The sequence below is a fragment of the Buchnera aphidicola (Neophyllaphis podocarpi) genome (assembly GCF_964059055.1).
In the GTDB taxonomy this organism is placed as follows: Bacteria; Pseudomonadota; Gammaproteobacteria; order Enterobacterales; family Enterobacteriaceae; genus Buchnera_M; species Buchnera_M aphidicola_A.
Map to the genome: position 1 here is coordinate 57,672 of NZ_OZ060386.1, position 57,671 is coordinate 115,342.

51 protein-coding genes, 3 tRNA genes and 1 other RNA gene are annotated in these 57,671 nt (G+C 22.3%); 33 read left to right on the forward strand and 22 right to left on the reverse strand.

Translation table 11 applies throughout. The features are described 5' to 3' along the window. The first annotated feature begins 9 nt into the window (after window positions 1–9). Window positions 10–1,386 carry an argininosuccinate lyase gene (gene argH, locus AB4W60_RS00290; RefSeq protein WP_367676179.1) on the forward strand — a complete coding sequence of 459 codons (1,377 nt, stop codon included), beginning with the start codon at window positions 10–12 and terminating at the stop codon, window positions 1,384–1,386. 131 nt (window positions 1,387–1,517) lie between these two features. On the opposite strand, the gene rpoD is transcribed toward argH, so the two are convergent. The 3 genes from rpoD to rpsU form a co-directional block, all read right to left on the reverse strand. Then, complete coding sequence (rpoD, locus tag AB4W60_RS00295; RefSeq protein ID WP_367676338.1) at window positions 1,518–3,401, reverse strand: RNA polymerase sigma factor RpoD; 1,884 nt, start codon at window positions 3,399–3,401, stop codon at window positions 1,518–1,520. Between the two features lie 126 nt (window positions 3,402–3,527). After that, window positions 3,528–5,264, reverse strand: coding sequence for a DNA primase (gene dnaG, locus AB4W60_RS00300; RefSeq protein WP_367676180.1), 1,737 nt, complete (start codon window positions 5,262–5,264; stop codon window positions 3,528–3,530). Between the two features lie 100 nt (window positions 5,265–5,364). Next, entirely contained in the window at window positions 5,365–5,580 is a 216-nt protein-coding gene (gene rpsU / locus AB4W60_RS00305) for a 30S ribosomal protein S21 (protein WP_343183126.1), read from the reverse strand. Between the two features lie 60 nt (window positions 5,581–5,640). Here rpsU and tsaD point away from each other — a divergent pair, with 60 nt between their 5' ends. Further along, on the forward strand, window positions 5,641–6,663 hold the full coding sequence (tsaD, locus tag AB4W60_RS00310) for a tRNA (adenosine(37)-N6)-threonylcarbamoyltransferase complex transferase subunit TsaD (RefSeq protein ID WP_367676181.1): 1,023 nt from the start codon (window positions 5,641–5,643) through the stop codon (window positions 6,661–6,663). 51 nt (window positions 6,664–6,714) lie between these two features. Further along, the gene (gene folB / locus AB4W60_RS00315) at window positions 6,715–7,077 is read left to right on the forward strand and encodes a dihydroneopterin aldolase (protein WP_343183128.1); all 363 of its coding nucleotides are present in this window, start codon (window positions 6,715–6,717) and stop codon (window positions 7,075–7,077) included. 29 nt (window positions 7,078–7,106) lie between these two features. On the opposite strand, the gene ribB is transcribed toward folB, so the two are convergent. Both ribB and rfaE1 read right to left on the reverse strand, forming a co-directional pair. After that, window positions 7,107–7,742 carry a 3,4-dihydroxy-2-butanone-4-phosphate synthase gene (gene ribB, locus AB4W60_RS00320; RefSeq protein ID WP_343188694.1) on the reverse strand — a complete coding sequence of 212 codons (636 nt, stop codon included), beginning with the start codon at window positions 7,740–7,742 and terminating at the stop codon, window positions 7,107–7,109. 353 nt (window positions 7,743–8,095) lie between these two features. Beyond that, window positions 8,096–9,046, reverse strand: coding sequence for a D-glycero-beta-D-manno-heptose-7-phosphate kinase (gene rfaE1, locus AB4W60_RS00325; protein WP_367676182.1), 951 nt, complete (start codon window positions 9,044–9,046; stop codon window positions 8,096–8,098). A 105-nt stretch (window positions 9,047–9,151) separates the two neighbouring features. Between rfaE1 and AB4W60_RS00330 the strand changes: the two genes are divergently transcribed. Next, on the forward strand, window positions 9,152–10,357 hold the full coding sequence (locus tag AB4W60_RS00330) for a hypothetical protein (RefSeq protein ID WP_367676183.1): 1,206 nt from the start codon (window positions 9,152–9,154) through the stop codon (window positions 10,355–10,357). Between the two features lie 24 nt (window positions 10,358–10,381). Here AB4W60_RS00330 and AB4W60_RS00335 read toward each other — a convergent pair whose 3' ends face one another. From AB4W60_RS00335 to AB4W60_RS00350, 4 genes are all read right to left on the reverse strand, one after another. Further along, a complete protein-coding gene (locus AB4W60_RS00335; RefSeq protein ID WP_367676184.1) occupies window positions 10,382–11,167 on the reverse strand; it encodes an undecaprenyl-diphosphate phosphatase in 786 nt (261 codons plus the stop codon). Window positions 11,168–11,266: 99 nt separating this feature from the next. Next, complete coding sequence (crr, locus tag AB4W60_RS00340) at window positions 11,267–11,770, reverse strand: PTS glucose transporter subunit IIA (protein ID WP_367676185.1); 504 nt, start codon at window positions 11,768–11,770, stop codon at window positions 11,267–11,269. A 43-nt stretch (window positions 11,771–11,813) separates the two neighbouring features. Then, complete coding sequence (gene ptsI, locus AB4W60_RS00345) at window positions 11,814–13,517, reverse strand: phosphoenolpyruvate-protein phosphotransferase PtsI (RefSeq protein WP_367676186.1); 1,704 nt, start codon at window positions 13,515–13,517, stop codon at window positions 11,814–11,816. 132 nt (window positions 13,518–13,649) lie between these two features. Then, the gene (locus tag AB4W60_RS00350) at window positions 13,650–13,907 is read right to left on the reverse strand and encodes an HPr family phosphocarrier protein (RefSeq protein ID WP_367676187.1); all 258 of its coding nucleotides are present in this window, start codon (window positions 13,905–13,907) and stop codon (window positions 13,650–13,652) included. A gap of 387 nt (window positions 13,908–14,294) precedes the next feature. Between AB4W60_RS00350 and ligA the strand changes: the two genes are divergently transcribed. Next, a complete protein-coding gene (gene ligA / locus AB4W60_RS00355) occupies window positions 14,295–16,268 on the forward strand; it encodes an NAD-dependent DNA ligase LigA (protein WP_367676339.1) in 1,974 nt (657 codons plus the stop codon). A 4-nt stretch (window positions 16,269–16,272) separates the two neighbouring features. Here the strand turns inward: ligA and AB4W60_RS00360 are convergent. Both AB4W60_RS00360 and AB4W60_RS00365 read right to left on the reverse strand, forming a co-directional pair. After that, window positions 16,273–16,345, reverse strand: a tRNA-Lys gene (locus AB4W60_RS00360). A gap of 9 nt (window positions 16,346–16,354) precedes the next feature. Continuing rightward, window positions 16,355–16,427, reverse strand: a tRNA-Val gene (locus AB4W60_RS00365). Window positions 16,428–16,601: 174 nt separating this feature from the next. On the opposite strand from AB4W60_RS00365, the gene gltX reads away from it, so the two are divergent. Beyond that, window positions 16,602–18,029 (forward strand): glutamate--tRNA ligase, encoded by a 1,428-nt coding sequence (gene gltX, locus AB4W60_RS00370; protein WP_367676188.1) that lies wholly within the window; start codon window positions 16,602–16,604, stop codon window positions 18,027–18,029. Window positions 18,030–18,170: 141 nt separating this feature from the next. Here gltX and rpmG read toward each other — a convergent pair whose 3' ends face one another. From rpmG to ppa, 3 genes are all read right to left on the reverse strand, one after another. Then, a complete protein-coding gene (gene rpmG, locus AB4W60_RS00375; protein ID WP_343183137.1) occupies window positions 18,171–18,338 on the reverse strand; it encodes a 50S ribosomal protein L33 in 168 nt (55 codons plus the stop codon). Next, window positions 18,331–18,567, reverse strand: a complete 237-nt coding sequence (gene rpmB, locus AB4W60_RS00380) for a 50S ribosomal protein L28 (RefSeq protein WP_367676189.1) — start codon at window positions 18,565–18,567, stop codon at window positions 18,331–18,333. The genes rpmG and rpmB overlap by 8 nt, the downstream gene beginning before the upstream one ends. A 125-nt stretch (window positions 18,568–18,692) precedes the next feature. After that, complete coding sequence (gene ppa, locus AB4W60_RS00385; RefSeq protein WP_343188703.1) at window positions 18,693–19,223, reverse strand: inorganic diphosphatase; 531 nt, start codon at window positions 19,221–19,223, stop codon at window positions 18,693–18,695. A gap of 114 nt (window positions 19,224–19,337) precedes the next feature. On the opposite strand from ppa, the gene pmbA reads away from it, so the two are divergent. Continuing rightward, window positions 19,338–20,684 (forward strand): metalloprotease PmbA, encoded by a 1,347-nt coding sequence (pmbA, locus tag AB4W60_RS00390; RefSeq protein WP_367676190.1) that lies wholly within the window; start codon window positions 19,338–19,340, stop codon window positions 20,682–20,684. A gap of 9 nt (window positions 20,685–20,693) precedes the next feature. Here pmbA and rnpB read toward each other — a convergent pair. Both rnpB and rsmI read right to left on the reverse strand, forming a co-directional pair. Next, window positions 20,694–21,120, reverse strand: an RNA gene (rnpB, locus tag AB4W60_RS00395) — RNase P RNA component class A. 63 nt (window positions 21,121–21,183) lie between these two features. Next, window positions 21,184–22,059 carry a 16S rRNA (cytidine(1402)-2'-O)-methyltransferase gene (rsmI, locus tag AB4W60_RS00400; RefSeq protein ID WP_367676191.1) on the reverse strand — a complete coding sequence of 292 codons (876 nt, stop codon included), beginning with the start codon at window positions 22,057–22,059 and terminating at the stop codon, window positions 21,184–21,186. A gap of 200 nt (window positions 22,060–22,259) precedes the next feature. On the opposite strand from rsmI, the gene AB4W60_RS00405 reads away from it, so the two are divergent. From AB4W60_RS00405 to dapE, 4 genes are all read left to right on the forward strand, one after another. Further along, the gene (locus AB4W60_RS00405; protein ID WP_367676192.1) at window positions 22,260–23,480 is read left to right on the forward strand and encodes a beta-ketoacyl synthase N-terminal-like domain-containing protein; all 1,221 of its coding nucleotides are present in this window, start codon (window positions 22,260–22,262) and stop codon (window positions 23,478–23,480) included. A gap of 229 nt (window positions 23,481–23,709) precedes the next feature. Further along, window positions 23,710–24,663: a transaldolase gene (gene tal, locus AB4W60_RS00410; protein WP_343188707.1), complete on the forward strand. Its 954-nt coding sequence runs from the start codon at window positions 23,710–23,712 to the stop codon at window positions 24,661–24,663. 49 nt (window positions 24,664–24,712) lie between these two features. Next, window positions 24,713–26,725 carry a transketolase gene (gene tkt, locus AB4W60_RS00415; protein WP_367676193.1) on the forward strand — a complete coding sequence of 671 codons (2,013 nt, stop codon included), beginning with the start codon at window positions 24,713–24,715 and terminating at the stop codon, window positions 26,723–26,725. 59 nt (window positions 26,726–26,784) lie between these two features. After that, window positions 26,785–27,912, forward strand: coding sequence for a succinyl-diaminopimelate desuccinylase (dapE, locus tag AB4W60_RS00420; protein WP_367676194.1), 1,128 nt, complete (start codon window positions 26,785–26,787; stop codon window positions 27,910–27,912). A 76-nt stretch (window positions 27,913–27,988) separates the two neighbouring features. Here dapE and dapA read toward each other — a convergent pair whose 3' ends face one another. Continuing rightward, on the reverse strand, window positions 27,989–28,867 hold the full coding sequence (gene dapA / locus AB4W60_RS00425) for a 4-hydroxy-tetrahydrodipicolinate synthase (RefSeq protein WP_367676195.1): 879 nt from the start codon (window positions 28,865–28,867) through the stop codon (window positions 27,989–27,991). A 96-nt stretch (window positions 28,868–28,963) separates the two neighbouring features. Beyond that, window positions 28,964–30,028, reverse strand: a complete 1,065-nt coding sequence (gene aroC / locus AB4W60_RS00430; RefSeq protein ID WP_343188711.1) for a chorismate synthase — start codon at window positions 30,026–30,028, stop codon at window positions 28,964–28,966. Window positions 30,029–30,184: 156 nt separating this feature from the next. Here aroC and smrB point away from each other — a divergent pair, with 156 nt between their 5' ends. From smrB to dcd, 12 genes are all read left to right on the forward strand, one after another. Then, window positions 30,185–30,709 carry an endonuclease SmrB gene (gene smrB, locus AB4W60_RS00435; protein WP_343188712.1) on the forward strand — a complete coding sequence of 175 codons (525 nt, stop codon included), beginning with the start codon at window positions 30,185–30,187 and terminating at the stop codon, window positions 30,707–30,709. A gap of 211 nt (window positions 30,710–30,920) precedes the next feature. Further along, window positions 30,921–31,817: an ATP phosphoribosyltransferase gene (gene hisG / locus AB4W60_RS00440; RefSeq protein ID WP_343188713.1), complete on the forward strand. Its 897-nt coding sequence runs from the start codon at window positions 30,921–30,923 to the stop codon at window positions 31,815–31,817. Between the two features lie 3 nt (window positions 31,818–31,820). After that, complete coding sequence (hisD, locus tag AB4W60_RS00445) at window positions 31,821–33,122, forward strand: histidinol dehydrogenase (RefSeq protein ID WP_367676196.1); 1,302 nt, start codon at window positions 31,821–31,823, stop codon at window positions 33,120–33,122. Continuing rightward, window positions 33,123–34,223, forward strand: a complete 1,101-nt coding sequence (hisC, locus tag AB4W60_RS00450; protein ID WP_343188715.1) for a histidinol-phosphate transaminase — start codon at window positions 33,123–33,125, stop codon at window positions 34,221–34,223. Continuing rightward, window positions 34,216–35,283: a bifunctional histidinol-phosphatase/imidazoleglycerol-phosphate dehydratase HisB gene (hisB, locus tag AB4W60_RS00455; RefSeq protein WP_367676197.1), complete on the forward strand. Its 1,068-nt coding sequence runs from the start codon at window positions 34,216–34,218 to the stop codon at window positions 35,281–35,283. The genes hisC and hisB overlap by 8 nt, the downstream gene beginning before the upstream one ends. Before the next feature lie 2 nt (window positions 35,284–35,285). Beyond that, on the forward strand, window positions 35,286–35,876 hold the full coding sequence (gene hisH, locus AB4W60_RS00460; RefSeq protein ID WP_367676198.1) for an imidazole glycerol phosphate synthase subunit HisH: 591 nt from the start codon (window positions 35,286–35,288) through the stop codon (window positions 35,874–35,876). A gap of 3 nt (window positions 35,877–35,879) precedes the next feature. Then, window positions 35,880–36,638 (forward strand): 1-(5-phosphoribosyl)-5-[(5-phosphoribosylamino)methylideneamino]imidazole-4-carboxamide isomerase, encoded by a 759-nt coding sequence (gene hisA, locus AB4W60_RS00465; RefSeq protein ID WP_367676199.1) that lies wholly within the window; start codon window positions 35,880–35,882, stop codon window positions 36,636–36,638. After that, entirely contained in the window at window positions 36,601–37,377 is a 777-nt protein-coding gene (hisF, locus tag AB4W60_RS00470; RefSeq protein ID WP_367676200.1) for an imidazole glycerol phosphate synthase subunit HisF, read from the forward strand. The genes hisA and hisF overlap by 38 nt, the downstream gene beginning before the upstream one ends. Beyond that, window positions 37,371–37,997, forward strand: coding sequence for a bifunctional phosphoribosyl-AMP cyclohydrolase/phosphoribosyl-ATP diphosphatase HisIE (gene hisIE / locus AB4W60_RS00475; protein ID WP_367676201.1), 627 nt, complete (start codon window positions 37,371–37,373; stop codon window positions 37,995–37,997). The genes hisF and hisIE overlap by 7 nt, the downstream gene beginning before the upstream one ends. 136 nt (window positions 37,998–38,133) lie before the next feature. Next, window positions 38,134–39,540, forward strand: a complete 1,407-nt coding sequence (gene gndA / locus AB4W60_RS00480) for an NADP-dependent phosphogluconate dehydrogenase (RefSeq protein WP_367676202.1) — start codon at window positions 38,134–38,136, stop codon at window positions 39,538–39,540. Between the two features lie 99 nt (window positions 39,541–39,639). Beyond that, window positions 39,640–40,668, forward strand: a complete 1,029-nt coding sequence (locus AB4W60_RS00485; RefSeq protein WP_367676203.1) for a GDP-mannose 4,6-dehydratase — start codon at window positions 39,640–39,642, stop codon at window positions 40,666–40,668. A 148-nt stretch (window positions 40,669–40,816) separates the two neighbouring features. Then, window positions 40,817–41,392: a dCTP deaminase gene (dcd, locus tag AB4W60_RS00490; RefSeq protein ID WP_343188723.1), complete on the forward strand. Its 576-nt coding sequence runs from the start codon at window positions 40,817–40,819 to the stop codon at window positions 41,390–41,392. A gap of 58 nt (window positions 41,393–41,450) precedes the next feature. Here the strand turns inward: dcd and thiD are convergent, their stop codons facing one another. After that, complete coding sequence (gene thiD, locus AB4W60_RS00495) at window positions 41,451–42,251, reverse strand: bifunctional hydroxymethylpyrimidine kinase/phosphomethylpyrimidine kinase (protein WP_367676204.1); 801 nt, start codon at window positions 42,249–42,251, stop codon at window positions 41,451–41,453. A gap of 99 nt (window positions 42,252–42,350) precedes the next feature. On the opposite strand from thiD, the gene metG reads away from it, so the two are divergent. After that, on the forward strand, window positions 42,351–43,988 hold the full coding sequence (gene metG, locus AB4W60_RS00500; protein ID WP_367676205.1) for a methionine--tRNA ligase: 1,638 nt from the start codon (window positions 42,351–42,353) through the stop codon (window positions 43,986–43,988). A gap of 5 nt (window positions 43,989–43,993) precedes the next feature. Here metG and tilS read toward each other — a convergent pair whose 3' ends face one another. Together tilS and AB4W60_RS00510 are read right to left on the reverse strand one after the other, a co-directional pair. Beyond that, window positions 43,994–45,304, reverse strand: coding sequence for a tRNA lysidine(34) synthetase TilS (gene tilS / locus AB4W60_RS00505; protein ID WP_367676206.1), 1,311 nt, complete (start codon window positions 45,302–45,304; stop codon window positions 43,994–43,996). A gap of 84 nt (window positions 45,305–45,388) precedes the next feature. Continuing rightward, window positions 45,389–45,461: transfer RNA gene (locus tag AB4W60_RS00510), tRNA-Ser, on the reverse strand. 100 nt (window positions 45,462–45,561) lie between these two features. Here AB4W60_RS00510 and AB4W60_RS00515 point away from each other — a divergent pair. The 3 genes from AB4W60_RS00515 (at window position 45,562) to tyrS (ending at window position 51,181) form a co-directional block, all read left to right on the forward strand. Next, window positions 45,562–46,167, forward strand: coding sequence for a riboflavin synthase subunit alpha (locus tag AB4W60_RS00515; RefSeq protein ID WP_367676207.1), 606 nt, complete (start codon window positions 45,562–45,564; stop codon window positions 46,165–46,167). Window positions 46,168–46,461: 294 nt separating this feature from the next. Next, window positions 46,462–47,094 carry an endonuclease III gene (gene nth / locus AB4W60_RS00520; RefSeq protein ID WP_367676208.1) on the forward strand — a complete coding sequence of 211 codons (633 nt, stop codon included), beginning with the start codon at window positions 46,462–46,464 and terminating at the stop codon, window positions 47,092–47,094. A 2,824-nt stretch (window positions 47,095–49,918) separates the two neighbouring features. Next, the gene (gene tyrS / locus AB4W60_RS00525; RefSeq protein ID WP_367676209.1) at window positions 49,919–51,181 is read left to right on the forward strand and encodes a tyrosine--tRNA ligase; all 1,263 of its coding nucleotides are present in this window, start codon (window positions 49,919–49,921) and stop codon (window positions 51,179–51,181) included. A gap of 13 nt (window positions 51,182–51,194) precedes the next feature. On the opposite strand, the gene AB4W60_RS00530 is transcribed toward tyrS, so the two are convergent. Continuing rightward, on the reverse strand, window positions 51,195–51,560 hold the full coding sequence (locus AB4W60_RS00530; protein ID WP_343188730.1) for an iron-sulfur cluster assembly accessory protein: 366 nt from the start codon (window positions 51,558–51,560) through the stop codon (window positions 51,195–51,197). A gap of 210 nt (window positions 51,561–51,770) precedes the next feature. On the opposite strand from AB4W60_RS00530, the gene ydiK reads away from it, so the two are divergent. The 6 genes from ydiK (at window position 51,771) to rplT (ending at window position 57,656) form a co-directional block, all read left to right on the forward strand. Then, complete coding sequence (gene ydiK, locus AB4W60_RS00535) at window positions 51,771–52,874, forward strand: AI-2E family transporter YdiK (protein ID WP_367676210.1); 1,104 nt, start codon at window positions 51,771–51,773, stop codon at window positions 52,872–52,874. Between the two features lie 348 nt (window positions 52,875–53,222). Next, window positions 53,223–54,269 carry a 3-deoxy-7-phosphoheptulonate synthase gene (locus AB4W60_RS00540; protein WP_367676211.1) on the forward strand — a complete coding sequence of 349 codons (1,047 nt, stop codon included), beginning with the start codon at window positions 53,223–53,225 and terminating at the stop codon, window positions 54,267–54,269. A gap of 213 nt (window positions 54,270–54,482) precedes the next feature. After that, window positions 54,483–56,414 (forward strand): threonine--tRNA ligase, encoded by a 1,932-nt coding sequence (gene thrS, locus AB4W60_RS00545; RefSeq protein WP_343188733.1) that lies wholly within the window; start codon window positions 54,483–54,485, stop codon window positions 56,412–56,414. Window positions 56,415–56,417: 3 nt separating this feature from the next. Then, window positions 56,418–56,963: a translation initiation factor IF-3 gene (gene infC, locus AB4W60_RS00550; protein ID WP_367676317.1), complete on the forward strand. Its 546-nt coding sequence runs from the start codon at window positions 56,418–56,420 to the stop codon at window positions 56,961–56,963. Window positions 56,964–57,016: 53 nt separating this feature from the next. Continuing rightward, on the forward strand, window positions 57,017–57,223 hold the full coding sequence (rpmI, locus tag AB4W60_RS00555) for a 50S ribosomal protein L35 (RefSeq protein WP_343188734.1): 207 nt from the start codon (window positions 57,017–57,019) through the stop codon (window positions 57,221–57,223). Between the two features lie 70 nt (window positions 57,224–57,293). Then, window positions 57,294–57,656 (forward strand): 50S ribosomal protein L20, encoded by a 363-nt coding sequence (gene rplT / locus AB4W60_RS00560; RefSeq protein ID WP_343188735.1) that lies wholly within the window; start codon window positions 57,294–57,296, stop codon window positions 57,654–57,656. Window positions 57,657–57,671: the final 15 nt, after the last annotated feature.

Below are 57,671 nucleotides of genomic sequence, written 5' to 3' on the forward strand. Positions count from 1 at the left end.
GGAGTTTTTATGAAGTTGTGGGGTGGTAGATTTACTAAAAAATTAAATAATGATTTTAAAAATTTTAATAATTCTTTACATATTGATTATATTTTAATAGAACAAGATATTATAGGTTCTATAGCTTGGTCTAAAGCTCTTTTGAAAGCTAATGTATTAAATGTACATGAACAAAATAAAATAGAAAATGCATTGAATATTTTATTAAAACAATCTAAAAAAGATTTTAGCTTAATATCTAATGGACAAGAAGAGGATATACATACTTGGGTTGAAAAACGTTTAATTGATATGCTGGGAGATTTAGGAAAAAAAATTCATACAGGTAGAAGTCGTAATGATCAGATTGCTACTGATTTAAGATTATGGTGTAAATATAATGTTAATAATATATTAATATGTATAAAAAAATTTCAATTATCTTTAATTAATGCAGCTGAAAAATACAAAAAAACTATTATGCCTGGTTATACTCATTTACAGAGAGCTCAACCTATAACTTTTGGTTATTGGTGTTTAGCTTATGTATCAATGCTAACTAGAGATAAGCATAGACTAAAAGATGCATTAAAAAGAATAGATGTTAGTCCTTTGGGTTCAGGGGCTCTTGCTGGTACTTCTTGGAATATTGACAGAGATAAATTGGCAAATACCTTAGGATTTTCTGAATCAAGTGTCAATAGTTTAGATAGTGTTTCTGATCGTGATTATATTATTGAAATATTATCTTCTGCTTCGATAGGTATGATGCATTTATCTAGATTTTCTGAAGATTTAATTTTTTTTAATTCAAGCGAAGCTAATTTCATTGAACTTTCTGAATCTGTAACATCAGGTTCATCTCTTATGCCTCAAAAAAAGAACCCTGATTCTTTAGAATTAATTAGAGGTAAATGCGGAAGTGTTTATGGTTCTTTAATTAATGTATTAGTTATGTTGAAAGGATTACCTTTGTCTTATAATAAAGATATGCAGGAAGACAAAAAATCTCTTTTTGATTCCATAAAAACTTGGATTAATTGCTTGCAAATTTCTACTTTGGTTATAGACACTATAATTGTAGATTATAAATCTTGCTATGATAGTGCTAAAAAGAGTTATTCAAACGCTACTGAACTTGCAGATTATTTAGTAAATAAAGGAATAACTTTTCGTGAAGCTCATTATATAGTTGGAAAGTTAGTTGTTGAATCAATTAAAAAAAATTTATTATTAGAAGATCTTGAACTATCTTTTATGCAGAAATTTAGTTGTTTAATTAAAAAAGATGTTTATAATTTTCTTAGTTTAGAATCTTGTATAAATAAAAGAAACTCTAAAGGAGGTGTTTCATATAATCAAATAGATTTAGCAATTAATTTAGCTAAAAAAGAATTAATTAAATAAATTATATTTTTTTAATAATATTTAAACTTATTAAAGTTTTAATAATCGTTTACATAACTAATAAATCTATCTATAAAATTAGAATTTTTATTAGTTGTTTTACTTTATATGTAAACGATAATTTATTTTGATTAATCATCTAAAAAACTTCTAAGAATTTCTGATCTGCTAGGATGTCGTAATTTTCTAAGAGCTTTTGCTTCTATTTGGCGTATTCTTTCTCTTGTTACATCAAATTGTTTTCCTACTTCTTCTAAGGTATGATCTGTTGTCATATCAATACCAAATCTCATTCTTAAAACTTTTGCTTCTCTTGCAGTTAATCCGGATAAAACATCATGTGTTGCTGTACGTAAACTGTCCGAAGTTGCAGATTCTAATGGTAATTCTATATTTGTATCTTCAATAAAATCTCCTAAATGAGAATCGTCATCATCTCCTATAGGAGTTTCCATAGATATAGGTTCTTTAGCAATTTTTAAAACTTTTCTTATTTTATCTTCTGGAATCATCATTCTTTCAGATAATTCTTCTGGAGTTGGTTCTCTTCCTATTTCTTGTAATATCTGTCTTGATATTCTATTTAATTTATTTATTGTTTCTATCATATGTACAGGAATTCTTATTGTTCTGGCTTGATCTGCTATAGATCTAGTTATAGCTTGTCTTATCCACCATGTAGCATATGTAGAAAATTTATATCCTCTCCTATATTCAAATTTATCTACAGCTTTCATCAAACCTATATTTCCCTCTTGTATTAAATCTAAAAATTGTAATCCTCTATTAGTATATTTTTTTGCTATAGATATTACTAATCTTAAATTAGCTTCAACCATTTCCTTTTTAGCTCTTTTTGCTCTTGCTTCTCCTATAGACATCCTTCTATTTATATCTTTAATCTCTTTTATACTTAGTCCTGTTTGTTTTTCAATTTCGATTAATTTCTTTAAACTGAAATTAATTTCTTCTTTAATATCTAAAATTTTATTAAACCATGATTCATTTTTGTTTTTAGCTATTTTGAACCATATTTTATTTATTTTATTTACAGAAAAAATGTATATGAAATTTTTTTTTGTCATTTTACATGTTTCCATACATAAATTCATTATTATTTTTTCTTGTTTTCTTATTTTTTTTATTGTTTTTCTTACATTATTAACTAAGTAATCAAATTGTTTTTGTACTAATCTAAATTGTTTAAAAATTTCAGACAAATTTTTTATTGCTACAATGCAATCCTTATGTTTTCTGTTTTTATTTTTAATTTTTTTAAAAGTATTTATATATTGATATTTTAGTTCAGAAAATTTTTCTTTTGCTAATATTGGATCTATACAATTTTCATCTTCATCTATGTTATCATCTGAATTTGCATGTTCATTGATATCTTCATCTATGTTATCATCTGAATTTGCATGTTCATTGATATCTTCATCTATGCTTTTTGATATATTAGAATTAAAATCTATAATTGTAGATGCAATTATTTCTGTATTATTAGGATCTATAAAACCAGTAATAATTTCAGATAATCGCATATTTCCTGATTTTACTTTCTCATATTGTTCTAATAAATATGTAATTGCTTCTGGATATTCAGCTATAGAAGATTGTACTTGATTAATTCCATCTTCTATTCTTTTAGCTATGTTTATTTCACCTTCTCTAGTTAAAAGTTCTACTGTACCCATTTCTCTCATATACATTCTAACTGGATCTGTTGTTCTTCCTATATCTGATTCCACATTAGATAAAACTTGTACTGCTGCTTCTGCTACATCTTCATCTGCATTTGTATTGTTTTCATTTAAAATTAAATCATCAGCATCTGGTGCTTCTTCAACCACCTGAATACCCATATCATTAATCATCTGTATAATATCTTTTATTTGTTCGGAATCTATAATATCTTCCGGCAGATGGTCATTGATCTCAGCATAAGTCAGATAGCCTTGCTCCTTACCATGTGTGACAAGTTGCTTAAGCTGTGACTGCGAGTTTTGTTCCATAAGACGGTTATCCATAATTATATTTTGAGATTGTATTATTAATTGTTTTAAATAAACAATTTGATTATTGAATATAATAATTAAATTTTGTAAATTTTTTAAATTAATCTTTAATAATTTAAAATTTTATTTTGATAATTCTTTATTTATCGACCAAAGTTCTTGTTTTTCACTTTTTTTTAATCCTTTATATCGTTCTAGATTTATTAATAAATTTTGACGTTTTTCTAATGCAATATTATATATTTTTGTTATTGAGTCTATAAACATGATCTTAATTTTATTATTTTTAATCATGTGGTCCCATTTTATAAATTTTTTTATTATTTTTTCTAATTTTTTTCCTCTATAGTTTTCAATTAACTGAGATGGTTTAATATTTGGATTATAAAGACATGTTTTTATTAAATCTATAAAAATATTCATTCCAGGTAATCTTATTTTATTTAATATTTTTATTGAAGGAGTTAATTTTACTAAATATGGATTTTGTGCTAATAAACCAATTAATATGCGTATTGTATTATTTTTGAAATCGTTTTTTTGTTTATTTTTTTTCCTTTCTTTTTCTTTTAATAAATTAATATTTAATTGATTAATATCTGGAATTCCTAGATTATTTCCTAATTCTTTATATAAATATATCTTCATAGTTTTTCCTGGTATTTTATTAATTAAAGGAATCACTAATTTAGTTAATAATGAACGTGTTTCATTATTAATGATATTTATTTTTTTTATTAATATTTTGAATATAAATTTAGACATTGGTATAGCTTTAGAGATTCTTTTTTTAAATAGTTTCTTTCCTTCTTTTTTTATTATTGAATCAGGGTCTTCTCCTTTAGGTAAAAATATGAAACTTATTGTTCTTCCATCATATATATATGGTAACGACATATTTAATGATTTCCAAGCAGTATTTATTCCTGCTTCATCTCCATCATAGCAATAAATTATGTTATTAGTATGACTAAATAACAATTTTATGTGTTCAATGTTTATTGCAGTTCCAAGCAATCCTACTACATATTTTATTTTATTTTGTACTAATGAAATTACGTCTAAATATCCTTCTACAACTATTATGTATTTTTTGATTTTGTGCTTTATGTTTAATTCATATATTCCATATAATTCTTTTTTTTTGCAAAATATATTACTTTCTGGTGAATTTATATATTTTGGTATTTGTTTATTTATTGATCTTCCCCCAAAACCTACAATTTTTCCATATTTATTCCTAATAGGAAATATGATTCTATTTTGGAATAAATCATATTTTTTATTTTTTTCATTTACTATAACTATCCCATTTTTTATTATTTCATTTTGTAGTTCTGTATCATTATTAAAATATTCATATAATCCATTATATTTTTTATTAGTGATGCCTATAGAAAAAGTATTAATTGTATCAATATTTATACCTCTATTTATTAAATAATTTGGTTTAAAATGATTTAAGTTTTCTTTGTAAAAGAAACATACTTTTTCTAATAATTTATAACATTTTTTTATATATTCAATTTTTTTATTTATGAATAAATTTATTTTTTGATTTTCATAAACTAAATTTAATCCATGTATTTCTGACAGTCTTTGAATGCTTTCTATGAAACTTAAATTATCATAATTTATTAAAAAATCTATTACGTTCCCATGTATTTTACAACCAAAGCAATAAAAAAATTGTTTTTCATAGTTTACATAAAATGATGGATTTATTTCTTTATGAAAAGGACAATTAGCTACATAATTTTTACCTCTTTTAATTAAATTTACTCTTGAATTTATAATATCTATTATATTTGTAGAATCTATTAGATTATTTATAAAATTTTTTGAAATTTTTTTAGACATATATTTTCTTTTAATTATTACTAATAAAATCTTAATCACTTATTTTATATAGATTTAGATTTTATTAGCTTTTATTTTTTTTTGCTATAATTTTTGTAATTTAATACATTCTAGTTCTTCGCATATTTTCTCTTGATATTTTTTTTGCTAATCTTTTAATTGCTGATGCTTTTGCTCTTTTTCTTGCTGTCGTTGGTTTTTCATAAAATTCTCTTCTACGAATTTCTGCTAAGATACCTGCTTTTTCGCATGATCTTTTAAATCTTCTTAGAGCTACATCGAATGGTTCATTATCACGTACTTTAATAATTGGCATGTTTATTTTCCTATATTTTTAGTTTATAATCTTATATTTATTTATAAACTTTAATTATATATGTTAATTTTAGGAATTGAAACTTCTTGTGATGATATTGGTATAGCTTTATATGATGATGTTTTAGGTTTAATATCTCATAAATTATATAAACAAGATCATCTTCATTTTAATTATGGCGGTATAGTGCCAGAGTTAGCTGCTAGAGATCATATATTAAATATTGTTCCTGTAATAAAATCAGTTTTAAAAGATTCTTCAATTAGTAAAAAAAATATTAGTGCTATAGCATACACAGCTGGTCCTGGTTTAGCTGGTTCTTTGTTAATAGGTGCTGCTGTAGGTAGTTCTTTAGCATTATCTTTAGATATACCAATTATACCAATTAATCACATGGAAGGACATTTATTTTCAGTAATGTTAGAAAATGAATCAGCTCCTGAATTTCCTTTTATTGCTCTTTTGGTTTCTGGTGGTCATACAGAATTAATTCTAGCTAATGCAATTGGTAAATATATATTATTAGGAAAAACTCTTGATGATGCTGCTGGTGAAGCATTTGATAAAATAGCTAGATTGTTAGGTTTAGAATATCCTGGAGGAATAAATCTTTCAAAAATAGCTAAAAATGGTAATACTAGTCGTTTTTTATTTCCTAGACCAATGACAAATAGCTTAAGTATGGATTTTAGTTTTTCTGGCCTTAAAACTTTTGCATCTAATATTATTTTGAAACATAAAAATGATTTTCAAACAAAAGCTGATATTGCCCGTGCTTTTGAAGATGCTATTGTTGATACTTTATATATTCAAGTTAACAAATGTTTAAAAAAAACACTATTATCAAATTTAGTTGTTTCTGGTGGTGTTAGTGCTAATCATGCGCTCAGAAATAAAATGAATAATTTAAAAGGTTGTAAAGTTTTTTTTCCAAAAAAACAATTTTGTACAGATAATGGTGCTATGATTGCATATACAGGTATGTTATATTTCAAATTAGGTTATTTTTTAGAACCTGAAATTATTGTAAATCCTTCTTGGAAAATTTCTGATGTTAATTTTAATTTTAAAAAAGTTAATTAAATTTTTGTTTTAATATTATTTATATTTTTTTTATTTAATAGAGTTAAATATATGAATACGATTTTTATTAATGATTTAATTGTTTTTACAACTATTGGTATTTATAATTGGGAAAAAAGTATAAAACAAAAGTTAATTTTAGATATATCTATGAAATGGAATAATAGTATGTTTAATAAAACTTATAATATTAATGATTGTTTAAATTATGAAAATATTGCTAAATATTTAGAGTCATATTTATATAAAAATAAATTTTTATTAATAGAAACTGTTGCAGAGAAAATATCTGATATTATCTTATATAAATTTAATTCTTATTTTACTACAGTTAAAGTCACTAAACCTAATGCTTTATATAATGCTAAAGAGGTAGGCATTATAATTCATAGAAATAAAGAATTAGACGAATAAAGTTTTTAATATTTAATTTTTACTTATTTTTAATAATTCAGATATTTTATTAAATCTTCAATAGTTAATACCTTCATTTTTTTTATTTTAGCAAATTTAATAATTTCTGGTGTTCTTGCCATGCTTCCATCTTTGTTAGTTAATTCACATAATACTCCTGTTGGTGAAAATCCTGCTAAATTCATTAATTCTATTGTAGCTTCAGTATGACCTTTTCTTTTCTTAAGACCTCCTTCTTTTGCTAGAAGAGGAAAAACATGTCCTGGGCTATTTAAATCTGAAGGTTTAGCTTCTTTTGATATAGCAGCTCTTATTGTTGTAATTCTATCTTGAGCTGATACTCCTGTTGTTACATTTTTTGCTGCTTCGATCGTTATTGTAAATCCTGTACCATATTTACTAGTATTTTTTTTTACCATCATAGGTAGTTTTAGTTGTTTTCTTTTTTTTTCGTTTATACATAAACATACAATACCACTACCATATCTTATAGTAAAAGCCATTTGTTTTAATGTCATAGTTTCAGAAGCAAATATTAAGTCTCCTTCATTTTCTCTGTATTCATCATCTATCAAAATTATTCCTTCTCTTTTTTTTAACGATAAAATTGCATTTTTTACACGTTGTAATGGTGTACCAAAATATTTAAATAGTTTATTTTTCATTTTTTATCTTATTTTAAGAAATTTAAATTTTATAAATACCTTTTAATTTAATATTTTTAACATGTAATAAATATTATTAGTTTTACATTTTAAAAATATTTTTAATTTTTTTTTAAAAAATAATATTTATTAAATTTTATAAATATTTTTTTTGAATACTTTTTATTTTTAATTTTTAGATAATCTATATTATTTAATTTTTATTAGTAAATAATATACTTTATTATTTTAATTATTTTAAATTATTATAATATAATGTTTTATATTTTTATATATATATAAAAGATTACAAATATCTATTAATCATAATGCTAAATTAATATATTTATTATAATTTTATTTTTTATTATTTTTTATCTTTTTTTAATTATTAATTTTTTTTGTTCATTGAATTCTTTATTAGTAACTGTAGATGTACCAAATTTGTTTACTACCATGCTTGCTGCTATATTTGCTCTAAAGCATGCTTGTTCTAATGTATTTCCATTAATTAATGATATTGCAATCATACTAATTACTGTATCTCCAGCTCCTGTTACGTCTAAAGCTTCTTTTGAAATTGCATTAAAATGCACTGGTTTTTTATTTTTTTGTAACAGAGTCATTCCTTCTTTTGATTTTGTTATTAATAACGCAGACAAATTTAAATTTCTTATTAATTTCATTCCTTTATTTATCATTTTATTCTCATTTTTACATTTTCCTACTATTAATTCAAATTCATCTAAGTTTGGTGTTAATATTGTAGCCCCATAGTACTTTTTAAAATCTGCTCCCTTAGGATCTATTAATATAGGAATGCACATTTTTTTTGTTAGATTTATTATTTTTTTTATATTATTCAAAGTTCCTTTATTATAATCTGATAAAATTACTATTTTTATATTTTTAATAGATTCTTTAATTTTTTTATATATAATTTCGTTATTAAATTTATTTAAATTTTCTTCAAAATCTATTCTTATAATTTGTTTATTATCTGATAAAATTCTTAGTTTAGTTATAGTTTTATATTTAGATATACAAATAATATTGTTGATTATTCTTTTGTGTAAGATTTTTTTTAAAATTAATGCATTATTATCATTTCCTGTAATTCCAATTAGTTTAGAATATTTTCCTAAAGATGCAATATTCATTGCTACATTTGCAGCTCCTCCGGGCTGATTAATACTATTATTTATTTTCACTACTGGAACTTTTGCTTCTGGAGATTTTCTACTTATACTACCTTGCCAATATTTGTCTAACATAATATCTCCTACTATCATAATTTTTACTTTTTTTGAATTATAAATATTCACTTTATTTTACCTCTATAATGAATTAAATTTTATTTTAATTTAATGATTATTAATATATTATGTGTAAATAATTATTTAATAATAATTAATTTTGGAATTTTATAATTGAAAATATATTTAGTTGGTGGAGCAGTTCGTGATTCATTACTTGGTTTATCTATAAAAGATAGAGATTGGTTAGTTGTGCATTCTACTCCAGAAATTATGTTAAAAAAAGGTTACAAACAAGTAGGAAAAGACTTTCCTGTATTTTTACATCCTAAGACTAATGAAGAGTATTCCTTAGCTAGAATTGAACATAAATGTAATTATGGTTATCATGGTTTTAATACTTATTACTCTCCTAATATAACATTAGAAGAAGATTTATCTAGAAGAGATTTAACTATAAATGCTATTGCTAAAGATCAATATGGAAAATATATAGATCCTTATAATGGTAAAAGAGATATAAAATTACGTATTTTAAGGCATGTTTCTTCATCTTTTATTGAAGATCCTTTGAGGATATTACGTGTTGCTAGATTTTCAGCCAGTTTAGCTCATTTAGGTTTCAAGATAGATTCTAATACTATGTCTTTAATGAAAAATATAGTACATAGTCAAGAGCTTATTTATTTAACAAAAGAAAGAATATGGAAAGAAATTGAAAAAGCTTTGATGACTAAAAATCCGCATGTTTTTTTTATGAATTTAAAATATTGTAATGCTCTTTCATTTATATTTCCAGAATTTAATCATTTATATAAGAAATTTTTTTTATTTCATAACAAAAAAGTTAATGTAGCTGAATATACTTTATTATCTTTAGAAAAAATATCTAGAAAAACATTAGACATTGATGTTAGATTTGCAGTCTTATTTAAATATTTTGGTAATTATTTTTTATTACATAATAATAGTAACAATAAAAAAAATAATTTACTAGTAATTAATTTGTTTAAGTGTCTAAAGATTCCAAATAGATTTAAATTTTTATCATTAATAATTTTTAAATTTTACTCTTTTTTTTCTAAATTACACCTAAGGTCTTCTAAAGATATAGTATTTTTTTTGAATTCTATACGTGCTTGGAAAGATATTACAGTGATTAAAAAAATTATTTGTTTTATTGATGTAGAAAATTATAAATATTCTAAAAAATATGGTTATTTTTATAGACCTGATATTTTTTTAAAGAATATTATATCTATTACAGAAAATATTACAATTAAATCAATTAAATCTAATAACTTTTATGGTATTCAAATTAAAAATGAATTAGATAGATTAAGAATTTTAGCTATAGAAAAATGGAGATCTTCTTTATAAAAAAGTTCAATTTTATTATATGTATTATTTGCTAAAAATATATATTAATAAACCAAATATAATTTTATATATACCAAATATTATAAAAGAGTTTTTTGTTAATATTTTTTCAGATTTTTTAATTAGGATTTTAGAAATTAAAAATGTTAGTATTAATCCTACAAATAGAATTTCTGTGTTTTTTATGTTAAAAAAATTTATATTTTTTATATAATCAATTATTGATGCTCCAATAATTATAGGTATTGCTATAATTAATGAAAATTTTATTGCTATTGTTTTTGATAAACCTGCTAATATAGAACCTGAAATAGCTGCTCCTAATCTAGAAAATCCAGTAAAAAATGCTAGACATTGGAAAATTCCTATTGTTATAGCATGTTTATATGTTATTTCATTTATGTTTTTGATTTTTTCTTTATTTTTTATAATACCTAACAAAAATAATAAAATTCCGCTTAATATTGAACTATATATGATGAATTTATTATTTGTTATATTTTTTTTTATTACTTTTTCTAAAGTAAATCCTATTATTATAGAGGGTATATTCGTTATAACAGTATTAGATATAAATTTTCTGTAGTTTTTAGAAAATATATTTTTTTTGAAAATGTATTTCTTAAAATAATTAATAATTGCTATAGCTGATCCTATTTGAATAGGTATAGTAAATAAATTTATATAAAATTCATTTATTTTTAGTATTTTACTAATTATAATTATATGTCCAGTTGAAGAAATTGGTAAAAATTCCGTAAAACTTTCTATTATGCTTAAGAGAATTATTATAATATTTACATTGTTCATTTAATTTTTATATATATTTAATTTTAAATAAAATTTAATATTTATTAAATACTTATGGAATCTAAAATATGATACCATAAGTATTTTATATAAAAATAATTATTTTATTACTTTTATAATTACAGTTTGACCAGCATTTACTAAACCTGAAAATTTTTTTATTTTTTTAATCTTATCCATATTAGAAATAATAACAGGTGTTAAAATAGATTTAGCTTTTCTTCTTATTAAATTTAGATATAATTTTATAATTGGATCACCTATTTTAACTTTTTGTTTTTCTTTTGCTAGTTTTGAAAATCCTTCTCCTTTAAGTTCTATTGTATCTATACCAAAATGTACAAATAATTCAATTCCTTCATCTGATTCAATTGAAAAAGCATGCATGCTATCAAATATTTTTCCTATTATTCCATTAACAGGAGAAACAATTAAGTTTCCTGTAGGATTTATAGCAACTCCATCTCCAACTATTTTTTTAGCAAATACATCATCTGGAACTTCATTTAAATCTATAACATTTCCAGATATAGGAGCAATGATTTCTATTGTGTTTTTTACTTTATTTTTTTTTCTTTTAAATATTTTAGATAAAAAATTCATTTTTCCTCCTAAATTATTTATTTAAAAATTATTTTTTTTATTTTTAACATTTTATTAAATCTAATATTTCTTTATATGTTGATTTTAATAAAATTTTATTTGCTATTGTTTTTGCTCTTTCAAAATTTGTATTTCTAATAATATTTTTTATTTCTGGAATAACACTAGAATTCATACTAAAAGAATCTAAACCCATGCCTATTAGTAACATTGTAGCACATTTATCTCCAGCTAGTTCTCCGCACATACTTGTTGTAATTCCATTTATATGAGAATTTTTTATTATTTTATAAATAAACTGTAAAACGGATGGAGACATAGGATTATATAAATTTGAAATTAAATCATTACCTCTATCTACTGCTAAAGTATATTGTGTCAAATCATTTGTACCTATGCTAAAGAAATTAACTTCTTTAGATAAATGATTTGATATAATTGCTGCGGCAGGTGTTTCTATCATAATGCCTATTTTTATATTTTTATTAAAGTTCGTTTTTTCTTTTTCTAAATCTGTTTTTATTTTATTTATTTCTGAATTTAAAATTTTTATTTCTTCTACTGAAATTATCATAGGAAACATGATTTTTATTTTCCCAAAAGCAGAAGCTCTTAAAATTGCTCTTAGTTGAGTTCTTAGGATTTCTCTTTTATCCATACATATTCTGATTGCTCTCCATCCTAGAAATGGATTTTCTTCTTTTGGTAGATTCATATAAGGTAGGTTTTTGTCACCACCTATATCCATTGTTCTTATTATTATTGTTTTATTTTTAAATATTTCTGCTGCTTTTTTGTATGCTAAAAATTGTTCTTCTTCTGATGGTAATGATGTTCTGTCCATGAATAAAAATTCAGTTCTATATAATCCTATAAAATCAGCTCCACTATTTTTAGCTATTTCAATATCTTTTATATTTCCTACATTTGCTCCAATAATTATTTTTTTGCCGTCTTTAGTAATAGCTTGTATATTTTTTTTATCTAATAATTTATTTTTTTTATATTTATATTCTTTTTTTAATAAATTTATATTTTTAATAAGATTTTTATTTGGTTTTATATAAATTGAATTATTAATTGCATCTAATGCAATTAATTGCCCACTTCTAACTTTCTTAGTAATATTTTTAGTTCCTACTATAGCTGGTATTTCTAGTGAACGAGCTATAATTGATGTATGAGATGTATTTCCTCCCATATCTGTAATAAAACCTAAAATATTTTTCTTATTTATTTGAGTTGTTTCTGTTGGAGTTAGGTCTTTTGCAATTAATATAACTTGTTCATTGATTTCACTTATATCAATAATTTGCATGCCTTTAATATTTTTTAATAATCTTTTACCTATATCTCTTATATCTATTGCTCTACTTTTTAGATATTCATCTTCTAATTTTTCTAAAGCTTTTGCTTGTTCTTCTATAATAAAGTAAACTGCAGCATCTGCTGTTATATTTTTTTCTTTAATTAGTATTTTTACTTCTTTTTCTAATTCTTGATCTTCTAAAAGCATTATATGACCTTCAAATATATCCTCTTTATCTTGTCCAAATATTTCTCCTGTTCTTTTTTTTATTTTTTTTAATTGATCTGAAGTTTTTTTTCTAGATTTTAAAAATCTTTCAATTTCTATTTGAATATTTTTAGAAGGAATTGTATTTTTATTTATTTGAATTTTTTCTTCTATTAGCAATAAAGCTTTTCCTAATGCAATCCCTGGTGAAGCTAAAATACCTGAGATCATAATATTACCTTTAATATAATAATAAAATTTTTATTATTTTTTGTTTGTTAATAAAATTAAATATAAATAATTTTTAAATTTTTTGTAAAATATATTTATATATTAATATAAATATATTTTTACTATATCATTTTAATTTAATTCATTAATTGTTTCAGTTAAATGTTTTATAGCTTTTTTTTCGTCATCACCTTCTGCTGATAATGTTATTATTGTTCCTTGTATTAATCCTAGTGTTTGTAATTTAAATAAACTTTTTGCATTTGCTGTTTTACCATTTGCTGTTATTGTTATATCAGATGAAAATTCTTTTGCTTTTTTAACAAGTTGTGCAGCTGGACGTGTATGTAATCCATTAGTTGATTTTATTTTTATTTCTTTTTTTAACATTTTTTTTCCTTTTTTTTTATATGTACTTTTTTATTATAATATATAATAATAGTATGAATATCTAAAATATTTTTATTTAATTTTATAATTAATTTTATTTTTTAATTAGAATATAATATTCATTATATATAAAAAAGCACCCATTTAGGGTGCTTTTTTATATATAATGAATATTATATTCTAATTTTTTATTTTAAATTTCAATTTAATGTTATATAGTTATTTCATCTACAAATAATTTAACATTAAATTAATTGTTATTATTATGGTATAATTTTATCATATTTTTATATGTTATTAAAATTTAATATACAAATTTTTTAATATTAATATTAAATATAAATAATTATATTATAAAGGATATTTAAATGAAAAAAATAAAAAAAAATTCTTGAGTTAAAAACTAAAATTTTATATTATCAAAATTTGTATTATAATCTAAATTATTCAGAAGTTCCTGATTCAGAATATGATAAATTAATTAAAGAATTAATTTATTTAGAAAATAAATACCCTAATTATTTAGATAATAATTCTCCTACACAAGTAGTATCTTCTTTAAAAGATAGTCATTTTAAAAAAATAAAACATTTATCTTCTATGTTATCTTTAGATAATGTATTTGATGAATTTAAATATGTTAAATTTCATCAAAATTTATTTGTTAAATTTAAAGATTTCAATATTAATTTTTGTTGTGAATTAAAATTTGATGGTTTAGCTGTTAATTTAATATATAAAAAAGGAATTTTATCTACAGCTTCAACTAGAGGTAATGGAATTTATGGTGAAGATATAACTGATAATGCATTAACTATTAGATCGATTCCTAAAGAATTAAAAGGAGATAACATTCCATCTTTAATAGAAATTAGAGGAGAAATCTTCATGATGCGTGATGATTTCATAAATCTAAATAAAGATCGAAATATTAATAAAAAATTTTCTAATCCTAGAAATGCTGCTTCAGGATCTTTACGTCAAAAAGACGCTTTAATAACTTCTAAAAGAAAATTATACTTTATATGTCATAGTTATGGGATTTGGCATGGTGATTTAATACCTTTTAGTCATTATGATTGTTTAAATAAAATACATTCTTGGGGCATTCCTATTAGTAATTATAATTCTGTTTTTCAAAAAACAGAAGAAATTTTAAATTTTTATTATAAAATATTAAATAAGCGTTCTTTACTTAAATTTGATATAGACGGTATCGTAATAAAACTAAACAAATTAAAATTACAAAAAAAAATTGGTAATACAAGTAAATTTCCAAAGTGGGCTATTGCTTTTAAATTTCCTGCAAAAGAAAAATTAACTCAAGTTAAAAATGTTATTTTTAATGTTGGCAGAACTGGTATGATAACTCCTGTTGCTTGTTTAAAACCAATATATATATCTGGAGTAAAAATTAGTTATGCTTCTTTGCATAGTATAAAAGAAATACAGAGATTAGATTTATATATTAATGATTTTGTTAATATTCGTAGAGCTGGAGATGTTATTCCTCAAATTGTCAATGTAGTTAAAAGCTATAGGAGTAATAATAATATTATTAAAATATCTATTCCTAAAAATTGTTTTTTTTGTGGCTCTAAGCTTTTTACTTTATATAAAAAATCTATTTTAAAGTGTAGTGGACAGTTGATATGTAGTGCTCAACTAAAAAAATCTATTAAACATTTTGTTTCAAAAAACGCTTTTAATATTTTAGGTTTAGGTGAAAAGATTATTAATAAATTGGTAGATGGTAGATATATTAAAGATATTGCTGATTTATTTTATCTTAATATTGATATATTATCTTCAATTTATAAAATAGCTTCTAAAAATTCTTCTAATATTATTAATTCAATTAATAAATCTAGAAGAATAGAATTACATAAACTAATTTATGCTTTTGGTATACATGAAGTTGGAGATGTTTTATCTTTTAATTTATCTAAAAATTTTATTTCTATCAGCAATTTTATGGCTGCAGATTTCGATACTTTAGTTTCTGTGCGCGGGGTAGGTAAGCGTACTGCTAATAATATTATAAACTTCTTTCAATCAAATAAAAATATTAATGTTATAAACAAATTATTTAAACAAATAAAAGTGTATGATCATAAAACTAATTATAAATATAGTATTTTTTATAATAAATCTATAGTTTTTTCTGGTTTATTTTATAAAATTAATAGAATTTTGTTGAAAGAAAAGTTAATTAATTTAGGTGCTAGAATTAATTCGAATGTTTCTTATAAGACTGATTTTCTCATTGCTGGTAATTCTAAAAGTAATAAAATAATTTTGGCTAAAAAATTAAATATTAAGATTTTAAATGAAGATGAAATTATCAGCTTTTTAGACTAAATTTTGGGTCGTGCAGGATTTGAACCTGCGACCAATTGATTAAAAGTCAACTGCTCTACCGACTGAGCTAACGACCCATTTAACTTTGGGTGATGACGGACTCGAACCGCCGACCTCCTCCGTGTAAAGGAGGAGCTCTACCAACTGAGCTAATCACCCTATAAAACTTCTATATTCTAAAGTTATTATAATTACATAGTCAATCTTTTTTATTTAAAATTTAATTGTTTGTTTACTTTTTAATCTAAATGATTTATTTTTAACCTAAAAATATTTTATAAAGGTGTTAGAATTAATCATCGATGTTATTATTCTTTATAAGAATGTTAATTTATGAACATTAAAACTAGATTTGCTCCTAGTCCTACTGGTAGTATGCATATTGGAAGTGTAAGAACAGCATTATATTCATGGTTATTTGCACGTCATTATGATGGTGAATTTATTTTAAGAATAGAAAATACAGATTATAATAGATGTAATTATAGTTTTGTTAAAGATATAATAGATAACTTAAATTGGTTAGGATTAACTTGGGATAGAGCACCTTTTTTTCAAACTGATAATTTAAAACAATATAATTTAATTATTAAAAATATGTTATTGAATAAGGTTGCTTATAAATGTTACTGTTCTTTAGAAAGATTGCAGAAATTAAGAAATTATCAGATGTCTAAAGGTATTAAATTCCGTTATGATAACAAATGTAGAGATGTTAAATATTACACTAAATTTAATCAACCTTATGTTGTAAGATTTAAAAATCCTGAGTTTGGTATTGTTTCATTTAATGATAAAATTAGAGGCTTAATTAATTTTAAAAATACTGAATTAGATGATTTAGTTATTATGAGATCTAACGGTATTCCTACTTATAATTTTTGTTCAGTTATTGATGATAGTAATATGCAAATTACTCATGTTATCAGAGGAGAAGAACATATTAATAATACTCCTAGACAAATTAATATGTTAAATTCTTTAGAAAAAAGTATACCTATTTATGCTCATTTACCTATTATTTTAGATACTAATGGTAAAAAAATGTCTAAACGTAATAACACTTTGATGAATAATTTGTTTGATTATCGTAAATCAGGTTATCTTCCAGAATCTATCCTTAATTATTTATTAAGATTAGGTTGGTCATATAAAAATAAAGAAATTTTTTCTATTGATGAAATGAAGAATCTTTTTAATCTTAAATCTGTTAATAAATCTTCTTGTTTTTTTGATATAAAAAAATTACAATGGCTTAATAATTATTATATTAATAAATTACCTAGAAATTATATTATTTGTAACCTAAAAAAACAGTTTGATAATGATGAACTAAATCATTTTAATAATTTTAATTTATCAAATTGTGTTGAAGTTTTTTCGCAAAGATGTCAAACTTTAAAACAATTATCTGACTATTGTAGACTAATTTATAACAATATTGATAATTTTAAATCCAATCTTTCTAGAAAATATTTAAAAATTGATTTTATTAATTGTTTAACCGATGTATATAATAAATTATATTTATTAGATGTTTGGATTAAAGATGATATATCAGTTTTAATCAAAAAAATGTCTTTGAATTATAAAAATAATTTGTCTTTTTTTTACATGTCACTACGTGTTGCCTTAATTAATAATATTACTCCTATTTCTTTAATTTCTTTATTATATGCTATAGGTAGAAAACATTCTCTTCAAAGAATCAAAAAAGCAATTTTTTATATTTATAAAAAATATTCTAAGCATATTTTTTAAATTATAAAAATTTATTTTTACGATTTTTGTTATTTATTTTAAATAAAAATAAATATTCAAATTTTTATTAAAAAAGTTATTTTTTATTTATATTTTTACATATTAATAAATATGCAATTTATTAATATGTTTTACATAAAATTATTTAATTTTTGCTTCTTTATATATAACATGTTTTCTTATTATAGGATCATATTTTTTTATTTCTATTTTTTCTATGTTTTTTCTTTTGTTTTTTGTTGTTGTATAATAATGACCTGTATTTTTAGAAGAAATTAATTTTATCTTTTCTCTACTTTTTTTAGCCATATAGTTTAACCTTTTTGAATTTTTTTAATATTTTATCTATTCCGTACTTATTAACTAAACGCATTCCTTTATTTGATAATTTTAATTTAATGAATTTATTTTTTTTTGCAATCCAAAATTTGTGAGTATGTAAGTTTATTTTAAATCTACATTTTGTTGCGTTCATTGCATGAGAACGTTTATTTCCTACAATAGATTTTTTATTAGTTATTTGACATATATTAGACATTTTTATTTTTTCTTAATAATATTTTTTATTATCTTTGTACAGATTAATAAAAAATATTTTATCATTTTTATAAAATAATTCAATTATTTTGTTTTAACTTGTTCTTTTAGAACAAGTTAAAAATTTTATTTTTTTGAAAATCTATTATAAGAGTTTAATATTTCTTCTTTTGCTTCTAAATGATTTCCCCATCCTTGTATTTTTACCCATTTGTTGTTTTCTAGATTTTTATAATTTTTAAAAAAATGTATGATTTGATCAAGTAATAGTTTAGATATTTGATCTATATTTATTATAGATTTATATTCTGTACATATTTTATCATGTGGTACAGCTATAATTTTCATGTCTATTCCAGACTCATCAATCATTTTTAATATACCTATTGGTCTAGATCTTATAACTGAACCATATTGTAATGGATATGGAGTTGGTATCAATACATCTATTGGATCTTTATCTAAAGATAAAGTTTGATTTATATATCCATAGTTACAAGGATAAAACATTGTTGTTGGAATAAATCTATCAACAAATAAAACTCCATACTTTTTATTTATTTCATATTTTATTGGATTACTGTTGAATGGAATTTCTATTATTACATATATATCTTCTGGTACATTTTTACCTACTGGTATATTATTTATTCTCATTTTTATGTTTTAATGACCTTATTTTCAGAGTTATTGTATGTTACTATTTATAATATAAATTTATTTAGATTATTTAAAGTATTTAATTTTTTACTTATTTTTGGAGAAAAAATCATGAAATTATCTCTAGATAATTTTATACAAGATACTAAGATGCTGAATCAGTTAATACTTAAATTATTAAATTATGCTAAATGTAAAACTGATGGAATAGAAATTACAATAAATAAAAATTTTGGAATTAATTTAAATGTTAGACATGGTAAATTAGAAAATATAGAATTTAATAATAATAATATTTCATATATTACTATTTATTATAAGAATCGTAAAAGTATTGTTTCGTCTACTAATTTAAATTATTCATCTATGATAAATATCATAGATCACGGAATAAATATAGCTAAATATTCTTCATTAGATAAAGATTGCTTTATGGTAGATAGATCTTTATTAGCTTTTAATTTTAAGGAAATTGATTTATTTTTTCCTTTTTGTTTTGATATTAATAAAGCATTAAATTTTGCTATAAATTCTGAAATATCAGCACTGAATTATAGTAGTAAAATTATTAATACAGAAGGTAGTAGTTTTTCGAGTAATATTAGTTGTTTTTTGTTTGGTAATAGTAATTATATGATAGGAAATTATTATAGTAGCATGCATTCTATATCAACTTCAGTTATTTCTAAATCTAAAAAAGGAATGGAAAGAGATTATGATTATACAATTAGTCGCGATATTTTAGATTTAAAATCTCCAGAAGATGTAGGTAAAGAAAGTGCTCGTAAGGCTTTATTAAAATTATCACCTTGCAAAATTAAAACTACTAAATTACCAGTTATTTTTTCTTCAGATATTTCATATAGTCTCTTTTCGCATTTAGCAGAATCTATAGATGGGAATAAAGTATATCTAAAATCTACTTTCTTATTAAATGATTTTGATACTCAAATATTTCCTTCATGGTTAAATATTTTAGAAGAACCTCATATAAATAAAGGATTAGGTTCCAAACCTTTCGATAAAGAAGGTGTAAGAACCCAACCTAATAATATTGTATTAAATGGATTTATTCGTACATTGTTATTGAATAATTATTCTGCTAATAAATTAAATTTAAAAAGTACGGGTCATTCAAGCGGAATTCATAATTGGTTAATATCAACTTGCAAAATAACATTTAAACAATTATTAAAAAAAATGCATAAAGGATTATTAATATCAGAATTAATGGGTCAGGGAGTAAATTATATGACTGGTGATTATTCAAGAGGTGCTTCTGGATTTTTTATAGAAAATGGAGTTATAAAGCATCCTGTTAAAGAGATTACTATAGCTGGAAATTTAAAATTTATTTGGAGGAATATAATTAGTATTAGTAATAATGATATAAATATAAATCATAAAATTCGTTGCGGTTCTATATTATTATCATCTTTAAATATATCAGGTTATTAATTTTTTAAATATTTAAGCTGATCTATAAGCCGGATTCTGTATTTAGATAGTCATTTATCTAGACTAATAATTGCTTATTAGTTCAAGCAGCTTACCCAGATTTAGTTTTAGAGCGAACTTGTAATAATAATAAAAAATTTTTAACAATTTTATTAATTACATAAATCTTTATTTAGCCTTGCTCTAGGTGGAGTTTACATAGCCACTAACTATTACTAGTTGTGCGGTGTGCTTTTACCACTCCTTTTCACCCTTACTATATAAAATTATTAATAAATAATATAATAATTTTATTAAGCGGTTTTTTTTCTGTTGCACTAGTCGTGAGTTTTTTATTAACTCCCCAGTTATTATCTGGCACCTTGCTCTAAAAGAGTCCGGACTTTCCTCTTCTTTTTATGTTTTTATAAAAAGAAGCGACTATCCGATCAGCTTAAAATTACTTAAATTTAATAATTAAGTTATAAATAATATTATAGTATTTTACATTTGTCATTTGTTATTTTTTTATTGAATTTTTATATAATAGATTTCTCTTAATATTAAAATTATTTTTTATTATTTCTATAGATTCTTTTTTTGTTTTGTATTTTTGTAATATATCAAAAATTGTAAGTATATTTTTAGGAATTTCTTTTTTTATTTTTGATTTTTTATTTTTTTTATACCCTTCTATTAAAACAACTATTTCTCCTTTTCTTTTTATTTTATTTTTTTTAATTAATGTTAATATTTCTTTACATTTTATTTTGTATGTTTTTTCCCAATATTTTGTAATTTCTATTGCTAGTACTATATGTCTATTTTCATCAAAAATTTCTGCCATATCTTTTAAAGTTGATAATATTCTATGGCTAGATTCATATAAAATAATAGTTCGTTTTTCTTTTTTTATTTCTTTTAAGTATTTATATCTTTCTTTTTTATTTCTAGGTAAATACCCGTCAAAACAGAATTTATTTGTAGTTAATCCTGAAGTAATTAAAGCTGTGATTAAAGAACATGCTCCAGGTAATGAAATTATTTTTATTCCGATTTCTTTACAATGTTTAACTAAGTTATACCCAGGATCATTAATTAAAGGTGTTCCTGCGCTTGATACGAGAGCTGCACTTAATCCATTTTTTATTTTTTTTGCTATTTTTTTATACTTTTGATTTTCGTTAAAATTATTCATTGATATTAGAACATGTTTTTTAATATCAAATTTTTTTAATAAGTTATTTGTAATTCTTGTATCTTCTGCTACTATTATATTAACTTTTTTTAGTATATTAATAGCTCTATATGTTATGTCACCCATGTTTCCTATAGGAGTAGGTATTATATATAAAGAATTTTTATAAAATGTATTTGTTTTAATTTTTGTTTTCATATTTTTATGTTAATAATTTTTTAAATTTATTTTTATGTTTTTAGTACTAACTAAATATCTATATAACCTTTATATAACTATTTAGAATATACGTTCTATATCACTATTTTAATATAAAATTTATTTTTAATTTATCATTCTTGTAATTTATTTTTTTATTCTTTTTATTAGTTCTGATAAAAATTATAGGAGATATTTCATTGAATCGTGTAGTTATTACTGGTTTAGGAATAGTTTCTAGTATTGGTAATAATCAGGAAAAAGTTTCTGCATCTTTATTTAATTCTACATCTGGTGTTGTATTTTCTAAGCATATGAAAGATATTGGTATGAGAAGTCATGTTTTAGGAGAGATTAAATTAAATAATGTAAATATAATTAAAAGAAAATTCCTTCGTTTTATGAGTGATGCTTCAATATATTCTTATATTGCTATGTATGATGCGATCACCGATTCAAATTTACAACCAGAAATATATCAAAAAAATTCTAGAGTTGGTATAATAGCTGGTTCTGGAGCAGGTTCTCCTCATTTTCAAGTTGTAGCTGCTGATGCTATGCGTAGTATTAAAGGGTTAAAATCTGTAAGTCCATATATTGTTACTAAATCAATGACTTCTGGAATTTCTGCATGTTTGTCCATTGCTTTTAATATATATGGTATAAGTTATTCAGTTAGTTCTGCTTGTTCTACCTCTAGTAATTGTATTGGTAATGCTTTTGAACAGATTAAATTAGGTAAACAAGATATTATATTTGCTGGAGGAGGAGAAGAAATTAGCTGGGAACTGTCATGTGAATTTGATGCTATGGGTGTTTTATCTACCAGGTATAATTCAACTCCTTATCTTGCCTCTCGTGCTTATGATATTGATAGAGATGGATTTGTAATTTCCGGAGGTGCTGGTATATTAGTTTTAGAAGAACTTTCTCATGCTTTATCTCGTAAAGCTAATATATATGCAGAAATAGTTGGTTACGGTTTAGCTTCAGATGGAGAAGATATGGTTTATCCTTCTGGGAGTGGAGCTTTTAGATGCATGAAAATGGCTTTAAAAAATATTGATAAAAATAAAGTAGATTATATTAATTCTCATGGTACTTCAACTCGCGCAGGTGATCAAATAGAATTAAAAGCAATAAAAAAATTATTTAAAGAACATATTCCATATATATCTTCTACTAAATCTATTACAGGTCATTCTTTAGGGGCAGCAGGAGTACATGAAATTATTTATTGTTTATTAATGATGAAATATAATTTTATTGCTCCAAGTGTAAATATCAATCATTTAGACCCATCAGGGTATAATATGAATATTTTAACTAATTTATTAAGAACGCAAATCAATACTTTTATTTCAAATAGTTTTGGTTTTGGTGGTACAAATGTAACTTTAGCAATTCAAAGATACTTTTAATTTTTTATATTTTATGTTTATCAAATGTAATATTTAAATGTATTTAGATTAATAATTACTATTATACTAGTTTACCTATTTTTAATTTTATTTTTTGATTAATTAATAGTAAATTATTTTAATATTTTATTTTTTTAATATAGGTTTCTTAATTTTTATTTTCAAACCAATATTAAAATTTATATAAAATTTTTTTAAAAGTTAATTTTATTTTTGTAAGGATGCAATTATGAGTCTTTTGCAGTCTCTAAAAAATTTTACGACTGTTGTTGTTGATAGTAGTGATATAAATACAATTAGAAAATATCATCCATATGATGCTACAACAAATCCTTCTTTGATTCTAAAATCAGTAAACTTAAAAAGTTATGAACATATTATCAATTCTTCCATAAAGTATGCTAAAAAAAAAGGAGGTAATTATAAGAAACAAATAAGTAATGCAGCAGATAAGGTTGCAGTAAATTTTGGTATTGAAATTTTAAAAGAAATTCCTGGTAGAGTATCTACAGAAATAGATGCTCGTTTATCTTTTAATACTGAATTATGTATTAAAAAATCAAAAAAAATTATTAAAATGTATGAAGATTCTGGTGTAAATCGTTCTAAAGTTCTTATAAAATTAGCCGCTACTTGGGAATGTATTCTTGCTGCAAAAGAATTAAAGAAAGATAATATACAATGTAATTTAACTCTTGTTTTTTCTTTTGCTCAAGCTAGAGCTTGTGCTGAGTCTGGAGTATTTTTGATTTCTCCTTTTGTTGGCCGTATTTATGATTGGTATAAAAATACAGGAAGAATTGATAATTATATACCATCTAATGATCCTGGAGTTCTATCAGTTCAGAAAATATATTTTTATTATAAAAAATATAATTATAACACTATAATTATGGGGGCTAGTTTTAGAAATATAGAACAGATATTATCTTTATGTGGATGTGATAAATTAACTATATCTCCTGAATTATTAGAACAATTAAATTGTACATCTGGGATAGCCACAGAAAAATTATTCTATAATGAACATATTTATTATGATAAACCTAAGAAATTATCTGTTTCTGATTTTTATTGGCAGCATAATCAAGATTCTATGGCTGTAGAAAAATTATCTGAAGGTATTCGTCAGTTTGCTATAGATCAAGATAAATTAGAAACTATATTATCTTGTAGATTATAGGAACATTATAATTTTATTGAAAATACATAAATAATAGGTATAAAATATTATGACTTCACGTAAAGAATTAGCTAATGCAATTCGTATGTTAAGTATAAATGCTGTTCAGAAAGCAAATTCTGGTCATCCTGGAGCTCCTATGGGTATGGCTGATATAGCAGAAGTTTTGTGGAGAAGTTTTATTAAACATAATCCATTGAATCCTTTATGGGATAATAGAGATAGATTTATTTTATCTAATGGACATAGTTCAATATTGCTATATAGTATATTGCATTTGACAGGATATGATATATCTATAGAAGATATAAAAAATTTTCGTCAACTTAATTCTAAAACTCCCGGTCATCCAGAAATTAATTGCTGTCCTGGTGTTGAGACTACCACAGGACCTTTAGGTCAAGGTTTAGCTATGGCAGTTGGTATGGCTATTGCTGAAAAAATTTTAGGATCTTTTTTTAATCGTAGAAATTATCATATAATTGATCATCATACTTGGGTATTTGTAGGTGATGGCTGTTTAATGGAAGGTATTTCTCATGAAGTTTGTTCTCTAGCTGGTACTTTAGGTTTAGGTAAATTAATTGTACTTTATGATAATAATGGTATTTCTATAGATGGAAAAGTAAATAAATGGTTTACAGATAATACAAATCATCGCTTTAGTTCTTATAATTGGCATGTATTAGATAATATAGATGGTCATGACTCAGAAAAAATTTATAAGGCTATCAATATAGCTAAAAAAGTTTTAGACAAACCTTCTATTATTATTTTTAATACTACTATTGGTTTTGGTTCTCCAAATAAATCAGGCAAATCAGAAGTTCATGGCGCTCCTTTAGGTCAAAAAGAAGTAGAATTAACCAAAAAAAATTTAGGTTGGCAATATTCTCCATTTAAAATTCCTGATCATATTTATAAAAAATGGAATGCACATGAATCAGGCGTAAGATTAGAGTCTGAATGGAATAAGATTTTTTTATTATATCAAGAAAAATATCCTGATTTAGCTTTAGAATATAAACGTCGAAAATTAAAACAACTTCCTATAGTTTGGAATAAAAAAATTAATGATTTTATTTTTAAGTTATCTAAAAATCCTGAGAATATTGCTACCAGACAAGCTTCAAAAAATTTTTTAGATTGTTTAGGTAAAATATTACCAGAATTGTTAGGAGGATCTGCTGATTTAACTCCTAGTAATTTAACTAAATGGTCAGGGTCAAAATCTATTTCTAATAATAATTTTCTTGGTAATTATATACATTTCGGTGTGCGAGAGTTTGGTATGACAGCTATAGCTAATGGGATTTATCAGTATGGTGGTTTTATACCTTATACTTCTACATTTTTGATGTTTGTAGAATATGCCCGTAATGCAGTTAGAATGTCAGCTTTAATGAAAGTGCATCAAATTTTAGTTTATACGCATGATTCTATTGGATTAGGTGAAGATGGTCCAACACATCAACCAATTGAGCAACTTTCTAGCTTAAGATTAACTCCTGATTTAAGTGTATGGAGACCTTGTGATCAGTTAGAAACTGCTATTGCATGGAAATATGCCATAGAGCATAATAAACATCCAAGTGCTTTGATTTTATCACGTCAGAATTTGCCGCAAATTTCACGTGATATAAATCAAATAAATAATATTTCACGAGGAGGTTATATTTTAAGGGATTGCAATCGAATACCAGATTTAATTTTTATATCTACAGGATCTGAATTACATTTAACAGTTTTAGCTTTTGATAGTTTAGTTTCAGAAGGATATGCTATAAGAGTTATTTCTATGCCTTCTACCGATGTATTCGATATTCAAGATCCTAGTTATCGTGAATTTGTTATGCCTTCTATAGTTAAATTACGTATTGTTGTTGAAGCAGGTGTTTCTGACTTTTGGTATAAATATGTTGGATTAGATGGCAAGGTAATTGGCATTAATTCGTTTGGCGAATCTGCTCCTGGAGATTTATTATTTAATAAATTTGGTTTTACTCTAAAAAATATTATTAAACAATCAAAATCTATGCTTGAGTTTTCTAAAAACAAATAATTTTTAGGTTTTATTTATTTAAATTTTAATTATAATGTAAAAATTAAGGAATTTTATATATGTCATGTCCAGTAACTAAATTAGCACAAAAGCTTATTTATTTACCTTCTATAAGTCCGCATGATTTAGGATGTCAAAAAATTATAATAAATCGTTTATTGAAAATTGGCTTTAATATTGAAGATTTTAAAATTAATAATACAGATAATTTTTGGGCATGGCGTGGTACAGGTAAAACATTAAATTTTCTTGGTCATACTGATGTAGTTCCTTCAGGACCTGTAATAAAATGGAAACATCATCCTTTTAAATCTATCATAAAGAATGGAGTTTTATTTGGTAGAGGTGCTTCTGATATGAAAGGAGCATTAGCTGCTATGATAATAGCTGTAGAAAATTTTGTATTCTTTAATCCAAGGCATATAGGAAGAATATCATTTATTATTACTTCTGATGAAGAATCAAATGCTGAAGACGGTACTAAAAAAGTAGTAGAAAAATTAATAGCTAAGAATGAATTTATAGATTATTGTTTAGTTGGAGAACCCACTAGTAACTTATTCTTAGGAGATTGTATTAAAAATGGAAGAAGAGGTTCTTTAAACGCTTATTTGATAATATTTGGTATTCAAGGTCATATTGCTTATCCTTATTTAGCTGATAATCCTATACATAAATCTTTATCTATATTAAAAGAGTTAATTAATCATGAATGGAGTAAAGAGAATAATTTTTTCTCAAAGACACAAATTCAAATATCTAATATTAATTCTAATAATAATAGTATTAATACAATACCTGGTAGTTTATTTGTAAATTTTAACTTTCGTTTTAATAATGATACTAATTTTAATGATATAAAGTTAAATTTTGAAAAGTTATTAATAAAACATAAAATAAAATATTCAATTAAATGGAATTTATCTGGAAATCCTTTTATAACAAAAAAAGGTAAATTATTAGATACGGTTATTAATTCTATTAAACATTATACTTCTAAAGAACCTGAATTATCTACAAGTGGCGGCACTTCTGATGGAAGATTTTTTCATTCTATTGGTTCAGAAGTAATTGAGTTTGGTTTGTTAAACAAAACTATACATAAAATTAATGAATGTGTTAATATTTCAGATTTAAAAATGTTAAGTTCGATTTATTATAAAATAATAGAAAAAATTTTTATCTAATTCAATTTGGTCTGTCAGTAATAACTGTTTACTAACAGACTCATATGATTTTTGTATAAAATTATATTTTTATTAATTAAATATTTTTAATTTTTAAAATTTCTTTTTTTAATAATAATTTATTTTTATAAGAAAGTTTTGTCATAGGTAATCTTAGTTTATCACTTTTTATTAATCCTATTTTTTTTGCAGCCCATTTTATTGGAATTGGATTAGGTTCTATAAATAATTTATTATGTAATTTTATTAGAAATTTATTTATTTTTCTTGCTTCTAAAAAATTTCCTTTTAATGCTAAAGAACATATTTTTGCCATATATTTTGCTGCTATATTGGCTGTTACCGATATTACTCCTACACCACCTAATTGTATAAAATCTAATGCTGTTGCATCATCTCCGCTTAATAATAAAAACTTTTCACTCACTAATTCTAATATCTTATTTATCCTAGACAAATCACCTGTAGCTTCTTTTATTCCTATAATATTTTTTATTTTTGCTAATCTAGATATTGTTTTAGGTAATAAATCACATCCTGTACGAGTGGGAACATTGTATAAAATTTGTGGTATATCTGTATTTTCTGCTATACATTTAAAATGCTGGTATAGTCCTTCTTGTGTTGGTTTGTTGTAATAAGGAGTTACTGTTAAACAACCAGAAATTCCTGAATTTTCAAATCTTTTGGTTAATGAAATTCCTTCAGATGTAGAATTAGCTCCTGTACCGGCAATAATAGGAATACGATTATCTGCTATTTCAAGAGTTTTCATTACAACTTGAATATGTTCTTCTTGATTTAGAGTTGCTGATTCTCCTGTTGTACCTACAGAAACAATTGCAGATGTTTGATTCTTAATATGATATTCAATTAGTTTTTTTAAACTATTACAACAGATAGATCCTTTTTCATCCATTGGTGTTATTAAAGCAACAATACTTCCTCTGAACATTTTCTATCCTTTAATATAATAAAATACATAAAAGTTTTTATTTTTTATAGATATGAATCTTATAATGTAGATTATATATCTATATTAATTTTTTAATTAAATAAAATTACATTGAGCTTTATATCTTAATATATGATCCATAATAATTATTGATATCATAGCCTCTGCTATTGGTACAGCCCTAATTCCAACGCAAGGATCATGTCTTCCTTTTGTAATAATTATTTTGTTTTCTCCTTTATTATTTATTGTTTTTCCTGGTTTCCTTATACTAGAAGTTGGTTTTAATGCTATTTTAGCTATAATGTTTTGTCCGCTACTAATTCCCCCTAAAATACCACCAGAATGATTACTTAAAAATTTTTGATTATAAATTTCATCCCTATTTTCACTTCCTTTTTGTTTTATTACCTTAAAACCATCTCCTATTTCTACTCCTTTTACAGCATTAATACTCATTAGTGCATGAGCTAAATCTGCATCTAATTTGTCAAATACTGGATCTCCTAGTCCTACAGGTACATTTTCAGCAATAATTTTAATTTTAGCTCCTATAGAATCACCTTCTTTTATTAAATTTTTTATTAAATTTTCTAACATATTTATTTGATTTTTATTTGGACAAAAAAAATTATTATTTTCTACATATTTCCATCCTTCGAAATTACACTTTATGTTTCCTATTTGTTGAATAAAGCCCCTAATTTTTATTTTATATATTTTATATAAATATTTTTTTGCAAAAGCGCCAGCTGCAACTCTCATTGTTGTTTCTCTAGCAGACGATCTTCCTCCTCCTCTAAAATCTCTTATTTTATACTTTTTTTCATACGTATAGTCCGCATGACCTGGTCTAAATAAATCTTTAATTTTATCATAGTCTTGAGATTTTTGATCTTTATTATGAACTAATAATCCAATACTAGTTCCAGTGGTAGTTCCATTAAAAATTCCTGATAAAATATGAATTTCATCTGTTTCACGTCTTTGTGTTGTAAATCTAGATTTTCCTGGTTTTCTTCTATCTAGTTCTTTTTGTATGTCTTCTTTATTAATTTTGATTCCTGGAGGCATTCCATCGATTATACAACCTATTGATTTTCCGTGTGATTCTCCAAAAGTTGTTACTTTAAATATTTTACCTATAGAGTTACCAGGCATATGTATTTCCTTTATTTATTAATATATTTATATTTTTTTATATAAAAATATTAAATTTAATAATTATTTTATTGTGTTTTTTTTTTAAAAAATAGTATAATATAGCTCTGAAAATATTTTTATTTAATAAAATTTTAATATTTTACTAAGATAATCATGGAAAATAATAAATCAACTTTTATATCTGATCATGATCTATTCATGCTATATTCCAGAGGAACTCGTGTAATAAATCAAGATACTATTTTTCACATATCGAGAAAAAATTCTCACAAAAAATTTTTATCTAATAAAAATTTTTTTGATAAAGATTCTCATAGTTATTATTTTTCTAATAATAATAATGATATTACATTTACTTATAATCCAGTAAGTTATTTAAAGGATAATAAATACTTTAATATTTTTAAGAAATTAAAACAAGGGAATTATAAACCAGATATTACCTTAGATCTTCATGGTTTTAATCAATATGAAGCTAAGAAAGAACTAGGTAGCTTAATAAATATATGTATTAAAGAAAAAATATTTTGCGCATGTATTATGCATGGTCATGGTAAAAATATTTTAAAAAAACAAATTCCATTATGGTTATCTCGCCATCCTGATATAATAGCATTTTATCAAGCTCCTAAAAATTTCGGTCATACTGCCGCTTTATTTTTTTTAATTGACTTTTAAATTATTTAAATATTTTAATAATAAATTGAATGTTTTCTATTTTTATTCAAATTTTTATTGATTTTTTTCAAACTAAAATTTAAAAATTTTAAAGCTTATTTTAATTAAATTTATTTATTATATAGTTTTAAAATGTTTTGATTTTAGTTTTATTTAACCAATATAATCATAAAAATTATATTGGTTAAATAAAACTAAAAAGGGCACTGTAATGTTACATAAAAATCGTTTAAGAATTGCTATGCAAAAATCTGGACGTTTAAGTAGTGAATCTTTTGATTTATTATATAGATGCGGGATTAAAATAAATTTACAACAACGCTTAATTTCTTTTTCTGAAAATATGCCAATTGATGTTATGAGAGTTAGAGATGATGATATACCTGGTTTAGTTATTGATGGAGTAGTAGATCTAGGTATAGTTGGTAAAAATGTATTAGAAGAAGAATTATTAAGTCGAAATATTAGTTCTATTAAAAATTCTTATCATTTATTAAGTAAACTAGATTTTGGTATTTGTAGATTATCTTTAGCTATTCCTATTAATCAAAATTATACAGGTCCTTCATATTTAAATAATTTGCGTATAGCTACTTCTTATCCTTTTTTACTAAAAAAATATTTAGATAAATATAATATTAATTTTCAATCTTGTATGTTAAATGGTTCTGTTGAAATAGCTCCTAGAGCTGGATTAGCAGATGCTATATGTGATTTAGTATCTACTGGAGCTACTTTAGAATCTAATGGATTAAAAGAAGTTGAAGTTATTTATAAATCATACGCTTGTTTAATTTGTAAATCTGGTCAAATATCTAATAATAAACAAAATATTATTAATACTTTAATGACTAGAATTAAAGGTGTAATAAAAGCTAGAGAATCAAAATATATAATGCTACATGCTCCTATCGATAGATTGAATGATGTTGTTAATTTATTACATGGAGCAGAAAAACCTACTATTTTGAAACTAGCTGGAGATAAGAACAAAGTAGCTATGCACATGGTAAGTAGCGAAACTCTTTTTTGGGAAACAATGGAAAAATTAAAATTATTGGGAGCTAGTTCTATCTTGGTATTACCTATTGAAAAAATGATGGAGTAATTTGTGGATATTTTAGATATTATTTTGTGGAATAAATATGAATTAAAAAATAAAGAAAAATTTTTTAATAGACCTTTTTTATCAAAATCTGATATTACAACAGATATTGTAAATAAAATTATAGAAGATGTTAAAAAATCTGGTGATGTTGCTTTATTTCATTATAGTAATATTTTTGATAAATTTAATAAAACAAATTTTAAAGTAAAAAAAAGCAGAATAAATAATATAGATAATTATATTGATTGTAATGTTAAAATTGCAATACAACATTCTTTAAAAAATATAAAAAAGTTTCATTTAAAGCAAAAAAAATATAATTTAGATATTGAAATTGAACCAGGTGTACGTTGCCAGCATATGGTTACTCCTATTGAATCTGTTGGATTATATGTTCCAGGAGGTAATTTTCCTTTAGTTTCTACTATTCTCATGTTAGCTATACCTGCTAATATAGCAGGTTGTAAAAATATAGTTATGTGTTCTCCTCCTCCTATTAATGATTTTTTAGTTTATGCAGCTAAAATATGCGGGGTTACTAAAATTTATGAAATAGGAGGAGCTCAAGCTATAGCTGCTTTAGCAATTGGTACTAAAAGTATACCTAAAGTAAATAAAATATTTGGTCCTGGCAATATTTATGTAACAGAAGCTAAAATTCAAGTAAATAATTCTGGTATTGGGGTTTCTATAGATATGCCTGCTGGTCCTTCTGAAGTATTAATTATTGCTGATAAATTTGCGAATTCTTCATTTATTGCTTCAGACTTTTTATCTCAATTGGAACATGGTATTTATTCTCAAGCTATTTTATTGACTGATAATATTAATCTCGCACAAAATGTTAAATTAGAAATAAAAAAACAGATTACCTCTTTATCTAATTATAAAATAATATTACAATCTTTAAAAAATAGTTTTATTATAGTTACTGATAATATACATTCTTGTATAAATATATCTAATCGTTATTGTCCGGAACATTTGATTATACAAACTAGAAATCCTAGAGATATATTAAAATTTATTTATAATGCAGGATCTATATTTTTAGGTGACTGGTCTCCTGAGTCTGCTGGTGACTATGCTTCAGGTACTAATCATGTTTTACCTACTTATGGTTATGCTTCTTCTTATTCAGGGATTAGTCTGTGTGATTTTCAAAAAAGAATTAGTGTTCAAGAATTAACTTCAGATGGTTTATTAAATTTATCTAAAACTATAAAAATATTATCTAAATTAGAAAATATGGATGCTCATACTAATTCTATTGATATAAGGTTATCTTCTTTAAAGGTTAAATAGATGAATGTAAATTTATTAAAGTTAGCTCGTAAAAATATTCAAACTTTGATTCCATATCAATCAGCTCGTTTAATTGGAGGAAAAGGTAATATTTTTTTGAATGCTAATGAATCTCCTAATTCTGAATCTTTTAGTCTTACAAACAAAGTATTTAATCGTTATCCAGAATGCCAGCCAAAAGAAATTTTGTCTGTATATTCTAAATATATATCTTTACCATTAAATAATATTTTAGTTACCAGAGGTTCTGATGAATCTATAGAACTATTAATTAAAACTTTTTGTGAACCTTATAAAGATTCAATTATGTTTTTTCCTCCTACCTATGATATGTATCATATAAGTGCAAAGATTTTAGGTATAAATGCAGTAATTATACCTAAATTGTCAAACTTTCAGTTAAATTTAAAACTGATAGAATCTAATTCTAATTCAGTAAAATTAATTTATATATGTAATCCTAATAATCCTACTGGAAATATTATAAGACATAAAGATATAATATTTATTTTAAAATTATTTGAATTTAAAGCTCTAGTTGTAATTGATGAAGCATATATTGATTTTTGTTCAGAAAATAGTATGTTAAAATATTTAGATAAATATCCAAATTTAGTTATTTTAAGAACTTTATCTAAAGCATTTGCTTTGGCTGGATTGAGATGTGGTTTTACATTGGCTAATAAAAATATAATTTTTTTACTTAGAAAAGTTATAGCTCCTTATCCTTTATCTTCTCCAGTTATAGATATTGTTAATCAGGCTTTTAGTTCTAAAAATATTTTAATAACAAAAAAAAGAATTTTACAATTAAATTATAATAGACTTTTTCTAGTAAAAGAGTTAAATAAATTTGATTTTATAGAAAATATATTTAATAGTTATGCTAATTATATATTAGTAAAATTTATAAATGCTAATAGAATTTTGAGATTTTTGCAGAATAAAGGAATAGTTTTGCGTAATCAAAGTACCAAATTAAACTTAAATAATTGTATAAGAATTTCTATAGGAACTTTATTAGAATGCAAAAATTTAATAAAAATATTTAATTTATATAAAACATTTTTATATAAAGATAAGGATATAAACTGTGAGTAAAAATTTTTTATTTATAGATCGCGATGGAACTTTAATAAAAGAGCCTTTGCATACTTTACAAGTAGACAAGATAGAAAAATTAGAACTTGAATCAAATGTAATTCCTGCATTAATAGAATTAAAAAAACATAAATATAAGTTTTTGATCGTAACTAATCAAGACGGATTAGGAACTAGTAGTTTTCCAATTTTAGATTTTGATTTATCTAACAATTTTATGTTAAACTTATTTAAGTCTCAAGGTATTGTATTTGAAAAAATATTTATTTGTCCTCATTTTGAAAACCAAAAATGTAATTGTAGAAAACCTAATACTAAATTAGTTGATAAGTTTATCAAAAATAATAAAATAAATACAAAACTTAGTTATGTAATTGGTGATAGAATTACTGATTTATTATTTGCTAAAAACATAGGAATACAAGGTGTTAGATATGGAAAATATGGATATAATTGGTTAGAAATATTAAAATTCATTTTAAAAAGATATAGATACGCTAAATTATTTAGAAATACATCAGAAACAAAAGTATATATTGAAGCTTGGTTAGATTATCCTGGTCATAGTAATATAGATACTAAAATAAATTTTTTTAATCATATGTTGCATCAAATATCTATTCATAGCGGTATCACAATGAATATTAATGTTATTGGTGATGTTTATATTGATGATCATCATACTGTAGAAGATACAGCTATAGTTTTAGGTAAAGTTTTAAATAAAATATTAAAAGATAAAATTGGTATTAATAGGTTCAGTTTTTTATTACCTATGGATGAAAGTATTGCTAAATGTATTATAGATATTTCAGGTAGACCTTATTTAAAATTTAAAGCTAATTTTAAATATCAAAAAGTTGGTGATTTAAGCACAGAAATGATCAAACATTTTTTTTATACCATAGTATATTCAATGAATATTAATCTTCATATAGAAGCTAAAGGAGAAAATGATCATCATATTGCTGAAAGTTTGTTTAAAGTTTTCGGAAAGTGCTTACAGCAATCTATAAAAGTACAAGGAAATGTTTTACCTAGTTCTAAAGGAATAATTTAAATATGAATATTGTTCTTTTAGATACTGGATGCGCTAATCTATCATCTGTAAAATGGGCTATACATAAATTAGGTTACAATGTAACAATAAGTAAAGACATTAATGTCATATTAAATTCTCATAAAATATTGTTACCTGGTGTAGGTACTCCTTCTTCTGCTATGGAAGAATTAAATAAAAATAATTTAATTAGTATTTTAAAATCTTATAAAAATCCTATTTTGGGTATTTGTTTAGGTATGCAAATAATGGGAAAAGTGAGTTACGAAAGTGTTGAAATAAATAATTTAAATATATTTGATATAAATGTTAGAAGATTAGATTCTAAAAATTTTGTTTTACCCCATATTGGTTGGAATAAAGTAAATTATTATACAAATAATATATTATTCAAAGGAATAAAACCTAATTCTTGGTTTTATTTTTTACATAGTTATGCAATGCCGCTAAATAAATATACTATAGCAGATTGTTATTATGGTAGTTTTTTTAGTGCCGCTGTACAAAAAGATAATTATTTCGGCGTGCAGTTTCATCCAGAAAAATCCGGTAATAATGGTTCTAAATTATTAAAAAATTTTATAGAGATATAACACATGATAATTCCATCTATTGATTTACTTGATGGTAAAGTAGTTAGATTATATAAAGGTAACTATAATAATAAAAAGTTATATAATAGTTGTCCATTTGAATTAGTAAAAAAATATGAAAAAGCAGGAGTTAAATGTTTACATTTAGTTGATTTATCAGGAGCTAAAAATTTTTTAAATCGCCAGATATCATTAATATCTCAAATTGTTTCTTCTACAAATATGAATATTCAAGTAGGAGGAGGAGTTCGTACAATAAAAGATGTAGATAATTTATTTTTAGCAGGTGTTAAAAAAGTTGTTATTGGTTCAATGGCTGTAACTAATAAAATAGAATTAAAAAATATATTTCAATATTATTCTAGTAATATGTTAGTATTAGCTATTGATATAATCATTGATAAAAAAAATAAAAGTAAAAATGTCTTAATTAACGGATGGAAAAGTTCTACTTCTTTAACTTTAGAGTGTTTAATAGATTTTTATTCTGATTTTGGTTTAAAATATGTTTTATGTACTGATATTTCTAGAGATGGTACTTTAATTGGCCCTAATATTGATTTGTATAAAGAAATATCTAATAAATTTAAATTAGTTAATTTTCAAGCTTCTGGTGGTGTAAGTTCTTTGAAAGACATAATATGTCTTAAGTATTCAGGTGTTAAAAATATTATTATAGGCAAAGCTTTACTAGAAAATAAATTTACTATTTTAGAGGCTATTAATGTTAGCAAAAAGAATAATACCTTGTTTAGATGTTAAAGATGGTTTAGTTGTTAAAGGTATTAAATTTAAAAATCATAAAGTTATAGGAGATATATTATTTTTAGCAGAAAATTATTCTATTAACGGTGCAGATGAGTTGGTTTTTTATGATATTGCTGCTTCTGCAGATAATAAATTATTAGATAAAAAATGGATTTATAACATTTCAAGATTAATTAACATACCATTTTGTGTAGCTGGTGGTATTAAAAGTATTAATGATGCTGCATTGGTACTTTCTTTAGGGGCAGATAAAATTTCAGTTAATTCTCCTGCCATAGAAAATCCTAGTTTAATTTATGAATTATCTAATCATTTTGGTTCCCAGTGTGTAGTTATTGGAATTGATGTTTGGTTTGATAAATTTGATAGAAAATATTTTATTTATCAGTATACTGGTAATGAAAATAAAATGATATCAACTAAATTAAATGTATTTGATTGGATAAAAAAAGTGCAAGATTTAGGAGCAGGAGAAATTGTATTAAATATGATGAATCAAGATGGTATTTGTCAAGGATATGATATAAAATTTTTAAACAAAATTGAAAATATATGTAATGTACCTTTAATTGCTTCGGGAGGAGCTGGTAAAAATGAACATTTTTATACATTATTTAATGAAACAGGAGTTTCAGGAGCTCTTGCAGCATCTGTATTTCACAACAATATCATAAGTATAAATAAATTAAAGAGCTTTTTATTAAGTAAGGGAATTAATATAAGATTATGTTAAGTATTAATGAATTACATAAAATAAATTGGAATAAAATTAATGGAATGGTTCCTTCAATAATACAAGATAATAATACCGGTTTAGTATTAATGCATGGTTATTTAAATGAAAAAGCATTAACTATTACAATACAAACTAAAAAAGTAACTTTTTATTCTCGTACTAAAAAACGTTTATGGACTAAAGGAGAAACTTCTGGTAATTTTTTATTATTAAAAAAAATACTATTAGATTGTGATCACGATTCACTATTATTATTTGTAGATCCTATAAATAATACTTGCCATTTAAATAATTTAAGCTGTTTTTTTTCTCCTAATTTCTCACATTTTTCTTTTTTAAATTATTTAGAAAAATTTTTAATAGGTGTTAAAAATAATAACTCTTTAAATTCTTATACAAATAAAATATATAATCAAGGAATTAAACGTTTATCACAAAAAGTTGGGGAAGAAGGTTTAGAAGTTGCTTTAGCTTCTTTATCTAAAAATAAACAGGAAGTTATAGATGAATCTTCTGATTTAATTTATCATCTTTTGTTATTGCTTTTATATCATAATTTAAGTTTTAATGATATTATTAAAAATTTACAAAAACGTCATAATAAAAAAAATATTTAATATTGAATTTTTGAATTTAACCTGAAATTAAATTTTATTTTATTTTTTTATGATTCATTTATATATCTTTATCAGCAATATAATATCATTTTTATATATTGATTATATTTTTAGTGTTCTTTATTAGGAATTTTATATGTCTAAAAAAAATATTGGTATTATAGGTATGGCTGTTATGGGTAGTAATTTAGCTATTAATATAGCTAATAATAAATACTCAGTTTCTATTTTTAATCGTTCAAGTGACAAAACAAAAAAAGTTATTACAGATAATAAAGATAAAAATATTACAGCATATTATGACATTAAAAAATTTATCTTATCCTTAGAAAAACCTAGAAAAATTTTACTTATGGTTAAATCAGGGAAAGCTGTTGATAAAACTATTAATGAAATAGTTCCTTATTTAAATAAAGGAGATATAATTATAGATGGAGGAAATTCTTTTTATAAAGACACTATGATTCGTAATAATAATTTATCCAATATAGGTTTAAATTTTATTGGATCTGGGATTTCTGGAGGAGAATATGGTGCTCTTATAGGGCCTTCTATCATGCCTGGCGGAAAAAAAATAGCATATGATCAAGTTCATCCTATTTTTGAAAAGATAGCTGCAAAATTTAATGGAGAGTCTTGTGTAACATATATTGGTCCTAATGGATCGGGGCATTATGTTAAAATGATTCATAATGGTATTGAATATGGTGATATGCAATTAATATCAGAAACATATTTTTTACTAAAACATTTTGTAGGTATGAGTAACCCAGAATTGTCAGAAATATTTTGTGAATGGAATAATGGTGAATTAAATAGTTATTTAATAGAAATTACAAAAAATATTTTTTTAAAAAAAGATGAAAATAATAATTTCTTAATAGATATGATCTTAGATCAAGCAGATAATAAAGGTACAGGAAAGTGGACTAGTAAAAATGCTTTAGATTTAGGTCAACCTTTATCATTAATTACTGAATCAGTTTTCTCTCGTTATATATCTTTCATAAAATCACAAAGAATTTTAGCATCTAAAATATTAAAAGGACCTAAAAAAGTTTGTATTATTAAAAATAAACTTGATTATATTGAACATGTAAGAAAATCTTTATATTTTAGTAAGATAATTTGTTATTCTCAAGGTTTTTCCCAATTAAAAGCAGCTTCTGATAAATATAATTGGAAATTAAATTTTTCTAATATAGCTAAAATATTTAGAGCTGGTTGTATTATTAAAGCAAAGTTTTTACAAAAAATATCTGATGCTTATATAAATGATAATAGTTTAATAAATTTGTTATTATCTAGTTATTTTAAAGATATAGCAAATAATTACCAAAATTCTTTAAGATATGTAGTTTCTCATGCTATCAATCACGGAGCTCCTATACCTGCTTTTTCTGCTGCTATTTCTTATTATGATAGTTATAGATGCTCTAATTTATCTTCTAATTTAATTCAAGCTCAAAGAGATTATTTTGGCGCACATACTTATAAAAGAATAGATATAGATGGAATTTTTCATACTAATTGGTTAAATTAATTTTTTATAAAATATATTATATTTAATACTCTATTTTTTGTTAGTAGAGATTTTTTATATCTCTGCTAGCTTTTTTATTTAAAAGTTATATAAAATTTTATGAATATTATTATAACAGGTGGTTCTAGATTTATTAGTTTAACACTAGCTAAATATATTATTAATTTTACCAATGATAAAATATTATTGATAGATAATTTAAAATGTACTAAAAATTTGAATTTATTTTTTAAAACTATGATTGATAAGGATAGAATTAGTATATTTAAAACTGATTTAGAAGATAAAAAATCTATTGATTACATATTTTTAAAGTTTCATCCTCATATTATTATTAATATTGAATATGATTATAATATTAATAATAAAATTACAGATTATTCAAATAATTTTATTAGAAATAATTTTGTTAATACTTTAAATTTATTAGAATGTTCTAAAAATTATTGGAATAGTTTAGATATAGTTGATAAAAAAACATTTAAATTTAATTGTATATTTAAATCAGATGTATATTATAAATTTAATATTTTAAATGTATTACAAGAGATTTCAATTCATGACAATATTAATCCTTATTTAATATCTAAAAGTTTAATTAGTTGTTTAATGAGTTCTTGGTATTTTTCATATAAATTACCTATTATAATTACCAATATTTCTAATCATTATGGTCCTTTAGATTTCTCTAATACATTAATTTCTAAATCTATATTTAATGCATTATTGGGTAAAAAAATTGTTTTAAATAAAGACAATATTTTTGAAATTAATAATTGGCTATATATAGATGATTATGTTAGATCTTTATATAATTTAACTGTAAAAGGTGATATTGGATATATTTATAATATAAGGTCTTACTATTTAAGTAATATAAGATTATTAAAAATTATTTGTTATTTATTAAATATTTTAGTTAAAATTAAACCTGTCGGAGTTTCTAATTTTTTTGATTTAATAGTTAGTAATTCTTTTCATCAAAAAAGTTTTTTAAATAATAATTTTATTTATAATATAATTAATACAAAAATAGAATCTAAAATTGATAAAAATTTTAAAAATAAAATTGTTAAAACTATTAAATGGTATATTAAAAATATTGAATTATTGAATTCTTTTTTTTAATTTTTATTTAGCTAATTATTAAATTTTTGTTGATAATGATCAAATTTTTATTTGGTAAAGCATTTTATTCAGATTTTCATTTTTTTTGATTTTTTTTATAGATTTTTTACAAATAAATTTTTTATTTAAATAAGAGTTAATACATTTTATGAGATTATGTGATAAAGATATTGAGATTTGGTTAAATAGTCGTAAATTATCAATTTTTCCGCATCCTGATAAAAAAAATATTCACGGAGCTACTATTGATATACATTTAGATAACACGTTTCGTATTTTTCGTGAATGTAATGCTGGATATATAGATTTGAGTCTTGCTGAAAATGAAATAAATTCATTATTACACAAAGTCATGAGCGATGAAATTATTATTAATAAAGGTAATTTTTTTTTCTTACACCCTGGTCAATTTGCTTTATCTACAACATTAGAAATAATTTCTATACCTAATAATTTGATAGGTTGGCTAGATGGTAGATCTTCATTGGCTAGACTTGGTTTAATGGTTCATGCAACTGCTCACAGAATTGACCCAGGATGGAAGGGAAAAATTGTTTTAGAATTTTATAATTCTGGTAAATTACCTCTTGCTCTGTATCCTAAAATGATTATTGGTGCTTTAAGTTTTGAAACTCTTTCTGGTAGTTCAATTAGACCTTATAATTGTAGGAGTTCTGCTAAATATTTAAATCAATTAAATATATTATCTTCTGATTCTAAATAGATATAATAATTTTTAAGATATTTATATTTTTATTTTTATATCTTAATAATTATTTTTATTACCACCATTTATAAAAGTGATTAATAGGTCCTTTTCCTTTTCCTATGTTTAGTTTTTTTGAATTTTCTATTGCTCCTTGTATCCATTTTTTTGCTTCTAAAACAGTTTTTGTCCAATTATTATATCTAGGTATTAAAGCTGTAAGTGCTGCTGATAGACTACAGCCTGTTCCATGATAGTTTTTTGTTTTTACTCTTTTTGCAGAAAATCTTATTTCTTCTGATTTAATAAATAACCAATCTGGACTTTCTTTGCTTTTTAAATGTCCTCCTTTTAACAAAACAGCTTTAGCTCCTATTTTAAGTAAATTTCTTCCTTGTATTTTCATTTCTTCTTCACTATTTGCTATATTAGTATTTAATATTATAGCAGATTCTTTTAAATTTGGCGTTATAATGGAAGCAATAGGAATTAAGTATTTACAAAAATTTTTTATAGAATTTTTTAATAGTAAAGTATGATTGCTTGTAGACACCATAACTGTATCTAAAATAATCCATGGTATTTTAGCTTGATTAAGTCTATTATATATAGTTTTAATTATTTCATTATTAAATACCATTCCAATTTTACAGCTGTCAATTTTGATATCATTAATTACTGAATCTAGTTGTTTTAAAATGAAATTTGGTTTTATAGGCATAATGTCTTGTATTCCACAGGTGTTTTGTGCTACTAATGAAGTAATTACACTAGAACCATAACTTTTTAAAGCAGCAAATACTTTAATATCAGATTGTATTCCAGCTCCTCCTGTTGGGTCAGTTCCTGCTATAGTTAAAGATTTTATTGTTTTCATTTTATTTATTATTCTTTTATTTTTGTAAAACATATTATAATATATAATTTAATTTTAATTTGTCAATTTTTTATTTGCATATGAGAATAATGTTAAATTATGATAAAACATAAAAAAGAGAAAATGATTGTAACTTGTGCTTTGCCTTATGCAAATGGTCCTATTCATCTAGGGCATATTTTAGAGCATGTTCAGGCTGATATTTGGGTTAAATACAATAGAATGTTAGGTAATGAAGTTTGGTTTATATGTGCTGATGATAGTCATGGTACTCCTATAATGCTAAAAGCTGATGAGATTGGAATAAAACCTAAAATTTTAATAGATAATGTTTTAATTGATCATAAAAAAGATTTTAGTTCTTTTAATATCGCTTATGATAATTATCATTCTACTCATAGTTTTGATAATTTATTACTTCTAAAAAAAATATATTTTAAATTAAAGAATCTTAATTTAATAAAAGAAAAAAAAGTTCTACAATTTTTTGATAATAAAAAAAAAATGTTTTTACCTGATAGATTAATTAAAGGTATTTGTCCTATTTGTAGAGCGATAGATCAATATGGAGATGCATGTGAATCTTGTGGTTCAATATATAATGCTCTTGAACTTATAAAACCAATATCCGTTTTAACTAATCAGACTCCAATACTATGTAATTCTACTCATCTGTTTTTTGATTTACCTTTTTTTTCTAAATTTTTAAAAAATTGGGTTTTTTCCGGTGTTTTACAAGATTCTGTTTCTAACAAAATATCTGAATGGTTTAAAAGTGGTTTGAAACAGTGGGATATATCAAGAGATGCCCCTTATTTTGGTTTCAAAATACCTAATTATCCAGGTAAATTTTTTTATGTTTGGTTAGATGCTACTATAGGTTATATAAGTACTTTTAAAAATTTATGCAACAAAAATAAAAATTTATACTTTGATGAATTTTGGTGCAAAAATTCTAAAAGTAAATTATATCATTTTATTGGAAAAGATATAATTTATTTTCATGGTTTATTTTGGCCTGCAATATTAGAAGCTATTAATTTTCGCAAACCTACAAAAATATTTGTACATGGTTATTTAAATATAAATAATATAAAATTATCTAAATCTAAAGGTTACTTTATTAAAGCTAGAGATTTTACTAAATATTTAGATTCAGATTGTTTAAGATATTATTATGCTACTAAATCATCATCTAATATTAATGATATAAATATTGATTTATATGATTTAATGTATAGATTTAATTCTGATATTGTAAATAAATTAGTTAATTTAGCTTCTAGAAGTGTTTCTTTTATTAATAAATATTTTAATAATTATTTATCTGAAAAATTAGAGGATCCTAATTTATATATATTTTTTATTGATAATATAAAATATATCAAAACATGTTTCAGCAATAGAAATTTTAAATTAGTTACAAAAAAAGTCATGGTTTTAACTGATACAGCTAATAAGTATTTTGATGATTTAAAACCTTGGAGTTTAATAAATAAAAATAATGAAAATTATTTGCATAACATATGCTCTATGACTGTAAATTTATTTAAAGTGTTAATAACATTTTTAGTTCCTATAATGCCCAATTTAGCAAATAAATCATCAAAAATGTTAAAATCTAAATTAACTTTTAATAATTTACATATTCCTTTACTATCACATAGAATTTCGAAATTTAAGTTTTTATGTAAACGTATTGATTATAATACTATTAATTTAATTTTAAAAAAATAAAAGTTTTATATTTGATTTATATTCCAATATATATACCATTGTTTATTTTTTTTTGGTTTTCCTTCTTTTGTAATAAATTTTCCTACTGCTGCTATTAGTTTATCATCATAAAAAATTAAAGGAATACGTTGTCTATTCCAAGGAGGTACATATAATTCTTGCCAAATTTTTTTTATTTTTTTTTTGTTATTTTTACCTAAAATATTTATTTTTCCTTCTGTTATAAATCTAATGTTTACCAATTGATTTTTTTTAGGAATTAAAATTTTTATACCTTTTTTTTTGTTTTGAGATAAATACCCTAAATTATCAATTAATTTTAATGGTTTTTTTAGATAGTGCCACATTAGAATTGTTCTTTTTATTGACTTAAATTTTTTAATCCAAAATAAACATTTATTATATCTTCTAATTTGATTATTTTTAATTATTAATTGCGGATTTGCATCTATTTTAGAGCCTATTACTTCTTTCTTAATTATCTCTAATATTTTTTTTGATGGTAAAAAATTATTGTTTTTGCTAATCCATTTTTTTATTATTGCATTTTGTTTTTCTTTACTTATTTTATTAAAATTTTTTATTTCTAATGAACCATCAGGTTTAAGATAATTTTGAAATATTTCTGATATAAATTCATTTATTAATTTTTCTTGTTCGTTGCAATTTTCGGCGCTTCTATTAACATTAACAACAAAATAAGGCCATCTATTTTTTATTAATGGTAAAATTTCATTTCTTAAAAAATTTCTATCATATTTTTTATTATAATTACTAGAATCTTCTATCCATTTTAATGAGTTTTTGTTCGCATAATTTTCTAATTCTATTTTTGTATTTTTTATTAAAGGTCTAATAATAAAATTTTTTTTATTAAAAATAGATTTATGTTTGATTCCTGATAAACCTAAAGGTCCGCTACCACGTTTTAGTGATAATAATACAGTCTCGCATTGATCATCAATATGATGAGCTGTTAATAATATTTCTTGATGTAAAATATATTTTTTTATTAAATCGTATCTTTTTTTTCTTGCTTGATCTTGAATATTTCCATTTTTTTTATTTATAAAAATTTTTTTAGTAATTAAATATACCTGTTTTTTTTTGCATTCTTTAATACAGTGTTCTTCCCATTTGTCTGAATTTTTATTTAAATTATGATTTATGTGTATTGCTCTTATTTTTATCCTTTTGTTTATATTTCTTATTTTAGTTAATTTATCTAATAAAACAGTAGAATCCAAACCTCCACTGTATGCTATTAAAAAATAGTGATTCAATTTTTTATTTTTTTTTATTATATTTTCTATCAAATTTAATCCAATAGTATTTTAGTTTTTCATAAAATAAATAATTTATTATGTTTTTTTAACTTAAAACATATACTATTTGTATTTTACGTACGAATGGATTTGAACCATTGACCTCTATTATGTCATAATAGCGCTCTACCAACTGAGCTACGCACGCAATTATTTATTTGTTTTATTTAAATAAATATAATTTATAACAAATAATGAAATTTATTTCAATAATAATATTTGTTTAAAAAATAAAGGATTTTATCAATATGTTTACTGGTATTGTACAAGGTATAGCTAAAGTAGTTTCTATTATTCACAAAAATAATTTTTCTGAATACAAAATTTTATTTTCTAATCATTTATTACAAAATATTAATTTAGGTTCTTCTGTTTCTTTGAATGGATGTTGTTTAACTGTAACTAATGTTAATCATAATTATGTTAGTTTTAATGTTATAAAAGAAACTTTGTCATTAACTAATCTTATTAATTTAATACCTAATGATTTATTAAATATAGAAAGATCTGTAAAATTAGGCGATGAAATTGGTGGTCATATAGTTACTGGTCATATTATGAATAAAATTGCTATTATAGATATAGAAAGATCTAACAATGTTTCTAAGATAGTTTTAGAATTAACAAATCCTTTATTAAAAAAATATGTTTTTTATAAAGGTTTTATTTGTTTAGATGGTATAAGTTTAACAGTATCTGATTTATCAAATAATAGCTTTTCTGTTAATTTAATTCCTGAAACTATAAAAAGAACAACTTTATATAATAAAAATATAGGAGATTTTGTTAATATAGAAATAGATTATTTTTCTCAATTAATTGTAGATACTACATTTAGATTAAATAAAAAATAATTAACTTCTTTTATTTTATAATTATTTAATATTATTTTTTATAATATGTATTTTTAGATTTAAAGTTTTTCAAATTCTATTGATTTAGCATTTTTAATTTTAAGTAAATAAAACATTATTTTAAATAAATTACTTTTTTTTGAATAAAATTTTTGATAAAACTGATTAGTTTTTAGATTTTTTTATAATAAATAATAACTATTTTATAATTTTTATTTTGTTATATTAGTTTTTAAGATTTATTTATAAAATTTTTAATTCCATTTGTTTTCTTAGAAATATGTAGAGTTTATCATGAATGAAAAAAAAATATGTAATATTTTATCCTTAATGTATAAAAAAAATCCTAAACCAACAGTAGGTTTATTATTTAATTCAGATTTTGAATTGTTAATCTCTTTAATTTTGTCTCCTAGATCAACTGATATTTCTGTAAATAAAATAACAAAAAAAATATTTGATATTGCAAGAACTCCTTATAAAATATATTCTATAGGTATCAATAATCTTAAAACATATATTAAAACAATAGGTTTATATAATAAAAAATCATCTAATATTATTCAAACTTGTAAAATTATAATAGAAAAATATAATGGTAAAATTCCTAATAATCGTAAAGATTTAGAAAATTTACCAGGTGTTGGTAGAAAAATATCTAATATATTTCTAAATGTTTTGCATAATTTACCTTTAATAGCTGTAGATACACATGTTTTACGTGTATCTAATAGATTGGGTTTAACTAATAGCACCAATACTAAAATAGTTGAATCTAAATTAACAGATATTATACCTTTAAGATATAAAATGAACTTACATAATTTGTTTGTTTCTTTTGGTAAAAAAATTTGTTATTCAAGAAAACCTAAATGCAAAATTTGTTTTTTATACGTTATGTGTGAGTATAAAAATAAAAACTATTAAACAATAAGTAATTTTTCTAAGAATTAATAATTATAAATATTATTTTATTTATTTTACCTATAAAATAGTAAAAATTTTTTATAAACTATATAAAAATATCAAACCTATTATAGGTTCTAGATTTATAGTGCTTTTTAATAATAGAAAAATATTTGGTATTATAATAGGTATTACTGAAATATAGTAACTTAACATTAAAAATAAAATATATTGAATATTTAATTGATAGATCTTTTATTTATTCTAAAAAAATGAATTTTTTGCATTTTTCTGATGATAATTATCATTATCTTTTTAATTTTTTTTATTTGATTGTATGCCTTTATGATTAAAAAGAATTATAAAATTGAGGATTTTTTTATATTACAATAGAAGATTATTTATCTAGGTTACTGTGTAGATTTGCAAAATTTTAAAAATACTTAAAAATTTAAAATATTATCAATCTTAAATAAATTAATAGTATATTGCAATAAAATCAAAAGATATAAATTAAGTATAAAAGTTTTTCACTAACTTTAAGATAAGATTTTATTTTATGTAATAAATTATAAACATGATTATAATTATATAAAATATGTTATTAATTTTATTAAATTAGATAATTTTTTATAAAAAAGTTATTTTTATATTAAATAAAATATTCGATAAATATAAGTATTTTTATGCTTAATTGATAATAGGTATTGATTATCAATTCAAATTAAAAATTAAATTTTATTTTAATAAAATATTTTATAATTAAAGAATTACAGATATTAAGTGTATTACCTCATATATATCAGATTTTAGATTTATTAAATTATTTTACTAATAATATTAATGTTCCTATTGATGTTATATATATTAAGTTAGATAATTAAGATTTTTTATCTTCTTAGAATATATCTAAAGATAGATAAAATACAATTATTGTATTTATACTTTTTCTATTTTTATTTCTATTTTAAGATTAGGAATAATTATTACTCATTATTATTATAATATAATTTATAAAAATACATCTAATTTTCTTTATAATACACGTGATTTATTCTATATCAAGAGCTTTTATATAAGATATACCAATGTTTTAACTTCTCTAACATTTTTTTTAGATATTATTAATAATATTATTAAAAATAAATTTTATAATTTTAATTTAGATATTTTATTAAAATTAAATTGTATGAGTTTTCATTTTAAAAAGATTATAGATATTAAATCTACAAGACTTAAATATAGTTTATCTAATAATTTGATAAACGAAATTGAATATAATTTAAAATTAGATTTTAATATTTTATTGTTATATTAATCTAATTATTTTTTATATTTTTGGTATATTTTTTATTAAATATGATTATATATTATAATTCTTGTTATAATTTTATGTATTATAATCATTGTATAGTTTATTTTCCTATACCTTTCAATTATATCAACTGTAATTTTTCTAAAATTTCTATTCATAAATTGAAAATTAATATATTATTAATGATTTAATTATTAATGGTAAAATAATTAAAAATATTATTTTTTATAACTAATAATTCTATTTATAAAGAAATATTTTTAGAAAATTATTTTTTTTACAAATAATTATAATAATTAATTTAAATTAATTTCTTTTGTATGTATAAAATCTTATTTATATCAATATAACTATAGATATACAGAATATTTTTTCAGTTTTGTTTTTTTCAATAAATGAAATAAAAGATTTTAAAGATATAATTATACAAACTTATGATAAAAATTATATTTTTTGATAAAATAATTCAAAAAATATAATTATAAAAAATTTTTTAGCTTTTTATTAATTCATAAAAAGTATATAATTTATTACTTTTTAATCATATTATTATCCAATTTTTTGTTATTAAGTTATTTTTATTTTTTTTAAAAAACAATTATTTTTATGAAAAATTGAATCTTTCATATTTCTGGATTATTGTTCTTATCCAATTGTTTCTATCAAATATAACAAAAAGTATTAATTAAATTTATTAGTTCAACATTTTTAACATATTTATTTACATTAATTATTTAACAAGATTATACCTTATGTAAATTTATCTTATATATCAAGAAAAATTTCTTAGTATTTAAATATCGATCCTATCCAATAATTATTTTAATTTATATTTAAATTTATTTTTTATTAGAATTTAATTCTATGAAATTTGAAAAAATATATAGTTTTAAACATTAATGTTTTAATATAGAATTAATAAAAAATTTATCTATTGATACTTTAGTTTTATTTTATAGTTGTTTTATATAAATTTATAATTATTGATATTATTGTTTTAATATTACGATTTTATCTATTATGAATAATTTTAATAAAGTCTATAAAAGAACTATATTATTAAAAAATATATTTGCAATAAATAGCATTACGTTTTTGTATAAATTTACATAATTAAAATTTAAAAATATAAAATTAAATGCTTATGTTAGTATATTATTTCTATAAATATATGTTTTTTAAGCAATTTGTTATTAAAATTATTGCTAAAAAATTAATGTTAAATAAAATAATAAGTATCTTTATTAAAGATCTATAAATAGTCAAATTAGTTCTTAGTTATTTAAATAATCATAATTTTTATATAGTATAACTATATAAGATAAAAGATTTTTTATTTTAAATAAATAATTTAAAAATAAAATTTGTATAATTTTTACTTATTTTTATGGAAAATTAAGTCTTATATTAAAGAAATTTAATTTTGTTAAGGTAGAAATAATTATTTATATTATCATTTATTATAGAGATAAATTAAATTGAAAAACTAAATTTTTATTTGATTGATATTTTAATAAAGGAAAATATTTTATGAAAAATATTTTGGATGATTTTAAGTCTAGAAATTTGATTTATCAAATTTCAGATTACAAATATATTAATTTAAAATTATTACATAATTCTATTAAATTATATTGTGGTTTTGATCCTACTTCTGATAGTTTGCATGTAGGTCATTTATTACCTATTATATGTTTAAAAAGATTTCAAATTTTTAATCATAAACCTATTATTTTATTAGGAGGTGCTACTAGTTTAATCGGAGATCCTAGTTTTAAAAATAAAGAACGAAAATTATTTGAAGTTGATAAAATTATTTCATGGTCTAAAAATATTAACAATCAATTAAATTTTTTATTTAGATCTCAAAAAGAAAATAACAAAGTAACAATTATAAACAATTACAATTGGTTTAAGAAAATTAATTTATTGGAATTTTTAAGAGACGTGGGTAAAGTTTTTTCTATTAGTAAATTAATTAACAAAGATTCAGTTAAACAAAGAATTAATCGTTTAGATCAAGGGATTTCTTTTGCTGAATTTTCATATAATTTACTTCAAAGTTATGATTTTTTTTGGCTTAGAAAAAAATATGGAGTTATTTTACAAATTGGCGGATCTGATCAATGGGGTAATATTACTTCCGGTATATATTTAACTAGACGTTTATATAATAAAAAAGTTTTTGGATTAACTATGCCTTTAATATTAAAATCAAACGGCATAAAGTTTGGTAAAAGTGAAAAAGATAACATATGGTTGGATTCTAACAAAACTAGTCCATATAAATTTTATCAATTTTGGATTAATGTTTCAGATTCTGATGTTTTTAATTTTTTGAAGTTTTTTACTTTTATAGATATTTTATATATTTTATCTTTAGAACAAAATAAGACATATTCTAATATAATTATTGCAAAATCTTTATTAGCTTATGAAATTACTAAATTAGTACATGGTAAAATTGCTGCAAAATCAGCTAAACGTATAAGTAATAATATATTCTATAATAATATTAATGATTTTTTAGAATCAGATTTTGAGCAATTAAAACAAGACGGTATGCCTAAAATATTTTTACATGGTCATGAAGATTTATGCCAAGTTCTTGTTGATTCCAATTTAGTCATGTCACGTAGTCGTGCTAAAAATATGATAGAATCTAACTCTATTTATATAAATAATAGAAAAGAAACAAACTATAGATATACTTTTAATATAAATGATAAATTATTTAAAAAGTATACAATTTTAAAAAAAGGTAAAAAAAATTTTTGTTTATTATGTTGGTGATGATATATATATCTTAATATGTGTTAAAACTTTCGCCGCATCCGCAATATTGTGTAATTTTTGGATTTTCAAACTTAAAAGTTTTGTTTAATCCTTCTTTTATAAAATCTATTTTTGTTCCATTTATTATATTTGTTATTTTTATAGGAATAAAAATACTTATTTTTTCATATGTTATTTTTATTTCTTCTATTTTTTGATTTTTTGCTAGTTCCATTGTATAGCGAAATCCAGCACAACCAGATTTTTTAATATTTATTCTTATTCCTTGATTATTATTTTTTTTAGTTAGATATAATATTTGTTTTAAAGCTTTAGAAGTAATTTGAATACCTTTCCATTGATTAAGTTTGATTTTGTGGCTTTCTATTTTTTTCATTTTTTTTTATATTAATCTATATAATAAATTTATTCTAAGATATATTTATAATATCTTCAACTAATTTATATTATAAATTATAATTTTGCAATTAATAATTATTTATTTTATTTTTGTTAGAAAGTTAAATTTATGTTAAATACATTATTAAGTTTTATTTAATTATTTTTAAAAACTGTGAAAAATCAACTATTGAGGACTAATTTTTATATGCAAAATCCAAAAAAAGGTATTGATTTACCTCAAACTGTTTTTTCTATTATATTTATAATTATTATGATAATTACTAGTTTTTGGATCATAAGTCCTTTTATTATTGGTTTTTCTTGGGCTAGTATGGTTGTAATATCTACTTGGCCTTTTATGTTAAAAATACAGAGTTATTTTTGGAATAGTCGTATTTTTGCTGTTATTTTTATGATTTTTATTTTATTGTTACTATTTATATTACCTTCAGTATTGCTTATTAATAATCTTATTGATAATAGTGCACCTTTAATAAATTGGTTAACTTCTGGTAATTTGCAATTTCCTACTTTAATATGGTTACAAGATGTTCCTGTGCTAGGACAAAAAATATATTTAAATTATCAAAAATTACTCTCTGGAGGAGGAGCTTCTTTAATTAGTAAAGTACAACCTTATATGGGTCGTACAACTGAATTTTTTATATCTCAAATTAGTCATTTTTTTCATTTTTTTATACATTTAATATTTATGCTTGTATTTAGTTCTTTATTATACTGGAAAGGAGAAAAAGTATCTAATTTAATAAGAAATTTTGCTATCAGAGTTTCTTCTCAAAATGGAGATTCTATTGTATTATTAGCTGGTCAAGCTATCAGATCAGTTGCAGTAGGAGTAGTTGTTACTGCTTTAATTCAAGGTATTCTTAGCTGGTTAGGTTTATTATTTTCTGGAATTCCTTATGCTTCTTTATTGATGGTTTTAATTATTTTCTTCTGTTTAATTCAAATAGGTCCTTTGTTTATTTTAACTCCAGCTGTGTTATGGCTTTATTGGCATGGAAATAATATATTTGGTACAATTTTACTTATTTGGAGTTGTATTCTATTTTTTTTAGATCATTTTTTAAGACCTTTATTAATACGCATTGGTTCTGATTTACCTAATTTATTAATATTATCTGGTGTTATCGGAGGATTAATTTCTTTTGGTATGATTGGTTTATTTATAGGACCTGTTATTTTATTAATTTCATATAGATTAATATTATCTTGGATATATAAAAAATCTATTTCTGATATTATTTCAAAAAAAATAACTAATAAAATGCTAAAAAAATACAAATAATTTTATTATATAATTTTTTATAATTTTATAATTAAATTATTAATTTTAAGATTATACTTGCTATTTTGATTAAATAATTAAATAATATAATGTCAATTATATTATTTAATTATGATTTTGTTTTTTTCTTTGAATATTTTATTGAAATGTTTATAAATAAATTTATTATTTTTAACTTTTTCAACTTATTCCCTAACTTATTACACGTCAACTTTTTTAAAAAAAATCATGTATTCTTATTTTTTAATTTATTTATCAATTTTAATTGATAATAATTTTAATTTTTATCTGTAAATTAATTTTTTATTTTTTTAATATCTTTATTCATATAAAATCTTAGAGAAAAACATGAAAAAAACAGATGAATTACGGACTATTAGAATAGATCCATTAGTTAAACCTGCTACTTTAGCTAAAAAATATGCTATTACTTCTGAAATTATGGAAAATGTTATAGAATCTAGAAAAAATATTGCTAAAATTATGACAGGAAAAGACAAACGTTTATTAGTAGTTATAGGTCCTTGTTCTGTTCATGATCCAATTGCTGCAGTGGAGTATGCTTGTAAATTAAATGAATTAAGAAAAAAATACAAAAATCGTTTAGAAATAATTATGCGTACTTATTTTGAGAAACCTAGAACCATTGTAGGCTGGAAAGGCTTAATTGCAGATCCTGGTTTAGATGGTAGTTTTAGAGTTAATGATGGATTATCTGTTTCTCGTAAATTATTACTTGATATTAATTCTATAGGACTTCCTGCTGCTACAGAATTTTTAGATATGGTTATAGGTCAATTTATAGCTGATTTAATTAGCTGGGGAGCTATAGGAGCTAGAACAACTGAAAGTCAAATTCATAGAGAAATGGCTTCTGGTTTATCTTGTCCTGTTGGTTTTAAGAATGGTACAGATGGTAATCTTAAAATTGCTATAGATGCAATATGTGCTGCAAGTGCAAAGCATTTGTTTCTTGCTCCTGATAAAGATGGTAAAATGACTATTAATCATACAAGTGGTAATCCTTTTTGTCATATTATTATGAGAGGTGGTTCTTTACCTAATTATCATTTTAAAGATATACTATCAGCTATTAATTTATTAAAAAAATTTAATTTACCCCAATATCTTATGGTAGATTTTAGTCACGGCAATTGTTTAAAACAACATAAAAAACAACATGAAGTTGCTGAATCTGTATCCAGACAAATTTATGATGGATCTTCTGCTATTTTTGGTGTTATGATAGAAAGTTTTTTAAAAGAAGGTTCGCAGAAAATATCTAATAAAAATAATTTAGTTTATGGGCAATCAATAACTGATCCTTGTTTAGGTTGGGAAGATACTGTTTTAATTATTTCTCAGTTAGCAACTGCTTTAAATAAGCGTTTTTAGAAAATTTTAAGTATCAACGTTATAAAAACGTTGATACTTTTTATTTTTTATTAATATAATAGTTTATATTTTTATATTTAAAATATATATAAATATTAATATATAATTAATATATAATTTAAAAATTATTTAAAATTATATAAAGAATTATAAATGATGTTACTTTATATTTTGAAATCTTAATGTTAATTATAGAAAAATAAGGTATATAACATGCTTGTTATAACGCTGATAAATGGAAGAAAGTATTTTTATAACACTCCAATAAAATTAATAGATATAGCAAAAGAAATTTTTCCTGATTTTCAAAAGATATGTCTAGCCGGTACAATTAACGGGGTTTTATGTGACTTAGATACTTATATTAAACAAAATTCCAAAGTAAGCATCATAACCTTAACAGACATTTTTAATTCTTTAAAAATTATACGTTATTCTTGTTGTAGCATACTAGGTTGTGCTATTAAACAGTTATGGCCTGATACTAAATTAGCCAAATATTCTATCACAGATAAGGGTTTTTATTATGATATAGATCATTATCATAATTTTACTATTCATGATTTGAATATTATTCAGGATCGTATGAATAATATAATTAATGATAAATTTATTTTTATAAAAGAAATAGTTAGCTATGAAAAAGCTTTTTCTATTTTTAAATCTTTAAATGAAAATTATAAATTGCATTTACTTAAAGATTTATATTCCTCAAACAAAGATATCTGTATTCATACATTAGATAATTATATTGATATTGTCAATAATGTTATGGTACCTAATCTTAGATTTTGTAAAAATTTTATACTAGAAAAAGTATCTGGTGCATATTGGATGGGAATTAGTACTAATAAAATGCTTCAGCGTATTTATGGTACTGCTTATTCTAGTTCAAAAGAATTAAATTTATATTTAGATAGATTAAAGCAAATAAATAAAAGGGATCATAGAAAAATTTCTGCTAAATTAAATTTATTTCATATTCAAGAAAATGCTCCAGGAGTTGTATTTTGGCATCATAATGGATATTTAATATTTAAAGAATTAAAAAAATTTATTCGAGAAAAATTATCTAAATATAAATATTTAGAAGTTAAAAGCCCTTTAATTATGGACAAAGATATATGGAACAGAACCGGGCATTTAGAAAATTATAAAGAATCAATTTATATTACCTCTACTGATAACAAAGATTATTGTATTAAACCTATGAACTGTCCAGGTCATGTACAGATTTTTAATAATAAATTGCGTACTTATAAAGATTTACCAGTTAAGATTTCTGAGTTTGGTATTTGTCATCGTTATGAAAAATCTGGTGCTTTACATGGTTTAATGCGTTTAAGAGAATTTACACAAGATGATGCTCATATATTTTGTACATTAAAACAAATACATACTGAAATTAATAATTGCATAGATTTATTTTATGAAATATATGACGTGTTTGGTTTTCAAAATTTATTTTTTAAGTTTTCTACAAGACCTAAAAAAAGAATTGGTAATAATGAGATATGGGATAAAGCAGAAAAAGATTTAATAAAATCTTTAAATGAAAAAAATATACATTTTGAATTACAAGAAGGAGAAGGAGCTTTTTACGGACCTAAAATTGAATTAATTTTAACAGATTCTTTAGATCGTACTTGGCAATGTGGTACTATACAGTTAGATTTTTTACTTCCTTCTATTTTAAGTTCTTTTTACATAGATAAATATAACAAAAAGAAAATACCTGTTATAATTCATCGTGCTATTTTAGGTTCTTTAGAAAGGTTTATTGGAATATTAATTGAAGAATATGCTGGTGCTTTTCCAGTTTGGTTAGCGCCAGTTCAAGTAGTTATTATTAATATTCATGATAATCAATCTAATTATGTGATAAAATTAACTAATTTATTACTTTATCATGGTATTCGTGTTAAATCTGATTTACGTAAAGAGACAGTAGGATTTAAAATTCGTGATCATGCGTCTTTTTTTGTTCCTTATATTTTAATATGTGGTAAAAAAGAATTTGAAGATAATAAAGTGACTGTTCGTTTAAGATCAGGTAAAAATATTGGCATGTTAGGTATAGAAATTTTTATTCAAAAAATTAAAAAAGAAATTTTAGAACGTAGTTTATATAAATCGGAGGAATAAAGTATCAAATTCGGAAAAAGATTACAACTTGTACGTTCTCATCGTATAAATGGCGAAATTCGTGCTAAAAAAGTACGTTTAAATGATATTAATAATGAACAAATTGGTATAGTATCTTTACAAGAAGCTTTAAATAAAGCATTTGATGAAGGTGTTGATTTAGTTGAAATTAGTCCTAATTCAGAACCTCCAGTTTGTCGCATGATGAATTATGGTAAATTTATTTATGAAAAAAGTAAATTATCCAAAGAACAAAAGAAAAAACAAAAAATTATACATGTGAAAGAAGTAAAATTTAGGCCTAGTACTGATGAAGGAGACTATCAGGTTAAATTACGTAATGCAAAGCGTTTTTTAAAGGATGGTGATAAAGTTAAAATTACCTTACGTTTTCGTGGTAGGGAAATGACTCACCAGCATATTGGTGTTAAATTATTGAATAGAGTTAAAAATGATTTAATTAATTTGTCTAATGTTGAATTTTTTCCTAATAAAATAGAAGGAAGGCAAATGGTTATGGTTTTATCTCCTAAAAAAAATAGAACATAATTGCTAATAATTAAATTTTAAAATTATTATTAAGTTTTTTAAAATTATATAATATGAACTGTAAAATGAAAATTAAAACATTAAAAAGTGCTTATAAACGTTTTCGTAAAACTGCATCAGGTAGTTTTAAACGCAAAAAAGCTAATTTAAGACATCTTTTAACTAAAAAAACTACAAAACGTAAACGACACTTAAGATCTAAAGTCATGATTTCTAAAGGAAATATGCGCTCTGTAACACTGTCTTTACCGTATAATTGATAATTATTTTTATTCTATATTTGATTTATTTAGAATAAATTTAATACATATTTTATTAGGAGTATTCCATATGACTAGAGTTAAACGTGGAACAGTTTCTTCTGCTAGGCATAAAAAAGTTTTAAAATTAGCTAGAGGATATTATGGTGCTCGTTCCCGTGTTTATAGAGTTGCTAATCAAGCAGTAATTAAAGCAGGTCAGTATGCTTATCGTGATAGAAGACAGCGTAAACGCCAGTTTCGTCGCTTGTGGATTTCTCGTATAAATGCAGCTGTTCGTATGCATGATATTTCTTATAGTGATTTTATATATGGATTAAAAAAAATTTCTATTGATATAAATAGAAAAATGTTGTCCGAGATATCTATAATGGATAATTTTTCATTTAATTTATTGATTGAAAAATCTAAAGAATCTTTAGTTAAAGTTTAATTCATTAAATATTTT

Excerpts from the sequence above, each read along its gene's own strand:
- argH (WP_367676179.1), top strand. The coding sequence starts at position 10 with ATGAAGTTGTGGGGTGGTAGATTTACTAAAAAATTAAATAATGATTTT.
- rpoD (WP_367676338.1), bottom strand. The coding sequence starts at position 3,401 with ATGGAACAAAACTCGCAGTCACAGCTTAAGCAACTTGTCACACATGGT.
- dnaG (WP_367676180.1), bottom strand. The coding sequence starts at position 5,264 with ATGTCTAAAAAAATTTCAAAAAATTTTATAAATAATCTAATAGATTCT.
- rpsU (WP_343183126.1), bottom strand. The coding sequence starts at position 5,580 with ATGCCAATTATTAAAGTACGTGATAATGAACCATTCGATGTAGCTCTA.
- tsaD (WP_367676181.1), top strand. The coding sequence starts at position 5,641 with ATGTTAATTTTAGGAATTGAAACTTCTTGTGATGATATTGGTATAGCT.
- folB (WP_343183128.1), top strand. The coding sequence starts at position 6,715 with ATGAATACGATTTTTATTAATGATTTAATTGTTTTTACAACTATTGGT.
- ribB (WP_343188694.1), bottom strand. The coding sequence starts at position 7,742 with ATGAAAAATAAACTATTTAAATATTTTGGTACACCATTACAACGTGTA.
- AB4W60_RS00335 (WP_367676184.1), bottom strand. The coding sequence starts at position 11,167 with ATGAACAATGTAAATATTATAATAATTCTCTTAAGCATAATAGAAAGT.
- crr (WP_367676185.1), bottom strand. The coding sequence starts at position 11,770 with ATGAATTTTTTATCTAAAATATTTAAAAGAAAAAAAAATAAAGTAAAA.
- ptsI (WP_367676186.1), bottom strand. The coding sequence starts at position 13,517 with ATGATCTCAGGTATTTTAGCTTCACCAGGGATTGCATTAGGAAAAGCT.
- AB4W60_RS00350 (WP_367676187.1), bottom strand. The coding sequence starts at position 13,907 with ATGTTAAAAAAAGAAATAAAAATAAAATCAACTAATGGATTACATACA.
- gltX (WP_367676188.1), top strand. The coding sequence starts at position 16,602 with ATGAACATTAAAACTAGATTTGCTCCTAGTCCTACTGGTAGTATGCAT.
- rpmG (WP_343183137.1), bottom strand. The coding sequence starts at position 18,338 with ATGGCTAAAAAAAGTAGAGAAAAGATAAAATTAATTTCTTCTAAAAAT.
- rpmB (WP_367676189.1), bottom strand. The coding sequence starts at position 18,567 with ATGTCTAATATATGTCAAATAACTAATAAAAAATCTATTGTAGGAAAT.
- ppa (WP_343188703.1), bottom strand. The coding sequence starts at position 19,223 with ATGAGAATAAATAATATACCAGTAGGTAAAAATGTACCAGAAGATATA.
- pmbA (WP_367676190.1), top strand. The coding sequence starts at position 19,338 with ATGAAATTATCTCTAGATAATTTTATACAAGATACTAAGATGCTGAAT.
- rsmI (WP_367676191.1), bottom strand. The coding sequence starts at position 22,059 with ATGAAAACAAAAATTAAAACAAATACATTTTATAAAAATTCTTTATAT.
- tal (WP_343188707.1), top strand. The coding sequence starts at position 23,710 with ATGAGTCTTTTGCAGTCTCTAAAAAATTTTACGACTGTTGTTGTTGAT.
- tkt (WP_367676193.1), top strand. The coding sequence starts at position 24,713 with ATGACTTCACGTAAAGAATTAGCTAATGCAATTCGTATGTTAAGTATA.
- dapE (WP_367676194.1), top strand. The coding sequence starts at position 26,785 with ATGTCATGTCCAGTAACTAAATTAGCACAAAAGCTTATTTATTTACCT.
- dapA (WP_367676195.1), bottom strand. The coding sequence starts at position 28,867 with ATGTTCAGAGGAAGTATTGTTGCTTTAATAACACCAATGGATGAAAAA.
- aroC (WP_343188711.1), bottom strand. The coding sequence starts at position 30,028 with ATGCCTGGTAACTCTATAGGTAAAATATTTAAAGTAACAACTTTTGGA.
- smrB (WP_343188712.1), top strand. The coding sequence starts at position 30,185 with ATGGAAAATAATAAATCAACTTTTATATCTGATCATGATCTATTCATG.
- hisG (WP_343188713.1), top strand. The coding sequence starts at position 30,921 with ATGTTACATAAAAATCGTTTAAGAATTGCTATGCAAAAATCTGGACGT.
- hisC (WP_343188715.1), top strand. The coding sequence starts at position 33,123 with ATGAATGTAAATTTATTAAAGTTAGCTCGTAAAAATATTCAAACTTTG.
- hisH (WP_367676198.1), top strand. The coding sequence starts at position 35,286 with ATGAATATTGTTCTTTTAGATACTGGATGCGCTAATCTATCATCTGTA.
- hisA (WP_367676199.1), top strand. The coding sequence starts at position 35,880 with ATGATAATTCCATCTATTGATTTACTTGATGGTAAAGTAGTTAGATTA.
- hisF (WP_367676200.1), top strand. The coding sequence starts at position 36,601 with ATGTTAGCAAAAAGAATAATACCTTGTTTAGATGTTAAAGATGGTTTA.
- hisIE (WP_367676201.1), top strand. The coding sequence starts at position 37,371 with ATGTTAAGTATTAATGAATTACATAAAATAAATTGGAATAAAATTAAT.
- gndA (WP_367676202.1), top strand. The coding sequence starts at position 38,134 with ATGTCTAAAAAAAATATTGGTATTATAGGTATGGCTGTTATGGGTAGT.
- AB4W60_RS00485 (WP_367676203.1), top strand. The coding sequence starts at position 39,640 with ATGAATATTATTATAACAGGTGGTTCTAGATTTATTAGTTTAACACTA.
- dcd (WP_343188723.1), top strand. The coding sequence starts at position 40,817 with ATGAGATTATGTGATAAAGATATTGAGATTTGGTTAAATAGTCGTAAA.
- thiD (WP_367676204.1), bottom strand. The coding sequence starts at position 42,251 with ATGAAAACAATAAAATCTTTAACTATAGCAGGAACTGACCCAACAGGA.
- metG (WP_367676205.1), top strand. The coding sequence starts at position 42,351 with ATGATAAAACATAAAAAAGAGAAAATGATTGTAACTTGTGCTTTGCCT.
- AB4W60_RS00515 (WP_367676207.1), top strand. The coding sequence starts at position 45,562 with ATGTTTACTGGTATTGTACAAGGTATAGCTAAAGTAGTTTCTATTATT.
- nth (WP_367676208.1), top strand. The coding sequence starts at position 46,462 with ATGAATGAAAAAAAAATATGTAATATTTTATCCTTAATGTATAAAAAA.
- tyrS (WP_367676209.1), top strand. The coding sequence starts at position 49,919 with ATGAAAAATATTTTGGATGATTTTAAGTCTAGAAATTTGATTTATCAA.
- AB4W60_RS00530 (WP_343188730.1), bottom strand. The coding sequence starts at position 51,560 with ATGAAAAAAATAGAAAGCCACAAAATCAAACTTAATCAATGGAAAGGT.
- ydiK (WP_367676210.1), top strand. The coding sequence starts at position 51,771 with ATGCAAAATCCAAAAAAAGGTATTGATTTACCTCAAACTGTTTTTTCT.
- AB4W60_RS00540 (WP_367676211.1), top strand. The coding sequence starts at position 53,223 with ATGAAAAAAACAGATGAATTACGGACTATTAGAATAGATCCATTAGTT.
- thrS (WP_343188733.1), top strand. The coding sequence starts at position 54,483 with ATGCTTGTTATAACGCTGATAAATGGAAGAAAGTATTTTTATAACACT.
- rpmI (WP_343188734.1), top strand. The coding sequence starts at position 57,017 with ATGAACTGTAAAATGAAAATTAAAACATTAAAAAGTGCTTATAAACGT.
- rplT (WP_343188735.1), top strand. The coding sequence starts at position 57,294 with ATGACTAGAGTTAAACGTGGAACAGTTTCTTCTGCTAGGCATAAAAAA.